The 49,153-nt window shown below is 71.2% G+C and carries 37 protein-coding genes and 2 pseudogenes; 6 read left to right on the forward strand and 33 right to left on the reverse strand.

What is annotated here, in order from left to right:
• A pseudogene (locus AC08OO_RS00040) lies at positions 1-277 on the reverse strand (recombinase RecA); the annotation flags it as partial.
• Positions 278-442: 165 nt separating this feature from the next.
• Positions 443-637 carry a DUF3046 domain-containing protein gene (locus AC08OO_RS00045; RefSeq protein WP_011437904.1) on the reverse strand — a complete coding sequence of 65 codons (195 nt, stop codon included), beginning with the start codon at positions 635-637 and terminating at the stop codon, positions 443-445.
• A 141-nt stretch (positions 638-778) separates the two neighbouring features.
• On the opposite strand from AC08OO_RS00045, the gene AC08OO_RS00050 reads away from it, so the two are divergent.
• The gene (locus AC08OO_RS00050) at positions 779-5,497 is read left to right on the forward strand and encodes an ATP-dependent helicase (protein WP_476610223.1); all 4,719 of its coding nucleotides are present in this window, start codon (positions 779-781) and stop codon (positions 5,495-5,497) included.
• On the opposite strand, the gene AC08OO_RS00055 is transcribed toward AC08OO_RS00050, so the two are convergent.
• Positions 5,475-6,026, reverse strand: coding sequence for an RNA polymerase sigma factor (locus AC08OO_RS00055; RefSeq protein ID WP_011437906.1), 552 nt, complete (start codon positions 6,024-6,026; stop codon positions 5,475-5,477). The two genes, AC08OO_RS00050 and AC08OO_RS00055, sit on opposite strands and share 23 nt — an antisense overlap.
• Before the next feature lie 820 nt (positions 6,027-6,846).
• Here AC08OO_RS00055 and AC08OO_RS00060 point away from each other — a divergent pair.
• The 5 genes and pseudogenes from AC08OO_RS00060 (at position 6,847) to fxlM (ending at position 11,012) form a co-directional block, all read left to right on the forward strand.
• The gene (locus AC08OO_RS00060) at positions 6,847-7,473 is read left to right on the forward strand and encodes a hypothetical protein (RefSeq protein WP_476618118.1); all 627 of its coding nucleotides are present in this window, start codon (positions 6,847-6,849) and stop codon (positions 7,471-7,473) included.
• 1 nt (position 7,474) lies between these two features.
• The gene (locus AC08OO_RS00065) at positions 7,475-8,536 is read left to right on the forward strand and encodes a thiopeptide-type bacteriocin biosynthesis protein (RefSeq protein WP_476610215.1); all 1,062 of its coding nucleotides are present in this window, start codon (positions 7,475-7,477) and stop codon (positions 8,534-8,536) included.
• Positions 8,526-8,891: pseudogene (locus tag AC08OO_RS00070) on the forward strand (lanthionine synthetase); the annotation flags it as partial. The gene AC08OO_RS00065 and the pseudogene AC08OO_RS00070, both read left to right, overlap by 11 nt.
• 103 nt (positions 8,892-8,994) lie before the next feature.
• Positions 8,995-9,801: a lanthionine synthetase C family protein gene (locus AC08OO_RS00075; RefSeq protein WP_476610222.1), complete on the forward strand. Its 807-nt coding sequence runs from the start codon at positions 8,995-8,997 to the stop codon at positions 9,799-9,801.
• Positions 9,798-11,012 carry a methyltransferase, FxLD system gene (gene fxlM / locus AC08OO_RS00080; protein ID WP_476610221.1) on the forward strand — a complete coding sequence of 405 codons (1,215 nt, stop codon included), beginning with the start codon at positions 9,798-9,800 and terminating at the stop codon, positions 11,010-11,012. Before AC08OO_RS00075 ends, fxlM begins: the two co-directional genes overlap by 4 nt.
• A 281-nt stretch (positions 11,013-11,293) precedes the next feature.
• On the opposite strand, the gene pspM is transcribed toward fxlM, so the two are convergent.
• From pspM to infB, 30 genes are all read right to left on the reverse strand, one after another.
• A complete protein-coding gene (gene pspM / locus AC08OO_RS00085) occupies positions 11,294-12,052 on the reverse strand; it encodes a phage shock envelope stress response protein PspM (RefSeq protein WP_476610214.1) in 759 nt (252 codons plus the stop codon).
• A 19-nt stretch (positions 12,053-12,071) separates the two neighbouring features.
• The gene (locus tag AC08OO_RS00090; protein WP_476610213.1) at positions 12,072-12,983 is read right to left on the reverse strand and encodes a PspA/IM30 family protein; all 912 of its coding nucleotides are present in this window, start codon (positions 12,981-12,983) and stop codon (positions 12,072-12,074) included.
• 48 nt (positions 12,984-13,031) lie between these two features.
• Positions 13,032-13,226, reverse strand: a complete 195-nt coding sequence (locus tag AC08OO_RS00095) for a hypothetical protein (protein ID WP_023840200.1) — start codon at positions 13,224-13,226, stop codon at positions 13,032-13,034.
• Between the two features lie 178 nt (positions 13,227-13,404).
• On the reverse strand, positions 13,405-13,872 hold the full coding sequence (locus AC08OO_RS00100) for a Dps family protein (protein ID WP_011437912.1): 468 nt from the start codon (positions 13,870-13,872) through the stop codon (positions 13,405-13,407).
• A gap of 273 nt (positions 13,873-14,145) precedes the next feature.
• The gene (locus AC08OO_RS00105; protein WP_011437913.1) at positions 14,146-14,457 is read right to left on the reverse strand and encodes a helix-turn-helix domain-containing protein; all 312 of its coding nucleotides are present in this window, start codon (positions 14,455-14,457) and stop codon (positions 14,146-14,148) included.
• Between the two features lie 121 nt (positions 14,458-14,578).
• Positions 14,579-15,880 (reverse strand): competence/damage-inducible protein A, encoded by a 1,302-nt coding sequence (locus AC08OO_RS00110; protein WP_476610212.1) that lies wholly within the window; start codon positions 15,878-15,880, stop codon positions 14,579-14,581.
• A complete protein-coding gene (locus tag AC08OO_RS00115) occupies positions 15,870-16,679 on the reverse strand; it encodes a CDP-alcohol phosphatidyltransferase family protein (RefSeq protein WP_476610211.1) in 810 nt (269 codons plus the stop codon). The genes AC08OO_RS00110 and AC08OO_RS00115 overlap by 11 nt, the downstream gene beginning before the upstream one ends.
• Positions 16,669-18,222, reverse strand: coding sequence for a MiaB/RimO family radical SAM methylthiotransferase (locus tag AC08OO_RS00120; protein WP_476610210.1), 1,554 nt, complete (start codon positions 18,220-18,222; stop codon positions 16,669-16,671). The genes AC08OO_RS00115 and AC08OO_RS00120 overlap by 11 nt, the downstream gene beginning before the upstream one ends.
• A gap of 4 nt (positions 18,223-18,226) precedes the next feature.
• Positions 18,227-19,096 (reverse strand): helix-turn-helix domain-containing protein, encoded by an 870-nt coding sequence (locus AC08OO_RS00125; protein ID WP_476618119.1) that lies wholly within the window; start codon positions 19,094-19,096, stop codon positions 18,227-18,229.
• Positions 19,097-19,202: 106 nt separating this feature from the next.
• Complete coding sequence (locus AC08OO_RS00130; RefSeq protein ID WP_476618120.1) at positions 19,203-22,013, reverse strand: FtsK/SpoIIIE family DNA translocase; 2,811 nt, start codon at positions 22,011-22,013, stop codon at positions 19,203-19,205.
• 69 nt (positions 22,014-22,082) lie between these two features.
• The gene (locus tag AC08OO_RS00135; protein WP_476609124.1) at positions 22,083-23,768 is read right to left on the reverse strand and encodes a ribonuclease J; all 1,686 of its coding nucleotides are present in this window, start codon (positions 23,766-23,768) and stop codon (positions 22,083-22,085) included.
• Positions 23,765-24,823: a 4-hydroxy-tetrahydrodipicolinate synthase gene (gene dapA, locus AC08OO_RS00140; protein ID WP_476618131.1), complete on the reverse strand. Its 1,059-nt coding sequence runs from the start codon at positions 24,821-24,823 to the stop codon at positions 23,765-23,767. The genes AC08OO_RS00135 and dapA overlap by 4 nt, the downstream gene beginning before the upstream one ends.
• A 512-nt stretch (positions 24,824-25,335) precedes the next feature.
• Positions 25,336-26,484 carry an acetate/propionate family kinase gene (locus tag AC08OO_RS00145; RefSeq protein WP_476609151.1) on the reverse strand — a complete coding sequence of 383 codons (1,149 nt, stop codon included), beginning with the start codon at positions 26,482-26,484 and terminating at the stop codon, positions 25,336-25,338.
• A gap of 32 nt (positions 26,485-26,516) precedes the next feature.
• Positions 26,517-28,925 (reverse strand): phosphoketolase family protein, encoded by a 2,409-nt coding sequence (locus AC08OO_RS00150; protein ID WP_476609125.1) that lies wholly within the window; start codon positions 28,923-28,925, stop codon positions 26,517-26,519.
• A gap of 59 nt (positions 28,926-28,984) precedes the next feature.
• Positions 28,985-29,770, reverse strand: a complete 786-nt coding sequence (thyX, locus tag AC08OO_RS00155) for an FAD-dependent thymidylate synthase (RefSeq protein ID WP_476609126.1) — start codon at positions 29,768-29,770, stop codon at positions 28,985-28,987.
• Positions 29,771-30,208: 438 nt separating this feature from the next.
• Complete coding sequence (gene hisS / locus AC08OO_RS00160) at positions 30,209-31,531, reverse strand: histidine--tRNA ligase (RefSeq protein WP_476609127.1); 1,323 nt, start codon at positions 31,529-31,531, stop codon at positions 30,209-30,211.
• Positions 31,532-31,735: 204 nt separating this feature from the next.
• On the reverse strand, positions 31,736-33,379 hold the full coding sequence (locus tag AC08OO_RS00165; protein WP_476609128.1) for a UDP-glucose dehydrogenase family protein: 1,644 nt from the start codon (positions 33,377-33,379) through the stop codon (positions 31,736-31,738).
• Positions 33,357-34,424 carry a UDP-glucose 4-epimerase GalE gene (galE, locus tag AC08OO_RS00170; protein ID WP_476606083.1) on the reverse strand — a complete coding sequence of 356 codons (1,068 nt, stop codon included), beginning with the start codon at positions 34,422-34,424 and terminating at the stop codon, positions 33,357-33,359. Before galE ends, AC08OO_RS00165 begins: the two co-directional genes overlap by 23 nt.
• A gap of 761 nt (positions 34,425-35,185) precedes the next feature.
• Entirely contained in the window at positions 35,186-36,136 is a 951-nt protein-coding gene (locus AC08OO_RS00175) for a UDP-glucuronic acid decarboxylase family protein (protein WP_476609130.1), read from the reverse strand.
• Positions 36,137-36,635: 499 nt separating this feature from the next.
• Complete coding sequence (locus tag AC08OO_RS00180) at positions 36,636-37,136, reverse strand: hypothetical protein (RefSeq protein WP_476606087.1); 501 nt, start codon at positions 37,134-37,136, stop codon at positions 36,636-36,638.
• A gap of 286 nt (positions 37,137-37,422) precedes the next feature.
• Complete coding sequence (dapB, locus tag AC08OO_RS00185; protein ID WP_476609152.1) at positions 37,423-38,157, reverse strand: 4-hydroxy-tetrahydrodipicolinate reductase; 735 nt, start codon at positions 38,155-38,157, stop codon at positions 37,423-37,425.
• Between the two features lie 119 nt (positions 38,158-38,276).
• A complete protein-coding gene (locus AC08OO_RS00190) occupies positions 38,277-39,680 on the reverse strand; it encodes a M16 family metallopeptidase (protein ID WP_476606090.1) in 1,404 nt (467 codons plus the stop codon).
• A gap of 9 nt (positions 39,681-39,689) precedes the next feature.
• On the reverse strand, positions 39,690-41,879 hold the full coding sequence (locus AC08OO_RS00195; RefSeq protein ID WP_011437931.1) for a polyribonucleotide nucleotidyltransferase: 2,190 nt from the start codon (positions 41,877-41,879) through the stop codon (positions 39,690-39,692).
• A 283-nt stretch (positions 41,880-42,162) separates the two neighbouring features.
• Positions 42,163-42,432: a 30S ribosomal protein S15 gene (gene rpsO / locus AC08OO_RS00200; RefSeq protein ID WP_011437932.1), complete on the reverse strand. Its 270-nt coding sequence runs from the start codon at positions 42,430-42,432 to the stop codon at positions 42,163-42,165.
• A gap of 174 nt (positions 42,433-42,606) precedes the next feature.
• Entirely contained in the window at positions 42,607-43,536 is a 930-nt protein-coding gene (locus tag AC08OO_RS00205; RefSeq protein WP_476606091.1) for a bifunctional riboflavin kinase/FAD synthetase, read from the reverse strand.
• 9 nt (positions 43,537-43,545) lie between these two features.
• Positions 43,546-44,580, reverse strand: coding sequence for a tRNA pseudouridine(55) synthase TruB (gene truB / locus AC08OO_RS00210; RefSeq protein ID WP_476609131.1), 1,035 nt, complete (start codon positions 44,578-44,580; stop codon positions 43,546-43,548).
• Positions 44,577-45,701: a DHH family phosphoesterase gene (locus AC08OO_RS00215; protein ID WP_476609132.1), complete on the reverse strand. Its 1,125-nt coding sequence runs from the start codon at positions 45,699-45,701 to the stop codon at positions 44,577-44,579. Before AC08OO_RS00215 ends, truB begins: the two co-directional genes overlap by 4 nt.
• 80 nt (positions 45,702-45,781) lie before the next feature.
• A complete protein-coding gene (gene rbfA / locus AC08OO_RS00220; RefSeq protein WP_476609133.1) occupies positions 45,782-46,288 on the reverse strand; it encodes a 30S ribosome-binding factor RbfA in 507 nt (168 codons plus the stop codon).
• The gene (locus AC08OO_RS00225) at positions 46,281-46,679 is read right to left on the reverse strand and encodes a DUF503 domain-containing protein (RefSeq protein ID WP_476609134.1); all 399 of its coding nucleotides are present in this window, start codon (positions 46,677-46,679) and stop codon (positions 46,281-46,283) included. The genes rbfA and AC08OO_RS00225 overlap by 8 nt, the downstream gene beginning before the upstream one ends.
• A gap of 78 nt (positions 46,680-46,757) precedes the next feature.
• Complete coding sequence (gene infB, locus AC08OO_RS00230; RefSeq protein ID WP_476618121.1) at positions 46,758-48,995, reverse strand: translation initiation factor IF-2; 2,238 nt, start codon at positions 48,993-48,995, stop codon at positions 46,758-46,760.
• Between the last annotated feature and the right edge of the window lie 158 nt (positions 48,996-49,153).

Consider the following 49,153-nt stretch of genomic DNA (forward strand, 5'->3'; position numbering starts at 1 on the left):
TGAACGCCGCGATACCACCGGCCGCCTGCGCGTTCGCCACCGCGTGCAGGGCGACGGTCGTCTTCCCGGACGACTCCGGGCCGTAGATCTCAATGATGCGCCCCCGCGGCAGCCCGCCGATGCCGAGCGCGACATCCAGAGCAATCGAACCGGTGGGGATGGCCTGGACCGGCGGCCTGGTGTCGTCCCCCAACCGCATGACCGATCCCTTGCCGAACTGCTTGTCGATCTGCGCCAAGGCGTTATCCAACGCCTTCTCACGGTCGAGTCCTGCCATTGGAGTTACTCCATGCTGAGGTCGTCGAGTCTTGGCCACGAGGATGACGTTAGGCCGTGGGTCCGACAGTTTCGAGAGTCGAGGATGATCTGTGGACAAGTAGCCGCACGTGACGACTCTAGACGAACATGCGTTCGATGACCCGACGACGCGCCGGACGCTGGCTCAGCGCTCCCGCGCCGGCACGTCGAACTCCTCGCACACGGCCCGCCAGACGGTCTTGGCATCGTCACCACGGGCCAGGGCCACCTCGACCGTCGCGCCACCGAGACCGGGCAGCACATGATCACGCGCAAACGACTCCGCGTACGCGGAACCGAACCGTGTGTTCATCTTCGCCCAGAACTCGGTCAACCGCACTTCGCCAGTGTGCACCGTCCGGACGGGACGGGACCACCCAAGGGGGTCCTGGTCGGGGATCCCCACCGGGGGTCCCCGGTGGGGATCCCCGGTGGCGGGAAGCACGACCGGGTCGAGGCCGGGCCCCACGGCGGGCCCGGCATGAACCACACCGGCGGAAGGTTGTCGGTCCCTCGACGCAGACTGGTCAACGTGCCCAGCTTCGCTTCCCCCGATCCACCGGATCCGCTCACGGCGTTCTCCGCCCCGACCCGGAGCTGGTTCGGCGCGGCCTTCACCGCCGCGACCCCCGCCCAGCGGGGCGCGTGGGAGGCGATTCGCACCGGCGGCAACGCGCTGGTCGTCGCACCCACGGGTTCGGGGAAGACGCTGGCCGCCTTCCTGTGGTCGCTGGACACCCTGGCCCGCTCGGCGCCGCCGGCCGAGCCCACCCGGCGCTGCCGGGTGCTGTACGTCAGCCCACTCAAGGCGCTGGCCGTCGACGTCGAGCGGAACCTGCGGGCACCGCTCGCGGGGATACGCTCCGCCGCGCAACGGCTCGGTCTGCCCCAGCCGGACGTGACCGTGGGTCTGCGGTCGGGCGACACCCCCGCCGCCGAACGACGCGGTTTCGGCACCCGGCCCCCCGACGTCCTGATCACCACCCCGGAGTCGCTCTTCCTCATCCTCACCAGTGCCGCGCGGGAGTCGCTGCGCGGCGTCCGGACAGTGATCGTCGACGAGGTCCACGCGGTGGCGGGCACCAAGCGCGGCGCCCACCTCACGCTGAGCCTGGAGCGTCTGGACGCTCTGCTGGACACCCCGGCCCAGCGGATCGGCCTGTCCGCCACGGTGCGGCCGGTCGAGGAGGTCGCCCGATTCCTGGGCGGAACGGCCCCGGTGGCGGTAGTCCGCCCGCCCGCGGCCAAGACCCTCCAGATCGACGTCGTGGTGCCGGTCGAGGACATGACCCAGCTCGGCGGACAGCTCCTCGACGGGTCCCCGGACGGCTCGGCGGCCTCCGCCCCGCACCGAGCGTCGATCTGGCCGGCGGTCGAGCAGCGTGTCCTCGACTTGGTGTTGGCTCATTCCGCCAGCATCGTCTTCGCCAACTCGCGCCGGCTCGCGGAGCGGCTCTGCGCCCGGCTGAACGAGCTGTACGCCGAGCGGCTCGCCGCGGCCACCGCCGCGGACGAATCCGTGGCCGGGGACGGGCCGGGGGAAGCCGGCCGGACGTCCCCCGCGGCGTTGATGGGCGCCTCGGGCCAAGGCGGCGGCACGGCGGGCTGGCCGGAGATCGCGCGGGCCCACCACGGCAGCGTGAGCCGCGAGCAACGGGCCGGAATCGAGGAGGATCTCAAGGCTGGCCGGCTGCCCGCGGTCGTCGCGACCTCCAGCCTGGAACTCGGCATCGACATGGGAGCCGTCGACCTGGTCGTGCAGATCGGGTCCCCGCCGAGTGTCGCCGCCGGGATGCAGCGCACCGGCCGCGCGGGCCACCAGGTCGGCGCCGCCAGTCGCGGCGTCATCATCCCGAAGCATCGCAGCGACCTGCTCGAATGTGCCGTGGTCGCCGAGCGGATGCGCTCGGGGGCGATCGAGCGGCTGCGGTACCCGCGCAACCCCCTCGACGTGCTGGCGCAGCAGATCGTGGCAATGACGGCGATGGAGGACTGGCACGTTGACGAGCTCGGCGCGCTGGTCCGGCGCACCGCGACGTTCGCGACGCTGCCAACCTCCGCCTTCGAGGCGGTCCTGGACATGCTCGCCGGCCGCTACCCCTCCGGCACGTTCACCGAGCTGCGCCCCCGCATCACCTGGGACCGCGTCACCGGGATCCTCACCGCCCGCCCGGGCGCCCAGCGGCTCGCCGTGACCAGCGGAGGCACCATTCCCGACCGGGGCATGTTCGGCGTCTTCCTCGTCGGGGAGCGCTCCAGCCGGGTCGGGGAACTCGACGAGGAGATGGTCTACGAGTCGCGGGTCGGCGACGTGGTGCTCCTCGGCTCATCCAGCTGGCGCATCGAGGAGATCACCGCCGACCGGGTCCTGGTGACGCCGGCTCCGGGACGGCCCGGCCGGCTCCCCTTCTGGCATGGCGACGCCCCAGGCCGACCCGCCGAACTCGGCCGCGCGCTCGGCGCGTTCCTGCGCGAGATCACCAGGTTGCCAGCGCAGGCGGCGGCCGACCGCGTCCGGGCCGCCGGCCTCGACGATCGGGCCACCGCCAACCTGCTGCGCTACCTCGACGAGCAGAAGGCGGCCGTCGGCCGTCTCGGTGACGATCGGACGATCGTCGTGGAGCGTTTCCGGGACGAGATCGGCGACTGGCGACTGGCGGTGCACTCCCCGTTCGGTGCTCCGGTGAACGCGCCCTGGGCGCTCGCCCTGGGCGCCCGGCTGCGCGAGCGGTACGGGGTCGACGTCCAGATCATGCACACCGACGACGGCATCGTCGCCCGGATCCCGGACGCCGCCGAGCCGCCCGGCGCCGATCTCGCGCTGTTCGAGCCGGACGAGATCGACGCGATCGTACGGGCGGAGATCGGGAGCAGCGCCCTGTTCGCCAGCCGGTTCCGCGAGTGTGCCGGGCGGGCCCTGCTGCTGCCCCGCCGGACCCCGGGGCGGCGGACCCCGCTGTGGCAGCAGCGCCAGCGCAGCGCAGCGCTGCTGTCCGTCGCCGCGACGTTCGCCAGCTTCCCCGTCGTGCTGGAGACCATGCGAGAGTGCCTGCAGGACGTGTTCGACGTTCCGGCGCTCGCGGAGCTGATGCGCGAGGTGTCGGCCCGCACGCTGCGGGTGGTGGAGGTGGAGACGCCGTCCCCGTCTCCGTTCGCCTCCGCCCTGCTGTTCGGCTACGTCGCCGCCTTCATGTACGACGGGGACGTACCGCTGGCCGAACGCCGGGCTCAGGTGCTGTCGCTGGACAGCTCCTTGCTGGCCGAGCTCCTCGGCGAGGCGGACCTGCGGGAGCTGATCGATCCAGCGGCGCTCGCGCAGGTCGCCGCCCAGCTCACGCGGCTCGCCCCGGACCGCCACGCCCGCGATGTCGAGGGAGTGGCCGACCTGCTGCGAATGCTCGGTGACCTCACGACCGAGGAGGCGGTCGCCCGGGGTGCCACCCCGGGCTGGCTCGCCGAGCTCGAACAGACCCGCCGGGCCCTGCGGGTCCGTATCGCCGGCGAGGAGCGGTGGGTCGCGATCGAGGACGCCGGCCGGCTGCGCGACGCCCTGGGCGTACCGCTACCGGTGGGAGTTCCCGACGCCTTCACCGAACCGGTGCGTGACCCTCTCGGAGACCTGATCTCCCGCTATGCCCGTACCCACGGACCGTTCGACACCGAGGAACCGGCCGCCCGGCTGGGGCTGGGCACGGCGGTGGTCGCCGGTGTCCTGGACGGGCTGGTCCGCAGCGGCCGCCTCGTCCGCGGTGAGCTGCATCCCGACCGCGGCGGTGAGCAGTGGTGCGACGCGGGCGTGCTGCGGGCGCTGCGACGACGCAGCCTGGCCGCCCTGCGCAAGGAGGTCGAGGCGGTGCCGCCCCGGGCCCTCGGTGCCTTCCTGCCGGCCTGGCAGTCGGTCACCAGCGGACGTGGCCGGGGGGTGGACGGTGTGCTGCGCGCCGTCGAGCAGCTGCAGGGCGCGCTGATCCCGGCAAGCGCGTGGGAACAGCTCGTTCTCCCGGCCCGCGTCGCCGACTACTCACCGACGATGCTCGACGAGCTGTGCTCCGCCGGCGAGGTGCACTGGGCTGGCGCCGGCGGGCTGCCCGGGGACGACGGCTGGTTGACCCTGGTCCTCGCCGACACCGCGCCCCTGCTGCTGCCTCCGCCCGACCCGGAGATCGCCTCGGGTCCGCTGCACACCGCGATTCTCGACGCGCTCACCGGCGGGGCGGCCCTGTTCTTCCGGGCGCTGTCCGACCGGATGGGCTCGCTCGACGACACGGCGCTCGCCACCGCGCTCTGGGATCTCGTCTGGGCGGGGCGGGTAACCAACGACACCCTCGCCCCGCTGCGTGCCCTGCTGGGTTCCGCCGGCCGTCCGTACCGTGCCCCCCGTCCCCGGGCGGCACGGTACGGACGGCCGGCGATGCCGCGGCGGGCCGGCCCCCCGACGGCCGCCGGCCGCTGGTCGTTGCTGCCCGAGCGGGACACCGACCCGACCCGGCGCGCCCACGCGCTGGCCGAGGCGCTGCTCGAGCGCCACGGCATCGTCACCCGCGGCGCGGTGACCAGCGAGCGGCACCCGGGCGGGTTCGCCGGGGTCTACCGGGTCCTCAGCGCCTTCGAGGACGCCGGCCGCGCCCGCCGGGGCTACTTCGTCGAGTCCCTGGGCGCGGCCCAGTTCGCCGTCCCGGGAGCGGTCGATCGGCTGCGCTCCATCGCCGCGGCACAGCGGGACGCCGAGGCGGCCCCGGCCTGGGCGCAGCCGGCGGCCGGCCCACCGAGCTCATCGTCCGCGCAGGCCGTCGTCCTGGCCGCGGCCGATCCGGCCAACCCGTTCGGTGCCGCGCTGCCCTGGCCGACCCGACCGGGGGATGACGCGGACGGCGCCGCCGGCCACCGGCCGGGGCGCAAGGCGGGCGCGACGGTCGTCATCATCGACGGGGAACTCATCCTCTACGTGGAACGCGGGGGCCGTTCCCTGCTGTCATGGACCGAGGACGACCATCGGGTGGCCCCGGCGGTGGAGGCGTTGGCCCGCGCCGTGCGGGACGGCCTGCTCGGCAGGCTCACGGTGGAGAAGGCGGACGGCCAGACGATCGTCGGCAGCACCCTGGGTGCCGCCCTGGAGCGCGCCGGTTTCCACCCGACCCCGCGGGGCCTGCGGCTGCGGAGCATCAGTTCCGAGAGCATCAGTTCCGAGAGAAGGAAATAAGACGGGCACGTCCGCGGGTGAACGCTCCCTCGGCCGCCTTGAGACTGATCTCCAGATCCGCGGCCGCCTCCCGGGTACTCTTCCCGGCCGCCCGAGCCATGATCACCTCACGCTCCCGGCCCTGCAGTCCCCCGGCCCGGGCCAGCAGCCAGCGGGCTTCCGCACGGTCACAGACGGCGTCGTCCGGGGCCGGCTCCCACGGCTGCAGATAGCCGCGCACGACCGCCCGCTCCGCACGCTGACGAGCTCTATGGTGATCAACGCAGAGACGTAGCACCGTCGTCGTCAGAAACTGTCCGACCCGGCTCGCGTCGAGATCCCGAAATCCGGCGGCGCGGATGAATGCCTCGTGTACGCAGTCCTCCGCGTCGGCCTTGCTCGGCAACCGCCTACGGGCTATGTGGATGAGCCGATCACGGTGCGGGAGCATCAGCGACCAGCGCTGCTGGCTGTATGGCCGGTCCAGCTCGACCACGGGCGCAGCGGATACAAAATCAACCGAGGGCGTGTCCCCGGCAGGGCATGTCACGGTTTGCTCCACCTGTCATGCTCAGACCGCGCCACCCCCCAGCACGATCGCCTACCTTCCCGGAGCGCGCCAGCACCGAGAACCGCGATGTGCCTTGGTCAGTTGGACCCGCTGCTTGCCAGAACAGCGGACTAGGACAAGGCGGACATTACCATCCGCTCCCGGGTAGGCCAGCAGCGGCATATCCCGGTGGGCGACGTACCCGCCCGATCGATACGCACCGTGTTATCGCCTGGCCGTGACCCGAGCTTATCGCGAGCCGCATTGGCGCCATCAACCGGTCAGTACACCGCCAAAACGGGCGAGATAATGACGTTCTGCTTCGTAAGCTCTTATGGAGCCACTCGCCCACGGTCACTGTGGGTACACGAAGGAACTGGGCGGAACGTCTCGACGACCTACCCGATGGCGCTACCCGGTCTGGTACACGACGCCTGATACACGACACGAGGTACGACAGCCCGTCCCCGCTGTCGGGTGTCATCGAAGATTTTAGTATGACATCCTATTTTCGGCCTAGATTTCAATAGGAAGCCAAAGGTTTTAGTAGCTGACCCGGTTTGGTGACGGCACGGCACGGCGCGGTGCAGGCCCGGAGCGGGAGCCGTTCAGGTGCGACTGCGTGGGTATCCGGTGGGGTATCGCGGGAGCGTGCTGCCCACGCCGCCACCGGGGATCTCCGAGCGCGACGAGCGGCTGCTGGTGCTGGCCTGGCAGGCGATGGCCGACCGCACCCGCGAGATCATCCTGACCGACGACGTGATCGGCGAGCTGACCGGCGAAACGTTTGACGACCGGTACATCCCCGCCGCACGTAGAGTTGTCCGCCCGCATCCACGCCGCCACCACCCAAGCACTGGATCGGGGCGACTTCCTGCTCACCGTCGCGCCCGCCTGCTCCGCCGGCACCCTCACCAGCCGGTTCACCCCGACGGCCACCGGGCACTGCCCGCCGCCACCGCCGGGGCGCTGCGGGTGCAGATGTCCTTCGGGCCGCTGTACCCGCACGCGGAGAACGCCTGCCGCGTCCCGGCCTACCTCGACCACGTGCTCCCGCTGGGCGAACACCGCCAGCCCGGCGACGACAGCCTGCTCACGATGGACGACCTGGCCATCACCGCGACCCGCGACCGGCTGCACCTGGTCAGCATCTCGCGTCGTCAGGTGGTTGAGCCGCAGGTGTTCCACGCGCTCGCACTGGACGAACAGCCCCCGCCGCTGGCCCGGTTCCTGGCGCACCTGCCACGGGCGTTCTCCGCCGCCTGGTACCAGTTCGATTGGGGACCGCGCGTCCGGCTGCCGTTCCTGCCACGGGTGCGCTACCGGCGCACCGTCCTGTCCCCGGCCAGTGGCGGCTTGCCCCCGACGACCTCCCACCCGGCCAGGCCGGTCCCGGCCAGTGGAGGCAGGTACTCGACCGGTGGCGGCGCCGCTGGGACTGCCCTGACGTGGTCGAGCTCCGCGACGCGGACCGCACGCTGCGCCTCACCCTCAACGAGCCCGCCCACGCCACCCTCCTGCACGCCCACCTCAAACGGCACGGCCAGGCGATCCTGTACGCGGCCACACCGGCGGCCGACTACGGGTGGATCGACGGCCACGCCCACGAAATCGCGCTGCCCCTGGTCACCACCTGCCCCGCTGAACCCGGCCCGCTGCACGGCCTCCCACCCGTCGTGACGAACACACACGGGCACCTGCCCGGCGCCCCGGACGCCACCTGGCTCTCGGCGAAGCTGTTCACCCATCCCGAACGGATCGGCGAGATCGTCGCCGAGGCGCTTCCCGGCCTGCTGGCCACGCTCGACACACCCGCGTGCTGGTGGCTGCGATACCGCAGCCGACAGGAGACGGACCACCTGCGCCTGCGGCTGCGCACTACCCCCGACTGTTACGCGCAGTACTCGAACGCGGTCGGGGAGTGGGCGCAGCGGATGCGCCAAGCAGGACTGGCCGGGCGGCTGGTGATCGACACCTACTCCCCGGAAGTCGGCCGCTACGGGCACGGCGAGGCACCGGACGCCGCGGAGAACGTCTTCGCCGCCGACGCCGCCACCATGGCCGCCCTGCTGCGGCACCAGCCCACCACCGAGGTCGACCTCGGGCTGGTGGTGGCGAACATGGTAGGCATCGTCAGCGGGTTCTTCGGCGATCCCAACGAGGCGATGGACTGGCTGGCCGCCCGCCCGGCCCCGGCTGCCGCTGCGGCCCTCGACCGGGCGGTGGCCGAGCGAGCGACCCGGCTCGTCACCGACCCGGCCGGGCTGTGGTCGCTGTCCGGCTGGACCGTCGACATCGGGCCGGCGTGGGACAACCGCGCCGACGCGCTGGCCAGCTACCACAAGGCGCTGCCACCGGAGGCGAACACCGACGTGGTGCTGGAGTCGCTGCTGCACACGCACCACAACCGGGCCGTCGGCATCAACCGGGACAGCGAACGCACCTGCTGCCGCCTGGCCCGGCAAGCCGCGCTCACCTGGCGAGCCCGCCGTAGCGGTGGTGCCCGGTGACCTACACCGACCCGTACACGCCACCGCCCGAGCACCATCCCGCACCCGGCTGGGTCAATCCCTGGCAGACGGGGCCGCCGGGCTGGCGCTGCTGCACATCGCCTATGCCCGCGCCGGGATCGGCGACTGGGCCACCGCCCACCAATGGGTCAAGGCTATGACCGCCGAACCCGTGGCCGCGGACACGGGCGCCGGCCTGTACCGGGGCGCCCCGGCGGTCGCGTTCGTGCTGCGCACCGCCGGCCAGCCCGTCCACACCGGCGTACTGCACACCCTCGACGAGCACATCGCCGCGATCACTTGCACCCGCCTGGAGGCAGCGCACGAGCGGATCGACCGCGGCGAACTGCCCGCGCTGCGGGAGTTCGACCTGATCAACGGGCTGACCGGACTCGGCGTCTGCCTGCTTCAGGCCGTCCACGCCGACCCACGCCGACCCGCGCCACCCCGGCGGCGACTTGCTACGCGACGTACTGACCTACCTGGTCCGGCTGACCGGCCGGACCACCGTCGACGGGGCCACACTGCCCGGCTGGTGGACCGCGAATGGGCCGTCCGACCAGCCCGACCCTTGGTGGCCCGGCGGCCACGCCAACCTCGGCATGGCGCACGGCATCGCGGGACCGCTGGCGCTGCTGTCCTCCGCCATGATCGGCGGCATCACCGTGCCCGGACAGGCCGACGCGATCGGACTCACCGACTGGTTCCTCAACTCCTGGCGCTGCGGCTCGGTGATCAGCCCCTGGTGGCCCGGCATGATCTCCGCCCGCGAATGGGTCAACGCCGCCGCCGACCAGCCGGGTCCGCAACGCCCGTCCTGGTGCTACGGTGCCCCCGGCCTGGCCCGCGCCCGCCACCTGACCGCCCAGGCACTGGACACCCCGAACAGGGTGGCCGACGCCAAGGCCACGCTCGTCGCGTGTCTCACCGACGAGGCTCAACTCGCCCAACTCGGCGACGACTCGCTGTGCCACGGCTGGGCCGGGCTGGTGCACGTCTCCCGCCGGATGCTCGCCGACACCGAACCCGGCGGCGAATTCGCCGAGGTCCTGTCCCGGTTGGAACACCGCTGGCGTCACCGCCGCACCCAGGCGGCCCGAAAACTATCGGAGGTGAGGGGGATGCTGGAAGGCGACGCCGGAATCGCGCTCACCGATCTGCCGCCGGGCACCGGATGGGACGCCTGCCTGCTCACCGTCCCGCCCGCGGCCGGACCAACGCACTCGCCCGTATCCGCAAGTACACACACGGAAGGAACCGGATGACCAACGCCACCAGCACCCGCCCCGAGGACCTGCGCGAGCAGATGATCAGCAACATCCGCACCGCTGGTCACCTGCGCTCCGAGCGCATCGAGCAGGCGTTTCGGGCCGTTCCCCGGCACCGGTTCGTTCCCGCAGCCTCGGTCGAGGAGGCGTACGCCAACAAGGCGATCACCATCAGGCCCGGCGCAGACCGGCCCGCCAGTTGCATCTCCGTGCCGACCGTGGTGGCGATGATGCTCGGTCAGCTCGACCCGCAGCCCGGCGACCGCGTGCTGGAGATCGGGGCCGGGACCGGATACAGCGCCGCCCTGCTCGCCGAACTCGTCGGCGACGGCGGCAGTGTCACCACCATCGACATCCACCCCGACGTTACCGACCACGCCCGCCGCACCCTGGCCGAGACCAGCTACGACCGAGTGCGGGTGGTCACCGGCGACGGCGCCATCGGCGACGCGGACCACGCCCCCTACGACAAGATCATCGTTACGGTCGGGCCGTGGGACCTGCCCCCGGCCTGGTTCGACCAACTCGCCCCCGGCGGTACGCTCGTGGTCCCGCTGCACTGGCGGGGCCAGGCCCGCAGTGTCGCCTTCGCCCGTCAGGACACCCATCTCCGGGCGGAAAGCAGCCAGCTCTGCGGGTTCATTCCCATGATCGGTATCGTGTCGACCGGCGAGCAGACCGGCACGATCACTGACAACGTGGACCTGTACTGGGATGCCGACCAGAACATCGCCCCGGCAGCCCTGCACGAGGTGTTCACTGGACCCGAGACCACCGCGTGGTCCGGCGCCTCCGTCGTCGCCAACGAGCCGTTTGACCACATCTGGCTGTGGCTGACCGCCACCTCACCCGGCACCTGCCGCATCGCAGCCGAAGACGAGGCCATCGAGTCCGGGATCTGCCGCCCCGCGTTCACCTACCGCACCCCCGCGATCGTCGAGGGCGACTCCCTGGCGTACCTCACCAAGCCCCGCCCCGTCGACCATCCCGGCCCGGACGGCGAACGCCGCTACGAACTCGGCGCCACCGGCCACGGCCCCGCCGCCGCCCAGCTCGCCAAGCGGCTGGTCGAGCAGATTCGCCGCTTCGACCGCGACCGCACCGCCCAGCCCGTCATCACCGCCTATCCTGCCGGAACGGCCGACGGGACCCTGCCCACCGGCGTGGTTATCGACAAGCGCCACGTCCGCATGGTCGCCACGCCCTGACCGGTCACCGCGCCGACGGCCCCCAGCATCGAGAACGTGGTGACCACGTCTGGCTGACCACGTCTGGCTGAGCAGCCTCCTGAATCGCGGATTCGTCTGAACCCCGCACCAGCTACGACTGCACCGGAGTCCGCGCCGAATACGGCGGTCCGCACTGTCAACACCTCAGCGGCCGCTGTCTGGACACCTTCATCACCAGATTTCCCTGTCCAGCTCAGCGCAGGTCCTTACTGAAATCTTCGCTGGCAACCGACACCCGGGATCACCGTCGACATCCGCGATCAACCGGAAATTTCACGCAGTGCGGCAGCGTAGCCACGCAGAGCCTCGATCTGCTGGGTCAGTCGGGCCAGGTCCGGCGAAGACGCGACCACCGTGCCCACGACCTCGCTGGCCGCTGCCAGCAGGTCGTCCAGAGTGGCCACCGACGCCGACATTTCGGCCACCAGGTCCTTCCTCGTCGCCAGGATCTCGGCTCGTCGAGCGGGATACGTCACCGCTCGGGCCGCCCTTTCACACGCGACGACCCGCATGGCGGTGACCCGCAGCCCGTCCACCAGATCGGCGGCGCCGGCCACGGCCGCCCGCACCGGGCCGCGGGCGGCACCGGGAGCAAGCGTCCGGGCCATCGCGACGAGCGCCGCCAGACCCGCCTCGCCACGGCGCAACGGCTCGGCGGCCGCCGAGTGCCGCAACGCCCAGGGAGGCGGAGCGGGAGCGCTCGGCAGGGCGAACCCGCGGTCCTCCCGCCGGATCACGGCCGTCTCCCAGCCGGCGAGACCCGCCCTGATGACCGCCGCACCGCCCACGACCAGCCAACCCCAGCCGTCCACGACGGCGGCGACCGGCGTCACCGCGGCCACGGCGATCCATCCGAAGGCGGTCACCGCCGCCCGACGACGCGCCCACCGGACGCCACGCCCGGCGCGCCGTTCGGTCCGCAGCAACGACCGGCGTTCGACATCGGCACGCACCCAGTCCGGCAACGCCGGCCGCAGTGCCCCGCCCGGCGCCCCGTCCCAACCCGGCCAGCCGGTCACGGCCGGTCCGCCTTCCGACTCACGGCGTCCCACCGCCGGTGGGCTTGGCCGCGGAATCGGGCGACGCCGCGGAATCGGGCGACGCCGCGGAACCAGGCGACGCCGCGGAACCAGGCGACGCCGCGGAACCAGGCGACGCCGCGGAACCAGGCGACGCCGCGGAACCAGGCGACGCCGCGGAACCAGGCGCGCCAGCGGGAAGCTGGCCCCCGGCCGCCATGTCACCGCGCAACTCGGCGAGGCGGGAGGAGGCCCGGGCGTCCATGGTCGCGCGCCGCACCTCGATCATCCGCGCCTCCATCCCCTGGGAGGCGAGCTCGTGGCGCCCGAGAGCGACCGCGTAGCGCTGCTCGACCTTGTCGCGGATCTCCCCGAGGGTGGGCGTGTCCCCCGCCGGGGCGAGCGAGGACATCCCCTCCATCGCCTTGGTCATCTGCTCCTGCATGGCGGCGTGCTCGATCTGTGTCAGCAGGCGGGCACGCTCGGCGAGATGGCGTTGCATCCGCACGGTGTTGTCCTCGACCGCGGTGCGGGCCTGCTGGGCGGACGCGGCGGCCTGGCGGTGCAGGTTCTTCAGGTCCTCCAGCGATGCTTCCGCCGAGACCAGCTGGCTGGCGAATGCCTGGGCCGTCTCCTCGTACCCAGCCGCGGTGACCAGGTCGCCGGCCGCTCGCGCGTTGTCAGCCAGCAGCAACGAGGAGCGGGCGGACTCGGTGAGGTTCGCGACCTCGTCCACCTGGCGTGCCATGCGCATCTCCAGCTGACGCTGGTTACCCACGACGAGCGCCGCCTGCTGGACCAGCGCCTCGTGCTGCTGCCGGGCCTCCATGATGGCCTGGTCGATCTGCACCCGCGGGTCAGCCTTCTCGTCGAACTTCCGGTTCGCCGAGGCCGACAGATAGCGGTAGATCTTGCGGACGACATTCGCCATACATCGATCGTCGCACGCCGGAGCCGCGGCGGTTACCCCGCGGCGGGCTCAGACGGGCGGCTGCAGCGCCGTGCGGCCGCGTCCCGCGCAGACCAGACACGTCCGGCAGGCCGGCACAAAGCCGCCGCGCATGGTGGCGAAGACCACCAGCAGCTCGCCCAATCCGTTGCAGCTCTTGCACACCTGGACCAGCCGGCACTCCGACCAGCCGTCGTCGTCCTCCGGCCACGCGGGGGTATTCACGTGATCTTCTTTCCCTGCGGGCCATGCCCGGGAGTCCGCCCGGGAACGACGATCGACACCAACCTGCGCCACGAGAACTATCTCGGGAGAGTCGCGGAGGGGTCCGCCATCCGCCACCAGACAACCCTTTTCGGGGGAGGGCCCTTTCGGGGAGGGCAAACCGCCCCCGGCGCGGGACTCACACCATCGCCTGGAACATCCAGTGCTGCTCCTCCAGGTCGTGGACGATCTCGATGATCAGGTTCTGGGTGACCGGGTCGGCCTTCTCGGTCGCGTCCATGCGGGTACGCATCCTCGTGACCACCCCGGCGAGGACCTCGGTTGTCTGCCGGATCACCTTCTCATCCGGGATGTACCCCACCTCCACTCCCGGCAGGTGGGTGCTTCGGGCGACCGTCGAGGACTGACCGTCCGGGTTGACCCCGATCGCGACGGCACGTTCGGCGGTGGCGTCCGCGTAACGACGCGCCAGATCGACAACCTCGTCGAGTTGGCGATGCACACTACGGAAGGTGCGCCCGGTGACGTTCCAGTGCAGCTGCTTGGCGGACAGGGACAGGTCGATCAGGTCGATCAACGTGCCCTGGAGGGCCTCACCGGTGACACTTCGTGCCCCGTCGGACAGCGGGCTGCGGATGGCACTCATACTCGACCTCTCTCACGCCGGAGACATCTGCTCCCTGCGGCGTGCCCCGTGAAGAGATCCGTATGCGACCAGAACACCCGACGTCCAGAACACCCCGACGTCCAGCACAGCCCGACGTCCAGCACAGCCCGACATCGCGAACGAGACACACATCGAGACCTACCTCATCGGGACCTACATCATGAACGGAGCGCACGTCATGAACGGAGCAGACCCCGAACGTGAACGGGACAGCCGACGTGGCAGGGCACCGGAAGACGCCGGACGCGCAACTCAGGCCGCCCGGTCGACGACCGCGGCGCGGGCGGGAACCACCACGGTGGGCGCGCCGACCCGCGCGGCCACCGCCAGTTCGGCGAGTTCGAGATCCTCACTCACCTCGCGCAGCAGGTCCGCGAGCCGTACTCCCAGTGCGTCACAGATGGCGGCGAGCAACTCGGAGCTGGCCTCCTTCTGCCCACGCTCGACTTCCGAGAGGTAGCCGAGCGACACCCGTGCCGCCGACGACACCTCCCGAAGCGTGCGGTGCTGATCCTGACGGCGGCGGCGCAACGCCTCGCCGAGCATGCGTCGGAGCAGGACCATCGAGCCTCCTCCTTCGTCCGCGGGATGCGTTCACCGTATACCCACCGCCGCGACCATCGGGCCCTCGTTGACGGGACTGTAACTGTGTAAGCACCTCAGGTCCGGTGATTGGTCTCGCGCATCAGGGTGCGCCGTCTCCGGTTGTGGTCATCTCGCTGTTCGGCAGCCCGGCGAGCATCCGACGCACCAGGTCCAGCGCGGACACCACCGCGTAGGTGCGGATGCGCGGCCGGTCCCCGGGCAGCCGTACCGACCGGGTGACGGTGCCGTCCGGTCCGGCCAGGCCGATATGCAGCGTTCCGACCGGTTTGTCCTCCTGCGGCTGCGGGCCCGCGACTCCCGTGGTGGCCAACCCGTAGGTGGCACCCAGCCGGGACCGGACCCCCGCCGCCATCGCGGCGGCCGTCCTCGACGACACCGCGCCCTCGGCGGCCAACAGACCCTCGTCGACACCGAGCGCCGATGCCTTGACCTCCGTGGCGTAGGAGACGATGCCGCCACGGAACGCGGCGCTCGCACCGGGGACGTCGGTCAGCCGCCCGGCGAGCAGCCCCCCGGTGATGGACTCCGCGACGGCCAGCGTCGCCGACCGCTGGACGAGCAGCCCCAGGACCACGCCTTCGAGGGAGTCGTCCGCACCGCCGTACACCCCGGCGCCCAGTGCGGTCCGGGCCGCGGTCTCCACCGGTGCGATCAGCATCTCGGCCTCGGCCCGATCCCGGGCCCGGGCCGTGATACGCACCCGGGTCTGGCCACCGCTGGCCAGGAACGCGATGCGCGGATTGCCGATCCGGGCAAGCCGGTCGACCTCGTCCGCGAGGGCCTCGGCGACGGCCGACTCCCACATGCCCGCCGTGCGCAGCACCCGGTGGACGACCACCGCGGGCTGCCCGGCCCGGCGCAGGATGTCGGGCAGCACGCTGGCGGTGAACATGCCGTTCATCTCGAACGGCACACCGGGCATCGCGTAGACGACGCCAGTCCCGATCTCCACCCGTATCCCCGGGGCTGTTCCGGTGCCGTTCGGCAGCGGTTGTGCCCCCTCGGGCAGGTCCGCCTGTCGGTAGTTCATCTGGGGCACGCGCCGGCCACCGTCACCGCGGCCCATGTCCCGGAACCGTCGCCGCAGCATCGACTCCAGGAAGTCGTCCCGGCGCAGGCCGACGCCGGCCGCGGCGGCGATGCCCTCGCGGGTCAGGTCGTCCTGGGTGGGACCGAGCCCTCCGGTCATGATGACGACGTCAGCCCGGTCCAGTGCCACCCGGATCGCCGTGGCGATCATGTCGATGTCGTCACCGACGACCGTCGACGTCGTGACGGTCACTCCGACATCGGCCAGCTGCCGACCCAACCAGGCCGCGTTGCCGTTGACGATGTCGCCGTAGAGAAGTTCGTCCCCCACCGCCAGCAGCTCAGCGCGCATCGGTCCGCCCCTCCGTCTTCCTGATGGTCGGTCCGGCCGCCGTCGACGGGCCGGACCCGGCCGGCCCCGCCATCCGGTGGCGCGCCGAGGGGCCGGTGCCGGGCGAGAGGCCGGTGGATGGTGCGCCCCTCGGCGGGGTGACATCGCCGGGATCCCGCGAGGCCCGCCGCCGCAGCGTGAGAGCTCGACAGACGTAATCGATCCCGGTGACCATGGCGACCACCACGCCGGCCGCGAGAATCACGGCCCGGCTCGTGGCGGCAACGCCCGCCAGCGGAAGCACGTAGAGACCGATCGCGACGTTCAGCAGCAGGGTCTTGGCCTTGCCCCCACGGCTCGCCGCGATCACCCCGAAGCGGATCACCCACAAGCGCAGGAGGGTGACGCCGACCTCCCGCAGGAGGATCAGTGCGGTGACCGGCCAGGGCAGCTCGCCGAGCACGGACAGCGAGATCAACGCGGCACCGGTCAGTGCCTTGTCGGCGATCGGATCGACCAGGATGCCGAAGTCGGTGACGAGGTGCCAGCGGCGGGCGATGGAGCCGTCGATCTGGTCGGTCACCGCAGCCACCGCATAGGCGCCGAAGGCGGCGTACCGCCAGGTGTGCCCGTCGGGCCCGGCGAACAGGAAGGGCACGAAGACCGGCACCAACACCAGCCGCGCGATCGTCAGCAGGTTGGCGACGTTGACCACCGGGGCCGCGGGGACCACCGGGGCAGAAACGGGCTCCGCGGGGAGCTGCGACGGCCCTTCGCCGCGCTCCCCCTGGCGTCGGCGCCCGACGCCGTCACGTCCCATCCGCGACGCCCCGGCCCACGAGGGCCGCCGCCCGATCCGGCGTCGGCCGCGCGACCGCGGCCGTGAGACGGGCCCGATCGAGCACCGCGGTGAACTCCGCGATCAGATCGACACCCTCGGTGGCGACCACCCGGGCCTCGACGAGATCCCCCACCCCGAGGAGCTCCGGCCCGTCATCCGCCGCGCCGCCCGGGGACAGTCGCACGACGCACCCGCCGTCGACCTCCGCCTGCTGGTGGGCGGCGCAGCCGGTGGCCAGACCACCGGCGACCTCCTCCACCAGGACCTGTACCCGGGAGCCGATCCGCGCGTCCGCCCGGGCGGCGGTCAGCTGCTCGACGAGGTCGGTGACGCGTACCCGGCGGCGCTCGATCAGCTCATCGGGGATCTTGTCCGTCAGCCCGGCGGCCTCGGTGCCCTCCTCGTCGGAGTAGCCGAACACGCCGACGGCGTCGAGCTCGGCGGCCTCGAGGAACTCCGCGAGGATGTCGACATCCTCGGGGGTCTCCCCCGGGAACCCGACGATGACGTTGGATCGCGCCCCCAGGTCGGGCGCCAGCGCGCGGGCGCGGGCGAGCAGGTCGAGGAAGTGCCCACTGCCGCCGAAGCGGCGCATCCGGCGCAGCACCGGCGGGCTCGCGTGCTGGAAGGACAGATCGAGATAGGGCGCGAGGCCCGGAGTGGTCAGCAGCACCTCGAGCAGCGACGGACGCATCTCGGCGGGCTGCAGGTAGACCGTGCGCACCCGGACAATGCCCGACACCGCCGCGAGTTGCGGCAGCAGCTTCTCCAGCGCACGCAGATCCCCGAGGTCCTTGCCGTAGGAGGTGGAGTTCTCGCTGACCAGGACCAGCTCGCGGGCACCCTGACCGGCCAGCCATTCGGCCTCGGCGAGCACGTCGTCGGGTGACCGCGAGACGTGGGAGCCGCGGAACGACGGGATCGCGCAGAAGGCGCAGCGCCGGTCACAGCCGCTGGAGATCTTCAGGACGGCGACCGGCCCGGTCGTTAACCGCCGGCGCAGCGGAACGGCTCCGGTGGACACCGCGCCCGGCGGGAGAGCGGGGGCGGCCCGGTCCAGCGGGGTGATCGGCAGCATCGTCCGCCGGTCACGCGGGGAGTGCGCGGGCACCGGGGTACCGGCCAGCACGGCCGCGAGGTGCGTGGCGATGTTCGGATAGGCATCGAATCCGAGGACCGCGTCCGCCTCGGGCAGACTCTCGGCGAGCTCGGTTCCGTAACGCTCGGCCAGGCAGCCCACGGCCACCACCGCGCGCGGACCCGGACCGGCGCCGTCCGCGGGACCGGATGGAGCGCCACCGGCCCGCAGGTTGTCCGCCGCAAGCAGAGCGTCGATGGAGTCCTTCTTCGCCGCGTCGACGAATCCGCAGGTGTTGACGAGCACGGCGTCGGCATCGGCGGCGTCGGAGACGAGCTCCCACCCGTCCGCGCCAAGCCGGGCGGCCAGCTCCTCCGAATCCACCTCGTTCCGGGAACAACCGAGCGTGATCAGAGCTACCCGGCGATGGAGGCGTGTGGACACCAGGTCAGGCTACCGGGACCGGCGCGGGCGTTGGCGCGGCCACGAGACCGCTACGCTGTTCGTCGCCGACCTCGCAGGCGCCGGAGGCTGCGGCGCTCACCCGGATCGTCACGACCTGCCCGAGCCCGCCCGGCGCCCCGAGGCTCCTGCCGTTGCACGACACATCGACCGCACCGGCATTGCCCGCCCTGATGTGCAGGGCCCCCGACGCCGTCACCGTCCGGCTGTCGCCGGACTGCAGGAGCTGGGAGAGCAGGACATGCTCGGCGTCGTCGCGCACCTCCAGCCAGCTCTGCGCGTCGCGTACCGTCAGGACGACGTTCACCCCTGCCTGCGCGGGCGTGGTCACGGTGGGAGCGGCCGGGCTCGTCGAGACCGGCGGGACGCTCACGGTCGGAGTGAGCCCCACGGCCCCGCCCGGCCCCGGCGTGGCCCTGTCGTCCGAGGAACCGGAGGAACCTGGCAGCAGCAACGCGAGAGCCGCGATGACGCACACCACGACCAGCGAAACGATCATTGCCGGCCCCCACCGGAACCCGCCGCGCAGCCGGCGGGACCCCCCGCGCAGCGGATCGAACTCGGCCGAGGGGATAATCATCAATGGGCCGGTCTGGTGCTCGTGCGAGGCGTCGTAAGCCGCCAGCACCCGCCCGGGATCGAGCCCGAGGGTGGTGGCGATGCTGCGCAGATGCCCACGGGCATACACCGTGCCGCCGCACTGCGAGAAGTCGTCCCGCTCGATCTGATCGATCAGACCCGCCCTGACCCGGGTGCGCTCGCTGACCTGGGAGACCGTGAGACCGCGGTCACGCCGCGCCGCGGCCAGGATGGACCCGACGCTGTCCCGCGGCTGCGGATCGTCCGCGGACTGCATGAGCGAACCTCCGCAACCGTCTTTTCCGCCTACCGTGGGCGCGAGGCCTTCAGTTTACGGTGCGCCCCCCGGCGCTGAAAGCGGGGACATTCCGCCGGAGGCTTCCTCATCCGTTACGCAGGGTTGTGAGCAAACCCTCCAACTCGTCCGGCATGACCAGCACGTCACGCGCCTTCGATCCCTCACTTGCGCCGACGATGCCCCGGCTCTCCATCAGGTCCATCAGCCGCCCGGCCTTCGCGAACCCGACCCGCAGCTTGCGCTGCAACATCGAGGTGGAGCCGAACTGCGTGCTCACCACGAGCTCGACGGCCTGCAGGAAGAGCTGTAGATCGTCTCCGATCTCCTCGTCGATCTCCTTCCTGGCCTCGCCGCCGGCGTCGAACACGTCCTCCCGGAACGCCGCCGGCGCCTGTTCCTTCGTGTGGTCGACGATGGCCGCGATCTCGTCCTCGGAAACGAAGGCACCCTGGATACGGGCGGGTTTACCCGCTCCCATCGGCAGGAAGAGCGCGTCCCCCAGGCCGACGAGCTTCTCCGCGCCGGCCTGGTCGAGGATCGTCCGGCTGTCCGCCAACGACGCCGTCGCGAAGGCGAGCCGGGACGGCACGTTCGCCTTGATCAGGCCGGTCACCACGTCGACGGAGGGCCGCTGGGTGGCGAGCACCAGGTGGATGCCCACCGCCCGGGCCATGGCGGTGATCCGGCAGATGGCGTCCTCGACGTCGCGCGGCGCCACCATCATCAGGTCGGCGAGCTCGTCGACGATGGCCAGGATGTAGGGGTAGGGCACGTAGACACGTTCGGATCCCGGCGGGGCGGCGATCTCGCCGTTGCGCACTTTGCGGTTGAAGTCGTCGACGTGACGCACCCCGCACGCGGCCAGGTCCTCGTACCGGTTCTCCATCTCCTTCACGACCCATTGCAGCGCATCGGCCGCCTTTTTGGGATTCGTGATGATCGGCGTGATCAGATGGGGAATACCCTGATAGTTCGTCAGCTCGACCCGCTTGGGGTCCACCAGCACCATGCGCACCTGGTCAGGGGTGGCCCGGGCCAGCACCGAGGTGATGAGGGTGTTGATACACGTCGACTTGCCGGCTCCGGTCGCCCCGGCGATGAGGATGTGCGGCATCTTGGCCAGGTTGGCGAGCACGTAGCCGCCCTCGATGTCCTTGCCGAGACCGACAACCAGCGGATGCGGGTTACCGATCGCCTCCCCGCTGCGCAGGACGTCGCCGAGCGACACCAACTCCCGGTCGGTGTTGGGAATCTCGATACCGACCGCGCTCTTGCCCGGGATCGGACTGATGATCCGCACGTCCGGGCTCTTCACCGCGTACGCGATGTTCTTCGTGAGCTGGATGATCCGCTCGACCTTGACCGCGGCACCGAGCTCGACCTCGTAGCGGGTCACCGTCGGTCCCCGGGTGAAGCCGGTGACCTGGGCGTCCACTTTGAACTGGGCGAACACGTCGGTCAGCGAGGCGATCACCCCGTCGGTCGCGGCCGAGCGGACCTTGGGCGGCGTACCGGAACGCAGCAGGGTCGGCGACGGCAGCCGGTAGTCACCATCGGTCGGGGGGACCAGATGCTCGATCTCACCGCCGAAGTCCGCGGAACCCGGACCGGGGACGCCGGTCGCGGTGTCCGCCGCACCCGCGGTCACCCGGGCTGTCCGGGCCCGGGCCCTGCGCTGCGGACCGGGTGCGGCCCCCGCTACCGGTTCCCCGCCACCGGCGGCCGCACCGCCCGGATCGGGGGCCGTGGTCACGTAGCCGGTGTCCGCCTCCGGGCCGGCGAGCTCACCGAACAGGTCGAGGGCGAGATCCCCGGCGGGACCGGCGGCATCGGCGGGGCCGGCGGCATCGAAGACCTCGCCATCACCCGGGGACGTTCCCCCAGGCGGGGTCGCCCGACCACCGCGCCGACGCCGACCCCGACCCGCCCCGGCCGCCCCGGCTGCGAGCAGGCCGTCGGACAGCTCCGAATCGTCCTCGGGGTCGTCGCGGAAGTCCACGTCCGCGTCGTACTCGCCGGCATCCCGAGCGGGACCGCGCACCCCGATGGTGAGTCGATCGACGAGTTCACCGAGCCGCTCGGGCACCTGGCGGACAGGGGTCGCCGTGATGACGAGAACGCCGAAGAACGTCAGCAGCAGCAACAGCGGAACGGCGACGTACGGCGTCACCGCGCTCGCCAGCGGGAGGCCACCGAGCAGCCCGACGACGCCACCGGCCGCCCGCATCCGGGCGACGCCGTCCGAGAAGTCGGGCAGGCCACGGGCGATGTGCACCATGCCGAGCAGACCGACGGCGACCGCCGTCCACCCGATCACCACCCGGCCCCGGCTATCCGGATCGGTCGGGGACCGGACCAGCCGCCACGCGGCGCCCAGGCCGAACAGCGGCAGTGCCCAGGCACCGGCGCCAACCAGCAGCTCCAGGATCGCGGCCACGTACCTCCCCAGCGGCCCGGCGGCGGAGAACCACACCGAGGCGCCGGCCAGGATCGCCCCGCCGAACGCGGTCAGGCCGAGCCCGTCACGCCGGTGCCCTGGATCGATGTGCAGCTCACGGGCGCCCCGGCCGGCCCGGCGCAGCATGGTGCCCAGCGCCGTCGCCGCGCCCATCCACAGCCGGTAGACGCTCTTGACGACTGTCTGGCCGATCAGCAGCGACAGCGGGGGACGGCTCGCCCGCGCCGGTGGACGGGCCGGTCTCCTACCGCGGCCGGCCGCGCGGGAGCTGCCCGACCGGCCAGCCGCCGTCGATGCGCGTGCCTTGCCGCCCTGACCGCCGCCTCGCGAGGTACCTTCACCCCGCGAGGTGCCTTGACGCCCACCACCGCCCCTCGGCCGGGACGTGGCCGTCTCCGTCTGCGCACGCGTCCGCGCGCCACTGGTCCGTGTGGCCACCGTCGAAACGGTACACACGAGCGTGCCCGAGTACTGGCAACCCCGACGAACCGGGCGCGCCGCAACGCCTCAGACCTCGAGAACCACCGGAACGATCATCGGACGGCGCCGGTAGTTCTCGTTGACCCAGCGACCGACCGTACGCCGAACGAGCTGCTGCAGGGCCGTCAGATCGTTCATCCCGGTGCGCATCGCGTCCACCAGCCCGTCGCTGACCAGTTTGGAGACGGAGTCGAAGGCGCCCGGCGCATCGGAGAAGCCGCGGGCGGAGAGATCCGGGCCGACGATGACCTTGCCCGCTGCGGCGTCCACCACGACGGTGATCGTGATGAAACCCTCCTCGCCGAGGATCCGGCGGTCCTTCAGGCTCGGCTCACCGACGTCCCCGACCGCGGCGCCGTCGACGTAGACATAGCCGCAGGGAACAACGCCGGTGATCCGCGCCCGGCCGTCGAGCAGGTCGATGACCATGCCGTCCTCGGCGAGCACCACGTGGTCCGGGGGCACCCCGGTCGCCTCGGCGAGCTTGGCATGGGCCCGCAGGTGCCGCCATTCGCCGTGGACCGGCATGACGTTGGACGGCCTGGTGGCGTTCAGGACGTAGAGCAACTCGCCCGCCGGGGCGTGACCCGAGGTGTGCACCTTCGCCACGCCCTTGTGAACGACCTTGGCGCCGTAGCGGGCCAGCCCGTTGATCACTCGGAACACCGCGTTCTCGTTGCCGGGGATGAGGCTGGAAGCGAGCACGACCGTGTCGCCGGCCTGGATGCGGATCTGGTGATCCCGGTTGGCCATCCGGGACAGGGCCGAGAGCGGCTCCCCCTGGGAGCCCGTGGAGATCAGGCAGATGTTGCGGTCCGGCAGCGCGTCCACGTCCCGGGCGTCGACAATCAGACCCGGTGGCACCCGCAGCAACCCGAGGTCGCGGGCCACTCCCATGTTGCGGACCATCGACCTGCCCACGAAGCAGACCGACCGACCGTGCTCCTCGGCCGCGTCGAGCACCTGCTGCACCCGGTGCACATGGCTGGCGAAGCAGGCGATGATGATCCGGCGGGTCGCCTCGCGGAAGACTCCGTCGAGCACCGGGGCGATCTCCCGCTCGGAGGTGACGAACCCGGGCACCTCGGCGTTGGTCGAGTCGGACAGCAGCAGGTCCACACCCTCGCGGCCGAGCCGCGCGAAGCCCCCCAGGTCGGTCAGCCGGCCGTCGAGCGGCAGCTGGTCCATCTTGAAGTCGCCGGTGTGCAGGACGAGCCCGGCCTCGGTGCGGATGGCCACGGCCACGGCGTCCGGGATGGAGTGGTTGACCGCGAAGAACTCGCACTCGAACGGCCCGAAGGCGTGCCGCTCCTCCTCCCGGATCTCCTGAGTGACCGCCTTGACGCGGTGCTCGGCGAGCTTCGCGTTCATCAGCGCCAGGGTGAGCCGGGTGCCGATCAGCGGGATGTCACGCCGTTCCCGCAGCAGGTAGGGCACCGCCCCGATGTGATCCTCGTGTGCGTGGGTGAGGATCACCGCCTCGATGTCGTCGAGGCGATCCCGGATGGCGGTGAAGTCGGGCAGGATCAGGTCGATCCCCGGCTGGACGTCCTCCGGGAACAACACCCCGCAGTCCACGATCAGCAGCCGGCCGGCGTGTTCGAAGACGGTCATGTTGCGACCGATCTCCCCGACCCCACCGAGCGGGATGATCCGCAGGCCGTCCGCGCGCAGCGGCGGCGGCGGGCCGAGGTCGGGATGCGGATGGCTCATGAGACCTCACCCGCCGCGGCGACGGCCAGCCCGACGGACGACCCGGACCCGGACGACCCGGACCCGGACGAGGCGCCGCCGGGCGCGCCCCGCCCCCCGGCCGCGACGCCGCCGGGCGCGCCCGGCGGCCCGGCGGCGTCGAGGACCGCCTCGGCGAGGTCCGCCCGCAGCCGCGCGACCTCAGCGGGAGTGGCGTCCACCAACGGTGGCCGGACCGGCCCCGCGGGCAGCCCGGCCAGCCGCAGCGCGGCTTTGGCCAGGATCACGCCCTGGGTGCGGAACATTCCTTCGTACGCGGGCAGCAAGCCCTGATGCAGCGCGATCGCCCGACCCACCTCACCGGCCCCGAAGGCCTCGATCATGGCACGGATCGCGGGTGCGGCCACGTGCCCGACAACACTGATGACTCCGCATGCCCCGATGGACAGCAACGGCAGGTTGAGCGCGTCGGTGCCGGAGTAATACGCCAGACCGGTCCGCGCCAGCACCCAGGAGGATGCGGGCAGATCGTCCTTAGCGTCCTTGACCGCGACGATACGCGGGTGTTCGGCCAACCGCACCAAAGTCTCCGACGCCACCGGAACCCCGGTCCGGCCGGGGATGTCGTAGACGACGACCGGTAGCCCGGTCGCCTCGGCGACGGTGACGAAATGCCGCAGCAACCCGGCCTGCGGTGGCTTGTTGTAGTAGGGCGTCACGACGAGCAGACCGTGCGCGCCCGCGGCTTCGGCGGCCCGCGCCAGTTCCACGCTGTGCGCGGTGTCACTCGTCCCGACACCGGAGATCACGCGGGCACGGCTTCCCACGGCCTCGACGACGACCCGCACCAAGCGGTCCTTCTCCTCGTCGGTGGTCGTCGGAGACTCCCCGGTGGTGCCGTTGACCACGAGCCCGTCGTTGCCGGCGTCCACCAGACGGCTCGCGAGCTGCGCGGCACCCGCCTCATCGAGACCGCCGTCCGCCCGGAACGGCGTGACCATCGCTGTGATCACGCGCCCGAACGGCGCCGGCGGCAACATTGACATACCGGTCACGCTAGACGGCACCTCCGACATCACCTCGGCGACCGACGTCACCCGCCGGACCGCCGAACCTCCACGTTCACTCCTCCGACACCGCCGGGCCGGCACCGGTCCATCCTCCGCCCACGCCGCCTTTCCCGCTCCGCCGGCCCGAGCCGGGCCTGCCCACAAGCACCACCGGCGACCGGCGCGAGACCCGCGGGGGCGCCGGGCCACCACACGCGGATACCATCCGCCCAGCCCGGGGACGGCGCACCGCGCGCTGTCGGGCACCGCGACGGGGTCTGACGCCGATCGGACCCCGCCGTCACCGAATGGAGACGGATCGCGACCGGCCGGGCCCCGCTCGGGGACGACGGGACGACCGGCGGAGAGGACACCGGACCGCACCGCACCGGACCGGACCGGACAGCACCGTCCCACTCGCCGCGACAGAGCCTTCAGAGTACCGCCACCGGATCGTCCGGGCGGTGCCATCCGGCGGCGCGCGGGTCCGCCAGGATCTCACCCGCCACCCGGGACATTACCGTAATATCGGACTACCGTCACCCAGCGCCACCAGCGAGGGCTGCCCGGGTCCCGCGGGCGATCTCCAGGTCCTCGCGTGCCTCGATCACGAGCGTGCGCACGGCGGCCCCCGGCACGCCGATCTCGCGCTCCGTGCCACCAGATAGGCCCGTACCGCCCGGCAGACCCGTACCACCGGCCCGGGCCGGATCGTTACGCTCGGGATCCACCGCCACGCCCAGGTAGCCGAGTCCGGCCGCGGCCCCGGCCCGCACGGAGGCGGAGTTCTCCCCGACGCCGCCGGTGAACACCAGGGCGTCCAGCCCGCCCAGCGCGGCGGTCATCGCGGCGATCCCGGCACGCAGCCGGTGCAGGTAGACCGCCAGCGCCAGCGCGGCGGCCGGCTCACCCGCGGCGGCGCCGGACTCGACATCCCGCATGTCCGCCGTCCCCGCGAGCGCACGCAGCCCCGCCGAGGTGAACAGGCGATCGGTGAGCTCGTGCGCGCTCAGTCCCGCCTCCGTCTGCAGCCACAGCAGCGCGCCGGGATCCACGGTGCCGGACCGGGTGGCCATCACCAGGCCCTCCAGCGGGGTGAAGCCCATCGTGGTGTCCACCCCCACCCCGTCGAGAACGGCGGCGAGCGACGCGCCCGAGCCGAGATGACAGGTCACGATGCGCCGCCCCCCGGTGAGCGCGGCCGCCCGCCGGGAGACGTGGGCGTGGGACAGGCCGTGGAAGCCGTACCGGCGGATGCCGTACCGCTCCCGCCACTCGGCCGGGATGGCGTAGGTGATGGCCTCCGCCGGCATCCGGCTGTGGAACGCCGTATCGAAACAAGCGACCTGCGCCACCTCGGGCACGGCCGCCCCGACCTCGTCGAGGGCGGCAAGCGCCGCAGGCTGGTGCAGGGGGGCGAGGGCGGTCAGCCTCCGCAGCCGCTCGACCACGGCCCGGTCGACGACCACGGGGGCGGCGAAATCCGTCCCGCCGTGCACGATGCGGTGCCCGACCGCCCCCGGCTGGCCACCCTCGTGGGTGAGCTCGCGCAACGCGGCGATGACCCCGACCGGGTCCACCCGACCGGCTGGCGCGGTGAGATCGCGCGCGGCGAGCAGGACGTCGTCCGGGCCGATCAGCCGCAGCTTGAGGCTGGCCGATCCGGCGTTGACCACCAGGACGTTCATCGCGACGGGGCGGGGCTCGGTAGGGGCGAGGCTCAGTAGGGCCAAGTCCAGTTCCGGATCTCCGGGACGTCCTCGCCGTGGTCCCGGGTGTAGGTCCGGGCCGCGAGCCGCGCGTCGATCATCTGCTGCCGGACGTGCGCGGCGCGGGCGCCCAGACTCGGTACCCGATCGATGACGTCCGCCACCAGGTGGAACCGGTCGAGGTTGTTCAGCATGACCATGTCGAACGGGGTGGTGGTCGTCCCCTCCTCGATGTAGCCACGGACATGCAGGTTGTGATGGTTGTGCCGCCGGTAGGTCAGCCGGTGGATCAGCCAGGGATAGCCGTGGTAGGCGAAGATGACCGGCCGGTCGGTGGTGAACAGCGCATCGAAGCGGGCGTGCGAGATGCCGTGCGGATGTTCCGCCTCGTCCTGCAGGGACATCAGGTCGACGACGTTGACGACGCGCACCTTCAGGTCGGGGAAGTACTGGCGCAGGAGGTCCACCGCGGCGAGGGTCTCCAGGGTCGGGATGTCCCCGGCACAGGCCATCACCACATCCGGCAGCCCGTCGCCGGGCGCGTCGTGGTCGTTGCTGGCCCAGTCCCAGATGCCCAGGCCACGGGTGCAGTGGGCGATCGCAGCCGGCATCGACAGGTAGTTCAACGCCGGCTGCTTGCCGGCCACGATCACGTTGATGTAGTGCCGGCTGCGCAGGCAGTGGTTGCCGACGGAGAGCAGGGTGTTCGCGTCCGGGGGCAGGTACACCCGGACGACCTCGGCCTTCTTGTTCACGACGTGGTCAATGAATCCGGGGTCCTGATGGGAGAAGCCGTTGTGGTCCTGCCGCCACACGTGGCTGGTCAACAGGTAGTTCAACGATGCGATCGGGCGCCGCCACGGGATGTGCCGGGTGGTCTTCAGCCATTTCGCGTGCTGATTGACCATCGAGTCGACGATGTGGATGAACGCCTCGTAGCAGGAGAAGAACCCGTGCCGGCCGGTGAGCAGATAGCCCTCCAGCCAGCCCTGGCACAGATGCTCGGAAAGCACCTCCATGACCCGACCGTCCACGGCCAGGTGCTCGTCCGTCGGTTCCGTCCCGGCGTTCCAGACGCGGTCGGTCACCTCGAAGAGCGCACCCAGCCGATTGGAGGCGGTCTCGTCCGGGCCCATCACCCGGAAGGTGCTCGGATTGGCGGCCACCACGTCCCGCAGGAACGCGCCCAGGATCCGGGTCGGCTCGGCGAGGGTGGTCCCGGGGGCGGTGACGTCGACCGCGTAGTCACGGAAGTCGGGAAGAGTCAGATCACGCAGCAGCTCGCCCCCGTTGGCATGCGGGTTCGCACTCATCCGCCGGGGACCGCGGGGGGCGAGCGCGGCGAGTTCGGGCCGCGGGGCGCCGCCGGCATCGAAGAGCTCCTCCGGCCGGTAGGAGCGCAGCCACGCCTCCAGCTGGGCCAAGTGCCCGGGGTTGTCGTGCAACTGCGCGACGGGCACCTGGTGGGACCGCCACGTGCCCTCGACCGGCAGGCCGTCAACAGTGGCCGGCCCGGTCCACCCCTTGGGGGTCCGCAGCACGATCATCGGCCAGGTGGGGCGCTCGGTGTGGCCGTGGCGGCGGGCCCGGTCCTGGATCTCGTGGATCTCGTCGACGGCGGCGTCCAGGACGCCCGCCATCCGCTGGTGCACCGCGGCCGGGTCGTCCCCGGCCACGAAGTACGGATGGTACCCGTAGCCACGCAGGAGCGCGGTCAGCTCCTGCTCGGGGATGCGGGCCAGGATCGTCGGATTGGCGATCTTGTAGCCGTTGAGGTGCAGGACCGGCAGCACCGCGCCGTCGCGACCCGGGTCGAGGAACTTGTTGGAGTGCCAGCTCGCCGCGAGCGGGCCCGTCTCGGCCTCCCCGTCCCCCACGACGGCGCAGACCACCAGGTCGGGATTGTCGAAGGCCGCGCCGTAGGCGTGGGTCAGCACGTAACCGAGCTCGCCGCCCTCATGAATGGACCCGGGAATCTCCGGCGCGACGTGGCTGGGAATTCCGCCGGGGAAGGAAAACTGCCGGAACAGCCGCCGCATCCCCGCCACATCCCGGCCGATCGAGGGGTAGACCTCGCTGTAGGTACCTTCCAGGTAGGCGTTCGCCACGATGCCGGGACCGCCGTGACCCGGACCGATGATGTAGATGGCGTTCAGGTCCTTTGCCCGGATCACGCGGTTCAAATGGGCGTAGATGAGGTTCAGGCCGGGAGTCGTGCCCCAGTGCCCGAGCAGGCGCGGTTTGACGTGCTCCGGACGCAGCGGCTCGGCGAGCAGGGGATTGTCGAGCAGGTAGATCTGTCCGACGGACAGATAGTTCGCCGCTCGCCAGTAGGCGTGGATGAGGTCAAGCTCCACCGGGGACAACGGCCCCGCGGCCGGATCCGCCCCGCTCCGCTCGGCGTCGACGACGCTCGTCATCGGCTGTACTCTTTCTCCCAGTAAATCAATAGACGGCCGGCGGCGGGAAGGTCCGGCGCTCAGCCCTCCCCCACCAGCGGGCTGGAGGCGACCTCGGTGCCGTCATCCAGCGTCGAGATCCGGAAGTCGGCGAACACGTTGGGCGCCACCCGGAGCAGTTCCCGCAGGACGGCGACGGCAAGCCCGCGAATCTCCACGTCGGCATGCTCACTCGCCCGCATCCCGATGAAGTGCCGCCACGCCCGGTAGTTCCCGGTGACCACGATCCGGGTCTCGGTCGCGTTCATCAGCACCGACCGGGCCGCCTGGCGCGCCTGCTTGCGCCGTGAGACAGGCGCGGAAACGTCGGCGAACCGCTTCTCCAGACCTTCCAACAGGCGCCCGTAGGCCTCCAGCGAGGCCGCTGCGGCCTGTTGGAACAGGGCGTGCAGCTCCGGATCGGCCGCGATGACCTCCGGTTCCACCACGGCGGCGTCCCGCTCGGGGACGTAGCGCTGGGAGAGCTGGCTGTAGGAGAAGTGCCGGTGCCGGACCAGCTCATGGGTGAGGCTGCGCGACACCCCGGTGAGATAGAGCGATACGGTCCCGTGCTCGAGCACGGACAGATGCCCGACGTCGAGAATGTGCCGTAGGTAGCCGGCGTTGGTCGCGGTCGCCGGATTCGGCTTGTTCCAGCTCTGGTAGCAGGCCCGCCCGGCGAACTCGGCGAGGGCCTGACCGCCGTCGGCGTCGGTGCTCCAGGCCACGTCGTCCGGGGGGATGAACTCGGTCTTGGCGATCACCTGGACCCGAAGCCGCACGGACGTCGGTTCGGGCGTCGGCTGCGACACTGCCACCTCCATCATCTGGACGCGGGACCCGTTGCCCGGTCGCTGGCGGACTCCGCCCACGATAGACGGCGCCCATCCGCCGGGGCGCGGGGACCTCACCCGGCTGCGGCATGCACCCGGACGCCAGGCCTGCAATCACCCGACCGGGCCAGCAATCGCCCAACCGGGATCGTGTCGGCATCCACTTACCCGTCCGGTCACCCGATCGACGCGCGGGGATTGGCAGTCACGACCCGCGTGGTACACCGGAGGTGGACGCCTCGTCAGTCCCCAGCGACGAGGAGTCGCAGTGCCCGCCCTCACGGCGTGGCATGGCGCGGCCGGGGATCTCCGCCCCCGTCAATCCCCGGCCGCCCGGCCACGTCACGACGGACAGCCTCCCGGCGATGGCGCGGCGGCACGCCCGCCGCGCGCATCGGACCGCGGGCTGCGCACGACCCCCGGGCCCGCCGGTCAGCCCGCGGACGGGGTCCAGGTCGCCGGGTCCGCTGCGGACTGGTCCCCGGTGGCCATGTTCTTCACCTCGTGCGCCCGGCCATCGTCGAAGGGCGGGAACCAGACGAATCCGATGCCCTTGCGGGAGGCGTAGCGGACCTGCCTGGCCACCTTGTCCGGCTGGTGGTAGGTCTCCACCCGCAGCCCCCGGGTGCGCAGCTCGGCGGCCGTCGCGAGGGCGGCGGCGCGGCGCGGCGCGGCGGGGATCACGACTAGCACGTCGGCGGGGCTGGACGGCCCGGTGGTGAGCAGGCCCTCGGCCAGTAGCTTGGCGAAGATGCGGGTGAGGCCGATCGAGATCCCGACGCCGGGGAGGTTGCGGCGGATGAAGGAGCCGGCAAGGTTGTCGTACCGTCCCCCCGAGCAGATGCTGCCGAAGTCCGGCCAGCCGACGAACTTCGCCTCGTAGACGGTCCCGGTGTAGTAGTCGAGACCGCGGGCGATCGAGAGGTCCGCGACCACGTCGCCGGCGGGCAGGTCGGCGAGATCGCCGAGAACCGCGGCGAGCTCGTCGAGCCCCTCGGAGAGCAGGTCCGATTTCACCCCGAGCCGGCGTACCTCCTCGACGACGCCGGGATCGCAGCCCCGAATGCCCGTGAGCTCCAGGCAGGCGCGCACCCGGTCCGGGTCGAGCCCGACCGCGGTGGTCAGCAGCCCCTCCACCCCCGCGAGGCCGATCTTGTCGAGCTTGTCGGCGACCCGGATGACGGCCAGCGGATCGCCGATGCCCAGGCCCTCGTAGAAGCCCTGGAGCACCTTGCGATTGTTGATGTTGAGGGTCCAGGGCGGAACGCCGAGGGTGCCCAGGACCTCGTGCACGATGCGGGGAAGTTCCGTGTCGAAGTGCAGGGGCACCTGATCAACGTTGATCACGTCGATGTCGCACTGGGTGAACTCGCGGAAGCGGCCCTCCTGGGGACGCTCCCCCCGCCACACCCGCTGGATCTGGTAGCGCTTGAACGGGAACACGAGGTCGTTGAAGTGGGCGGCCACGTACCGCGCGAAAGGCACTGTGAGGTCGAAGTGCAGGCCGAGGCGGGCGCTGTCGTCGTCGGCGTCGGCCTGCAGGCGGCGTAGCGTGTAGACCTCCTGGGAGGTCTCCCCCTTCGCGGTCAGCACCTCGAGCGCCTCGACCGAGGGGGTCTCTACCGAGCAGAAGCCGTACCGCTCGAACGTCGCCCGGATGGTGTCGAGCCAGCGCTGCTCGACGAGACGGACCTCGGGCAGCCACTCGGGAAATCCGCTCACGGGCAGGGGACGGACGATCGGCGCGTCACTCATCGCCGCGGAATCTCCTCATCATCTCGAACGGACGGGCACCTGCCGCCCCGGGCACGGTCAACCGCGAAGCCGGGTGGCAGTCACCGATGTCGAGCGAGGAGACGCATGAGCAGCAGCCTATCGCGTGGGGCTCGTTGACCTCACAGCCGGAGAGCGATTCCACGGCGGGGATGGGGCCCGTTCCACCGGGCCCCATCCCGTCGATCACACCGGGTGCCCCGCGCGCGCCTCGACCTCCGCGAGCCGCGCACCCGTCTCGCCGCACTGCTCGACCGGCGCCGGCGGCGCTCCGTCCCCCCGGTGCCGCTGCTCCGGCAACGAGCTCGGGATGACGCCGGTCGGCCGGCCGGGGGCCAGGTAGACCCATCCGGCCTGGCGCCACTGGTCGGCGTCGAGCGCGTGCCGGGCGTCCACCACGACCTTGCGCCGGACCACGGCCCCGAGCCGGGCCGGGTCCAGGTCGGCGAACTGGCGCCACTCGGTGAGCAGGACCAGCGCGTCGGCCCCCTCGACCACGGCCTCGACGGAGTCGCTGTAGGCGAGGCCGGGCCGGGCCTGCCGGGCGTTGCGCGTCGCGACCGGATCCACGACCGTCACCCCGGCGCCGGTCTCGGCCAGTAGCCCCGCGACCGCGAGCGCCGGGGAGTCCCGCACGTCGTCGGAGTTGGGCTTGAACGCGGCGCCCAGCACGACGAGGCGCCGGCCGACCAGCGTGCCGTCGAGGGCTGCGGTGACCAGGTCCACCACACGGTCCCGGCGACGATTGTTGATCTCGTCGATCTCACGCAGGAAACGCAGCGCCGCACCGACCCCGAGCTCGTCTGCGCGGGCCTGGAAGGCCCGGATGTCCTTGGGTAGGCAGCCGCCCCCGAACCCCACCCCCGGACGCAGGAAGTTCCCGCCGATGCGCACGTCGTGGGACAGCGCCTCGGCCAGCGTCAGGACATCGGCATCGACCGCCTCGCACACCTCCGCCATCGCGTTGATGAAGGAGATCTTCGTCGCGAGAAAGGAGTTGGCCGCCGTCTTCACCAGCTCGGCCGTCGCGTAGTCGGTCACGATGACCGGCACCCCCTGGGCGATCACCGGCGCGAAAGCAGCCCGCAGCGCTCCCTCCGCAGCCGGGGAGGCGACACCGAAGACGAGCCGGTCCGGTCGCAGGGTGTCGGCCACCGCGAAGCCCTCCCGGAGGAACTCCGGGTTCCAGGCCAGCTGGACGCCGGCGAGATCGCTGGAGATGTCGGCAGCGGGCTCGTCCACCTCGTCATGGCCCAACCCGTCATGGCCCACCTCGACGCGGCCCACCTCGACGCGGCCCAACCCGCCGGCCCCCGCCGCGCCGGGCGCCGTCTCGCCCGCGACCGGGCGGTTCGCCGGGGCGAGCTGCGCGATCGTCCGGGCGAGCCCCGCAGCCGTGCCGGCCGGCACCGTCGACTTGCCGACCACGAGGCACGGCCGGGTCAGCAGCGGCGCGAGGCGCTCGATGGCGGCGTGCAGGTGGCTCAGGTCCGCCCCGTAACCGTCGGCACGCTGGGGGGTGCCCACACAGACGAAGTGCACGTCGCCGAACTCGGCAATCTCCTCGAAGGAGGTGGTGAAACGCAGCCGTCCGGTCCGGAGGTTCGCGCGCAGGAGGTCGACGAGGTCGGGCTCGAAGAACGGGATCTCCCCCGCGGACAACCGCTCGATCTTCGAATGGTCGACGTCCACGGCGAGCACCTCGAAGCCAAGCTCCGCCATGCACACCGCGTGGGTGGCCCCCAGGTACCCGGTGCCGATGACGGTCAGGCGTGGACGAGGCCCGGTTCCGGGCGCCGCCGCATCATCAAGGCTGTCCGACGAGCTCATCAGGCTCCTCCTCATCGTCGTACCCCCCTGGATTGAGACGCTGAAACTCCCAGGCGTCCCGGCACATGTCCGCGACATCCCGGCGGGCTGACCAGCCGAGTGCCGTACGGGCGAGCGCCGCGTCGGCGACCAGGGCGGCGACGTCCCCCGGCCGCCTCGCCACGACGCGACTGGGGAGATCACGAGCGCAGGCCGCGGAGAAGGCCGCGAGCAGTTCCCGCACGGAGGTGCCAGCGCCGGTCCCAAGGTTGATGACCCGATGTCCCGCCTGGTCATCGAGATGATCGAGAGCGAGTCGATGGCCCTCCGCCAGGTCGACCACGTGGATGTAGTCGCGTACGCCCGTGCCGTCGGGCGTGGGGTAGTCGTCGCCGAAGATGGACAGCTCCGGGCGCCGGGCGACCGCCACCTGGGCCAGGTAGGGCATGACGTTGTTCGGCACCCCACGGGGATCCTCGCCGAGCAGGCCCGACTCGTGCGCCCCGGCGGGGTTGAAGTATCGCAGGGACGTCACGTGCCAGGACGGATCCCGGGCGCAGAGGTCGGCGAGGATCTGCTCGCACATCCATTTGGTGCGCGCGTAGGGATTGGTCGGGCGGGCCGGCGTGTCCTCGGCGATCGGCACCTTGTCCGCCGCTCCGTAGATTGCGCACGAGGACGAGAAGACCAGCCGGCGCACGCCGTGCTCCGCCATCACGCGGACCAGACCCAACGTCGCGTTGACGTTCGTGTCGTAGTACTCCAGCGGGATGTCGACCGACTCGCCGACGGCTTTGAGAGCGGCGAAGTGAACAACGGAATCGATCTTCCATCGGCGGAACACGTCACCGAGCGCCGCCCGGTCACGGACATCGAGCCGCACGAAGTCGATGTCGCCGTCCACCACCTTACGCAGCCTGTCCAGCACCCGCGGTGAGCTGTTGACGAAGTTGTCCACTCCCACCACCCGATGACCCGCGGCGAGCAGGTCCACCCAGGTATGGGAGCCGATGAACCCCGTCGCCCCGGTCACCAGGACCGTCTCGGCTCGACTCGTCGACGTCATAGCTCGGTTATCCACTTCTTCGGTGATCAACTGAAACAACTCGTCACCGGTGCTCCACACCGGCCCGGAACAACCGATCCCGGCAGCAGGATCAACCCGACAGCGGCTAGGATCGACACCACGGCCACGCCCGTCGCCGGTGCCCTTCGGCTGGACCGCGCGGTCCCGACCGTTCGGGCAGCGAACACCGCGATGGGCACGGGCACACCCGGGGCGACGGACATCAGGCACAGCAGAACATAACCCCCAGGTCGGTGCATCACCGACCTGATAGCGGCCGCGGCGATCCCGGGGACGACGGCGATCCCGGTGAACCAGGCGATCGGCGCGAGCAGGAGCCCCGGTCCGGTCACAGCGCCAGCGTCGGGTAGTGCACCGCCGGTGGCAAGAACCGCGCGCACGGCACCCGGGACCGGCGGCTCACGTCCCGGAAGAAGATGTCCAGGAGGTGGCGTGGCCACGGGAACTCTCGGGTCACCATTGCCGCGGACCTCCCGGGCCCGTCGCCGTTCGCCCACGCATCGGCGGCGAAGGCCCCGCCTCGGCCTGAGCGCGCACAGCAGGTAGGTGACGCTGACATCCTCGGCGGGTTGCGGACCAATGCCACCGATCCCACGTAACGCGGCGGTGCACACGGCATGGCGCCGGCCATCGCGAACCCTCCCCCGCAAACAGAAAGTCACGTTCCCCGCGCGGCCACGTTCCCGGAAAGCCACGTCCCCGGAAAGCTCGGTGGCCGGGCGGGACACCTGTGACGCCGGTCAAGCGACCTGACGGCTCTCCGCGAGCTGGCCGGCGAACCAGGAGATCGTCCGGGTGAGCCCGTCGTGCAGGCTCGTCTTCGGTTCCCAGCCCAGGAGGGTCCGGGCGAGGGTGATGTCGGGTTGACGCACCGAGGGGTCGTCCTGGGGCCGCGGGACGAAGGTGATCGGCGCCGTCGATCCGCACCGGTCACGGACGAGCACCGCGGTGTCGAGGATCGACATCTCGTGCGGGTTCCCAATGTTCACGGGCCCGGGCAGGTCCGAGTGCAGAAGTCGGACGATGCCGTCGATCAGGTCGTCGACGTAACAGATGGACCGGGTCTGGGTTCCGTCACCGGCGACCGTGATGGGCTCGCCCCGCAGCGCCTGGGAGATGAAGGCGGGAATGGCGCGACCGTCGTCGACCCGCATCCGCGGGCCGTAGGTGTTGAAGATCCGGACAATACCGGTGTCGACACCGTGTTTGCGCCGATAGGCCATGGTCACTGCCTCGGAGAAGCGCTTGGCCTCGTCGTACACACTGCGCGGGCCGACCGGGTTCACGTTGCCCCAGTAGCCTTCCGGCTGGGGATTGACCTGTGGATCGCCGTAGGACTCCGAGGTCGAGGCGAGCAGGAACCGAGCATTCTTCTGCCGCGCCAGGCCAAGGGCGTGGAAGGTACCGAGCGAGCCGACCTTGAGCGTTTCGATCGGCAGCTCGTAGTAATCCACCGGAGATGCCGGGGACGCAAAGTGCAACACGGCGTCGACCGGACCGGAAACATAAATGAAATCATTCACATCCCGGTTGACCAGGCGGAAACGTGGGTCGGCGAGCAGATGCTCCACATTCTCCGGCCTGCCGGTGAGGAAGTTGTCGAAACAGATGACCTCGTAGCCGCCGTCCAGTAGGCGTTCACAGAGATGACTGCCCAGAAAACCGGCGCCGCCGGTCACTATCGCACGCACGTCGTGTGCTCCCGGATCTGGAATACAGAGGACCCCGGAGAGTGCCCGTCGATCGCTGTCCGGAGTCCGGCGACGACGGGCGTCCTCCCTTGAGCCATGCGAAGGAGGCGGCGCATCCGATCAGATCGCGCCGCGAGGCCAGGTTGGAGGATCGGGGGAAACGGACATCAAATGATCGGAGACTCAGAGGATCAGTAGCTGCTCACCCGCCGGAGCACTCAGCATGGACACTGCCGGACCGATCTCGAATGGCCGCAGGACACGAACACCGCACTACCCCCCAGTAGTCTGATGGCCGACAACGCCGACCCTCTGCGGCATCGTACACAGGCCATCGACGCGTTAAGTACGCGGCCCGGCTCAGTCTCCCTCCTAGCCACGTCGATACGATATAACCACCTGTCACCGATGGCGCCCGACTCCCTACGGGAGATGTCAATGGCCGTCCCGGAGCCGCCTGCATTGGATGAGCAATTCACCGCCAGGGGACGGGGCACGGTCACCCGCGGGAGTGCCGCTCGAGGACGATCGCGTGACGCATCGCGGCGCGTCCCCGGCGGGTGTCCCCGGCATCTCCATAGGAGACCGCGAGCCGGTACCAGCGACGCCATTCACCCGGCGCCGCCTCGACCTCCGCCCGACGCTGGGCGAACGCGGCGTCGGCCGAGGCGCGGTCGATCCGGCCCGACGGCCGGCGCACGAGAACCGGCTCGTCGGCACGGGCGCCGGGGTTGAAGCCGCGGGCGGTGCCGGACTCGACGTCAGCCGTCGCATCCGCGGCTACGTCGAACATCCGGGCAAGCCGCTCGGTGTCGCGGCCGAAACGCAGCTCACGCAGGATGACGACGGCGCCGATCATCGGAAGCAGCACGACACCGAGACCGAGTCCACGGGCCGCCCAGCGATCGTCGCCGAGCAACTGGATTCCCCGCCACCCGATCAGCCCGAGGTAGAAGCCACACGCCGCGACAAGCACGGCCACCAGCCAGCGGGCCCTCACCTGGACGCCCCACCGGATGCCGACGCCACCGGGCCGTCCGGATCCAGCCGGATCCGCGCCCCGGGTGCCGCCAAGGTCGCCACGACCGGCATCCGCCGCTTGACCAGGGAGCACACGTCGTCGGGGCGCGCCCGGGCCAGGCAGCTGAACGTCGTACCAAGATCGATACAAAAGACGCTACGGGTACCCGCCGGGAAACGACGGTCAACGTGTCCGACCACATCCGGAAACCTATCTTTCGCGGCCCGTGGTGGCAGCAGGCACCTGCCCCAAGATGCCCGCGGCGCTAGCCCAGGTCGAGCAGCGACTCCAGACCGACCGTGAGTCCCGGTCGCTCGCCGACCTTCCGCACGCTCAGCAGCACCCCCGGCATGAACGAGGTGCGGTCGTAGGAATCGTGCCGCAGGGTGAGGGTCTCCCCCGCGCCCCCGAGCAGGACCTCCTGATGCGCGACGAGCCCGGCGAGGCGGACGGCATGCACCGGCACGCCGTCGACCCGGGCGCCACGGGCACCGTCGAGGGCGGCGGTTGTCGCGTCCGGGCCGGCCACCGGCAACCCGGCGGTGGTACGCGCCGCGGCGACCAGCTGCGCGGTACGCCGGGCGGTGCCGCTCGGCGCGTCGGCCTTGCCGGGATGGTGCAACTCGATGATCTCCACCGAGTCGAAGAACCGGGCGGCCCGGGCGGCGAACGTCATCATCAGCACGGCGGCTACCCCGAAGTTCGGCGCGACGAGCACCCCGACCCCCGGTGCCGCGGCCAGCCAGCCACGCAGGGTCGCGAGCCGCGGCTCGTCGAAGCCGGTGGTGCCGACGACGACGTGCTTGCCGGCCTGGACGCACCAGCGGAGGTTGTCCATCACCGCGTCGGGAGTGGTGAAGTCGACGACGACGTCGGCCGCGGCGAGCGCACCACGGTCATCGCCGGTGCCGAGGGCCGCGACCAGCGCCAGGTCGGCGGCGGCCTCGACGGCGGCACACACCGTCGACCCCATCCGTCCCCGTGCACCGAGCACCCCCACTGCTGTCCCGGCTACCGGGACAGCGCCGGCTACCGGGACAGCGCCGGCTACCGGGACAGCGCCGGTTACCGGGCGGGACTCGGAGTCGGACATCGGTGAACCTCGCGGGATGAGAGTCGCTAACGGGCGACGGCAGCGCTGAAGTCGTGGTCGTCGAAGGGTCCGATGACGCCCAGGGCCCAGGACTGGTCCAGCAGCTCCCGCGCGATCGCGGTGACATCGTCGAGGGTGACCGCGTCCACCCGGGCGATGATCTCGTCGACCGACAGGACCTCACCGTGGACGAGCTCGCTCTTGCCGAGGCGGCTCATCCGGGATCCGGTGTCCTCCAAGCCGAGGATCATCGAGCCGCGGTTCTGCCCACGGGCCCGGTCGAGTTCCTCCGCACTGATCCCGTGCTCGGCGATCTGACGTACCTGCTCACGGGCGAGCTCGAGGACCATGTCGGCACGCTTGGGGGCGCATCCGGCATAGACGCCGAACAGGCCCGCGTCGGCGAAGTGGGAGGCGAACGAGCCCACCGAGTACGCCAGCCCCCGCTTCTCCCGGATCTCCTGGAACAGCCGCGAGCTCATCCCACCGCCCAGCGCCGTCGACAGCACGCCGAGCGTGTAACGGCGCGGATCGTGCCGGGACAGTCCCCTGGTGCCGAGCACGAGATGCGCCTGCTCGGTCGGCCGGTCGGTCACGACGATGCCGGGCGGCGGCGGGTAGTCGTACGATCCGCCACGCACCTCGAACGGCTCGGCGCTCACCGTCAGACGGTCGGCGAACGCCTCGGCGACCAGCGCCAGCGCCCGGTCGTGCGCCAGGTTGCCGGCGATGGAGACCACCATCGCCGGCGGGACGTACCGGGAGCGGTAGTAGTCCGCGATGGTCTCCCGGCCCAGCCCCTCGATCGACTCGGTCGTCCCGAGCACCGGGCGGCCGAGTACCGACGACCCGAGCATCGCCGCCGCGAATACGTCATGGACGAGGTCACCCGGGTCGTCCTCGTACATGGCGATCTCCTCCAGGATCACGCCACGCTCGGCCTCGACGTCGTCGGCCGTCACCAGCGAGTTGGTGACCATGTCGGCGATGACGTCGACGGCCATCGCGAGATCGGAGTCGAGCACCCGCACGTAGTAGCAGGTGTACTCCTTGCCGGTGAAGGCGTTGATGTCCCCGCCGACCGCCTCGACCGACGCGCTGATAGTCAACGCGTCCCGGCTGGGCGTGCCCTTGAACAGCAGGTGCTCCAGGTAGTGGGAGCATCCGGCGGTCACCGGCGTCTCGTCGCGCGAGCCCACCGCGACCCAGACGCCGATCGCGACCGAGCGCACCCCGGGGACCCGCTCGGTGATGACCCGCAGACCGCCGGGGAGCACGGTGCGGCGCGCCGTGCCGTCCAGCAACGATTCGCCACCGACCCCGCCAGCAGCGAGCAGGTGCGCGGCCCGGGCGCCGGGAACCGGCTTGTTCCGCGGCGCGCCGGCGGTCCCCGCTGAGCAGGTCAGGTCGGGCGTGGGAGTGTCGGACACGACGGGCCGTCAGGAGGCGGCGGCCGCCGCGTCGGCGGCTTCGGCACTCGGGGACAGGCTGATCTTCCCGCGGCTGTCGATCTCGGTGATCTCGACCTGAAGCTTCTGACCCACCGTCAGGACGTCCTCCACCTTCTCTACCCGCTTACCGCCGGAGAGTGTCTTGAGCTTGCTGACGTGGAGCAGACCGTCCCGGCCCGGGGTGAGCGAGACGAAGGCCCCAAAATTGGTGATCTTCACAATCGTCCCCAGATAACGCTCGCCGACCTCGGGCATCTGCGGGTTGGCGATCGCGTTGATCGCCGACCGGGCGGACTCCGCCGACGGACCGTCCACCGCGCCGATGTAGATCGTCCCGTCGTCCTCGACGGTGATCTCGGCACCACTGTCCGCCTGGATCTGGTTGATCATCTTACCCTTGGGCCCGATGACCTCCCCGATCTTGTCCACCGGGATCTTGACGGAGATGACCCGCGGGGCGTGAGCGGACATCTCGTCCGGGCTGCCGATGGCCTCGGCCATCACGTCGAGGATCGCGAGCCGCGCCCCGCGCGCCTGCTGGAGCGCCGCGGCGAGGACCGAGGCCGGGATACCGTCGAGCTTGGTGTCGAGCTGGAGCGCGGTGACGAAGTCCCGGGTGCCGGCGACCTTGAAGTCCATGTCCCCGTAGGCGTCCTCGGCCCCGAGGATGTCGGTCAGGGTGACGTAGGAGTCGTCGGCGTGGATGAGGCCCATCGCGATCCCGGCGACCGGCGCCTTGAGCGGTACCCCGGCGTTGAGCAGCGACAGGGTGCTCGCGCACACCGAGCCCATGCTCGTTGACCCGTTCGAGCCCAGCGCCTCGGATACCTGCCGGATCGCGTAGGGGAACTCCTCGCGGCTGGGCAGCACCGGGAGCAGGGCCCGCTCGGCGAGTGCCCCGTGGCCGATCTCCCGGCGCTTCGGCGAACCGACGCGGCCGGTCTCGCCGGTGGAGTACGGCGGGAAGTTGTAGTTGTGCATGTACCGCTTGGTGCGGTCGGGGTTGAGCGTGTCGACCGTCTGCTCCATGCGCAGCATGGCCAAGGTCGTGACGCCGAGGATCTGCGTCTCGCCCCGCTCGAACAGTGCCGAGCCGTGTACCCGCGGGATGTAGTCGACCTCGGCCGACAGCGCGCGGATCTCGGTTGTCGAGCGACCGTCGATGCGCACGCTCTCGGTCACGATGCGGGAGCGGACGAGCTTCTTGGTCAGCGCCCGGTAGGCGGCGCCGATCTCTTTCTCTCGCCCCTCGAACTGGGAGGCCACCTTCTCGGCCGCGAGCTGGCGGACCCGGTCGAGCTCGTTCTCGCGCTCAGCCTTGCCGGGGATGCGCAGCGCGGCGGACAGCTCGTCGCCGATTGCCGCGGACAGCGCGTCCAGCACGTCGTCGTGATAGTCGATGAAGACGGGGAACTCCCGGGCAGGCTTCGCGGCGAGCGCGGCCAGCTCGCTCTGGGCCCGGCAGAGCTCACGGATGGCGGGCTTCGCCGCCTCGAGGCCTGCGGCCACGACCTCCTCGGTGGGAGCCGGCGCGCCGTGCGCGAGCAGCTCGACCGTGCCCGGGGTCGCCTCGGCCTCCACCATCATGATCGCGACGTCCGAGCCGTCCTCGATCACCCGACCGGCCACGACCATGTCGAAGGTCGCCCGAGCGAGCTCCGCATGGGTCGGGAAGGCGATCCACTCGCCGTCGACGAACCCGACCCGGGTCGCACCGATCGGCCCGGTGAAGGGCAGGCCGGACAGCGTCGTCGACGCGCTGGCCGCGTTGATGGCGACCACGTCGTAAAGGGTGTCGGGATCCAGGGCGAGCACGGTGGCCACGACCTGGATCTCGTTGCGCAGCCCCTTGGCGAACGACGGCCGCAGCGGCCGGTCGATGAGCCGGCAGGTGAGGATCGCGTCCTCGCTGGGGCGGCCCTCCCGCCGGAAGAACGAACCGGGGATGCGCCCGGCCGCGTACATCCGCTCCTCGACATCCACCGTCAGCGGGAAGAAGTCGAGCTGTTCCTTGGGCTGCTTGCTGACCGTCGTCGCCGAGAGCACCATCGTGTCGCCCAGGTAGGCGACGGCGGAGCCGGCGGCCTGCTTGGCGAGACGCCCGGTCTCGAACCGGACCGTCCGGTCTCCGGCCGGGGTCGCGATGACCGCTTCGGCCGCATGTGTCGAGTCGTCCACTCGAACCACTCCATCCTCTTCCTCGGCCGGATCCACGCGGCCGAGCCTCTTCTACGGCCGGGTCCACGCCAACGAGGATGCCGGTGCTCAGTCGAAGTCCCCGGGTCCGGTGCCCGTACCCATCCCGGCGACCACGACCGAGGACCGGCGGCTCGCACCACCACGGACCCGGCCAGGTCCTCCACACCGCCGAGCGGACGACTCCGCCGACGGCTCGACGCATTCGGTACCTACCCCCGATGCGTCAGAGGGAGCGTCCCAGCCGGGCCGCTCCCTCTTCGCGCTACCGCCGTAGCCCGAGTCGCTCGATCAGAGCGCGGTATCGGTTGATATCCGTCTTCGCCAGGTAGTTCAGCAGCCGTCGGCGACGGCCGACGAGTAGCAGCAGACCGCGGCGGCTGTGGTGATCGTGCTTATGCACCTTGAGATGCTCGGTCAGGTCACTGATCCGACGGGTCAGCATCGCGACCTGCACCTCGGGCGAGCCCGTGTCCCGCTCGACGGTGGCGTAATCGGACATGATCTTCTGCTTGACGTCGCTCGCGAGCGGCACGCTCCACCTTCTCCTTCTGTTTCGGGACGGCGCACGTCCGGGGTCTTCCCCACCCGGATCGATCACCGGACCTCGGCACCATCGCCGTCCGGTCCGGACACACCGCACCCGCCTGACCGGGAAGCCTATCAACCCGAGGAGAGCCGCTCGGCCACCGGCGGAGTTCAGCCGAGTTCAGACGAGCAGGGTTGCCGCGCGGGTGGCCTCCACATCCGCGGCCATCTGGGTGACGAGCTCGGCCACCGAGTCGAAGCGCAGGGTCGGACGCAGCCGATGAGTGAACTCGTAGGCCATGTACTCGCCGTAGAGATCCTCGTCGAAGTCCAGGAGAAACGCTTCGACGCGCCGGTCGCGTCCCTCGAACGTCGGATTCGTACCGATCGAGATGGCGGCGGGCTGGCGGCGGCCGGACCAGCAGGCGAAGCCCGCGTACACGCCGTCCGCCGGAACGGCGGCCCACGGCGTCACCTGGATGTTCGCCGTAGGATAGCCGATGGTGCGGCCACGCGCGTCGCCGTGCACGACGACACCCTCGACCCGATGCGGCCGGTCCAGCCCGGCCGCCGCGGCCGCCACGTCGCCCTCGGCCACCCGGGCACGGATCGCCGTCGAGGAGAGCACCTGCTCGCCGGAGCGGACGAGACGGACCCCGTCAACCTCGAATCCCTCCCGGGCGCCCGCCTCCGACAGCGTCGCGAGCCTCCCGGCGGCCCGGTGACCGTAGGTGAAGTTCTCCCCCACCACGACCACGCTCGCCCGCAGCCGCTCGACCAGTATCCCGTGCACGAAGTCAGCCGGGGAGACCCGACTGAACTCCAGCGTGAACGGCTCGACGCAGAGCGCGTCCACCCCGGTCCCGGCCAACAGTTCGGCCTTGAAACGCAGCGTCGTGAGCAGGGCGGGATGGCTGCCGGGTCGCAGCACCTCGCCGGGATGCGGGTCGAAGGTCAACACCAGCGAACGCTCACCGCGTTCCCGCGCCAGCCGGACCGCCCGGCCGATGATCTGCCGGTGTCCGAGGTGCACCCCGTCGAAGAAGCCAATCGTGACGACCCCGCCCCGCCACTGGACAGGCGTGTTCTCCGCCCCTCGCCACGTTTGCACGTGCGAAGCCTAGGACATTCTCGTGGGGCGCCGTCGGGCCACCGAACCCCGGCCGGGGCCGCCGGACTGGGCCGGGGCGAAGACGACGAGCGACCGGACCGCATGCTCGATCTCCTCGACCAGGGCCAGCACGGTCCCGTCGGGACCGAAGACGCCGTACGTACCCGGCCGTCCTACCGGGGGCAACCGTCGGCCATGGGACACGTCCGCTGCCGCCTCCGCCGTCACGTCGCGGCGCAGGAAGCCGGCCGCGACCGCGTCGGTCAGCGACGTGACCGCCCGCGGCCCCAGCTCGGCGAACGTGTCGAGAGTCACTGCGCCCGCCAGATCGAAGGGACCAACGGCGGTGCGCCGCAGGGCGGTCAGATGCGCCCCGCAGTCCAACGCCGCCCCGAGATCACGGGCGAGCGCCCGCACGTATGTTCCGCTGGAGCAACCGACCGTGACCTCCAGATCGGTTCCGGCCGGGTCCACCGCCCCGTCGCCCGCAGCCCGCCGCGCCAGCAGGTCGAAGCGGTGGACCGTCACCCGGCGTGGGGCGAGATCGACCACCTCGCCGGCCCGGACCCTGGCGTACGCGCGTACCCCGCCCACCTTGACCGCGCTCACGCTGGCAGGAACCTGGTCGAGCACCCCGGTAAGGGCCGCCATGGCCCGCGTGAGCCGGTCGGCGTCGACGTCCACCGGACGGTCCTCGACCGGCGCGCCCTCGGCGTCGTCGGTCGTGGTAGTCCGGCCGAGCCGGATCGTGGCATCGTACACCTTGTCGGTGAGGGCGAGATGTCCGAGCAGGCGGGTTCCCCGGCCGGCTCCCAGCACCAGCACGCCCGTCGCCATCGGATCGAGGGTGCCCGCGTGGCCGATCCGACGCTGCCCGAGAATGCGCCGCGCCCTGGCGACGACATCGTGCGACGTCCAGCCGGCTGGCTTGTCCACGACGACGAGCCCGTCGACCTGTGGCCCGGGGCTGGGACCGGATCCCCGGCGGGATGCGGCTCCCCCCGGCCGCGCGGGTCCCCGGGTGGATCCCCCCCGGGTGTTCACCGCGGGCTCCGGACCGCGTTCCTCGGGCCACCCGGGCCGCACGGATTCTCCCGCGTCCCCGGGCCCCCCAGGCGCGGAGCCCGCGCCAGCGCGTCCCGAAGCACGTCCATCAACTCGTCGGGCGTCGTCCCGCAGGAGAATCCGGCGGCGAAGCGATGGCCGCCACCACCGAGAGCCGTACAGACCGCGCCGACGTCAACGTCCCCCTTGGAACGGACCGAGACCTTCCAGACGTCACCATCCTGCTTGCAGACAAGGGCGACCTCTGCCTCCGACACGGTGCGCACCGTGTCGATGAGCCCCTCGATCTCGTCGTACTCCAGTCCCGCGGCGCGCAGATCGGCCTGGCTGCACCAGGACCAGACGAGGTCGTACTCGGGCTCCAGCCGGACGCGGCCGAGAACCTCCCCGAGTAGCTTGAGATAGCCGAAGCGGTGGGTGTCCCACAGGGCACGGCTGATCAGGTCGGGACGGATGCCCGTGGCCACCAGCCGGGCGGCCAGTTGGTGCACCGCCGGTGTCGTCGCGGCGAAACGGAACGATCCCGTGTCGGTTGCCAGACCGGTGTAGATCGCTGTCGCGATGTCCCGGTCGAGCCGCACGCCCAGGGCATCGACGAGGTCGATGACCATGGCGCTGGTCGAGGCCGCCTCGGGGTCGACCAGATTGAGATCGCCGAACCGGGTGTTGGAGGCATGGTGGTCGACGACCAGGACCCGGCAACCGGCCGTGGTGCTGGCGAGCCTGCCCAGCCGGGGCCGGCTGCCGGCGTCCAGGGTCACCACGAGACCCGGCCTGCCGGTGACGGCCTCGGGGGCCACCAACAGATCCTGACCGGCGAGGAAGCGAAGCACCCGGGGAACGACGAAGGGATCCGCGTCGAAGGACACCCGCGGCCTTCCGCCCAGCGACCGCAGCGCGAGCCCCAGCGCCAACGCCGATCCGAGACTGTCCCCGTCGGGGTTCACGTGGGCGATCAGCAGGATGTCGTCACCGGCGTCGATCGCGCCGGTCAGTGCGGTCACCGCGGCCTGGAAATCACCGGTCGGACCGGCACCGTCCGGGCGGGAGCGGTTGACCGACGCCGCCGGCGGGTCCGCGAGATCGGTCGCATCGCTCATCGTCAGTTCCCATCGCCGCTGTCTCGTCCCATCGCAGCTGTCTCGTGCCTGTCACCGCGGTGTCCCGGGCCCGTACCCCGTCATCCCTCCTGCCGGGCCGTCCCGCCGTACTCGTCCACCTCGCCCAGCTCATCCGGCTCGCCCAGCTCATCCGGCTCGCCGGCGGCGGAGCGCGGCCGGCGGTAGGGATCGTCGTCGCCCGCCGGGCGAGCATCCCGACGGACCTCGGCCAGATACGCGTCGCGTTCCCGGGCAACGCTGATCAGCTTCTCCAGATGCTGGGCGTCGTCGGGAAGCCGGTCATGAACGAAGGTGAGCGTCGGGGTCACCTTCACCCCCGTGGCCCGGCCGACCTGGCTGCGCAGCAGCCCCCGGGCGGATTCGAGCGCCTGGGCCGACGCCTGCCGCGCCGTCTCATCGCCGTAGACGGTGTAGAAGACCGTCGCGTCGACCAGATCCGGCGTCAGCCGCACATCCGTGACGGTCACCATGCCGAGTCGAGGATCCTTGACGCCACGCTCCAGCGTGGACGCCACGACCTCGCGGATACGCACGGCCAGCCGCCGTGCCCGGGCCGGATCAGCCACCGTCCACCTCCTTGCTCGCCGGTCCCGCCGGCGGCACGCTCACCGCGGCAGATGCACCGGGTGCATGCGGTTCACCGGGTGCATGCGGTTCGTCGTCCGCGTCGTCCGCCGAAAAGTAGCGCGCCCGCGCGGCGAGCACCTCGACGTCCGGTCGCTGGGCCACCAGCTGCTCGCAGGAACAGAGGACCTCGACGCAGTGCGCCCGGTCCGCGGCGACGACCGCCATCCCGATCTCGGCTCGCCGGTACAGATCATGATGGCCGGTCTCGGCCACGCTGAGGGCGAAACGGCGACGCAGCTCCGCCACGATCGGCCGCACCACCGACCGTTTCTCCTTCAACGAGTGCACGTCACCGAGCAGCAGATCAAGGCTGAGGGTTCCGATCCACATGGTCGTCTCCCGCCGCCGGGCACACACCACCGGTGACGATCGGGCAGACAGCTCGATCGTCACCGGCCGCGGACGTGCTCAGGCGCGGGGAACCTCCCGTTGCTCGAACGTCTCGATCACGTCATCGATCTTGATGTCGTTGAACGACCCGAGACCGATACCGCACTCGTAGCCCTCGCGGACCTCCGTCGCGTCGTCCTTGAAACGCTTGAGCGACTCGACCGTGAGGTTGTCGGCCACGACGACGCCGTCGCGGATGAGCCTGGCCTTGGTGTTCCGCCGGATGACGCCGGAACGGACCAGAGAGCCGGCCACGTTGCCGATCCGCGGCACGCGGAAGACCTCGCGGACCTCGGCGGTACCGAGCTGCGCTTCCTCGTAGACGGGCTTGAGCATGCCCTTCAGGGCGTTCTCGATGTCCTCGATAGCCTGGTAGATCACCGAGTAGTACCGGACCTCGACGCCCTCACGGTCGGCCAGCTCCGTCGCCTTGCCCTGCGGCCGGACGTTGAAGCCGATGATGATCGCGTCGGACGCCGACGCCAGCATCACGTTGGTCTCAGTGATCGCGCCGACCCCACGGTCGATGATCCGCAGACCGACCTCGTCACCGACATCGATCTTGAGCAAGGCGTCCTCGAGCGCCTCGACCGAACCGGACACATCGCCCTTGAGGATGAGGTTGAGCTGGGTCTTCTCGCCCTCCTTCATCCGCTCGAGGATCGTCTCCAGCGTCGGACGGCCCCGGCTCAGCGCCAGCTCCGCGTTACGCTCGCGGGCCTGACGCCGTTCGGCGATCTGACGGGCCACCCGGTCCTCGGGCACCACCAGGAAGTTGTCACCCGCGTCGGGAACGCTGGTGAACCCCAGGACCTGGACGGGCCGGGCCGGGCCCGCCTCGACCACCTGACCACCGTGTTCGTCGAGCATCGCCCGAACCCGACCGAACGCCTCGCCGGCGACGACCGAGTCACCGACCCTCAGCGTGCCGCGCTGGACCAGCACGGTCGCCACCGGACCCCGGCCCCGGTCGAGCCGACCTTCGATGGCGACACCCTGCGCCTCGACCTCGGTCGGAGCCCGCAGGTCCAGGGATGCGTCGGCGGTCAGGACGATCGCCTCGAGCAGGCCGTCGATGTTCGTCCGGTTGCGGGCGGAGACGTCGACGAACATCGTGTCGCCGCCGTACTCCTCCGCCACCAGGCCGTACTCGGTGAGCTGACCCCGCACCTTGGCCGGGTCGGCGCCCTCCTTGTCGACCTTGTTGACCGCCACCACGACCGGGACGCCGGCCGCCTGGGCGTGGTTCAGTGCCTCGATGGTCTGCGGCTTCACCCCGTCGTCGGCGGCCACGACCAGGACCACGATGTCCGTCACCTGCGCACCGCGGGCCCGCATGGCCGTGAAGGTCTCGTGGCCCGGAGTGTCGATGAAGGTGATCGGACGCTCGTCGCCGTCGACCTTGGCCCGCACCTGGTAGGCACCGATGTGCTGGGTGATACCACCGGCCTCGCCCCCGACCACGTCGGTGGAGCGGATGGCGTCCAGCAGTTTCGTCTTACCATGATCGACGTGACCCATGACGGTCACGACCGGCGGCCGGGAGCTGAGCTCGACGTCGTCGCCGTACTCCCCGCCGAAAGAGAGGTCGAAGCTCTCGAGGAGCTCCTTGTCCTCGTCCTCCGGGCTGACGATCTGGACCTCGTAGCCGAGCGTGACACCCAACAGCTGCAGCGTCTCGTCGGTGCAGGACTGGGTCGCGGTCACCATCTCGCCGAGCTGGGTGAACACGACCTGGACCAGAGCGCCCGGGTTCGCGTCGATCTTGTCGGCGAAATCGGCCAGCGAGGCGCCACGGGGAAGCCGGATGGCCTGCCCGTTGCCGCGGGGCACCATCGCGCCCATGCGCGGTGCTTCGAGCCCGCTCTCCCATTCCTGCCGCTTCGCGCGCTTGGACTTGCGCTGGCGACCGGGGCGACCACGGCCACCGGGGCCGAAGGCGCCCGCCGTGGTCCCACCTCGGCCACGGCCGCCGGCCGCGGGACGACCGGGCGCACCGCCACCGCCGCCGCCACCACCGGGACGACCGGGCGCACCGCCACCGCCGCCACCACCAGCGGGACGACCGGGCGCGCCACCCCGCCCGGCGAATCCGCCGGGACGCGGACCGCCGCCACCGGGACGCGGACCGCCGCCACCGGGACGACCGGGCGCGCCACCACCGCCCGGGCGTCCGGGAGGGCCACCGGCGGGCCGAGGCTGGAACATGTTCGCGTTGGGGCGCGGCCCCCCGGTGCCACCTGGGCGGGGCGGCATGCCACCCCCTGCTCCGGACCGTGGACCGCCGGAACGTGGTGGCATCCCGCCGGGAGTGGGCCGTGGACCACCGGCACCGGTGCCACCGGGGCGCGGTCCACCCGGCCGGGGGGTACCTGGCCTGGGGGTGCCCGGCCGCGGGGCGCTGGGCCGGGGAG

The organism is Frankia sp. CeCAU1, assembly GCF_977971845.1.

Coding starts and splice junctions, on each gene's coding strand:
- AC08OO_RS00135 (WP_476609124.1), bottom strand. CDS start 23,768: ATGAGCCATCCGCATCCCGACCTCGGCCCGCCGCCGCCGCTGCGCGCG.
- AC08OO_RS00215 (WP_476609132.1), bottom strand. CDS start 45,701: ATGAGCGATGCGACCGATCTCGCGGACCCGCCGGCGGCGTCGGTCAAC.
- AC08OO_RS00090 (WP_476610213.1), bottom strand. CDS start 12,983: ATGGCGAATGTCGTCCGCAAGATCTACCGCTATCTGTCGGCCTCGGCG.
- AC08OO_RS00105 (WP_011437913.1), bottom strand. CDS start 14,457: ATGGTCCTGCTCCGACGCATGCTCGGCGAGGCGTTGCGCCGCCGCCGT.
- AC08OO_RS00145 (WP_476609151.1), bottom strand. CDS start 26,484: ATGAACGTCCTGGTGGTCAACGCCGGATCGGCCAGCCTCAAGCTGCGG.
- AC08OO_RS00115 (WP_476610211.1), bottom strand. CDS start 16,679: ATGGGACGTGACGGCGTCGGGCGCCGACGCCAGGGGGAGCGCGGCGAA.
- AC08OO_RS00125 (WP_476618119.1), bottom strand. CDS start 19,096: ATGCAGTCCGCGGACGATCCGCAGCCGCGGGACAGCGTCGGGTCCATC.
- AC08OO_RS00050 (WP_476610223.1), top strand. CDS start 779: ATGAACCACACCGGCGGAAGGTTGTCGGTCCCTCGACGCAGACTGGTC.
- AC08OO_RS00110 (WP_476610212.1), bottom strand. CDS start 15,880: ATGCGCGCTGAGCTGCTGGCGGTGGGGGACGAACTTCTCTACGGCGAC.
- hisS (WP_476609127.1), bottom strand. CDS start 31,531: ATGAGTGACGCGCCGATCGTCCGTCCCCTGCCCGTGAGCGGATTTCCC.
- AC08OO_RS00225 (WP_476609134.1), bottom strand. CDS start 46,679: ATGTGGATCGGAACCCTCAGCCTTGATCTGCTGCTCGGTGACGTGCAC.
- infB (WP_476618121.1), bottom strand. CDS start 48,995: ATGCCGCCCCGCCCAGGTGGCACCGGGGGGCCGCGCCCCAACGCGAAC.
- galE (WP_476606083.1), bottom strand. CDS start 34,424: ATGACGTCGACGAGTCGAGCCGAGACGGTCCTGGTGACCGGGGCGACG.
- dapA (WP_476618131.1), bottom strand. CDS start 24,823: ATGTCGGAGGTGCCGTCTAGCGTGACCGGTATGTCAATGTTGCCGCCG.
- AC08OO_RS00100 (WP_011437912.1), bottom strand. CDS start 13,872: ATGAGTGCCATCCGCAGCCCGCTGTCCGACGGGGCACGAAGTGTCACC.
- thyX (WP_476609126.1), bottom strand. CDS start 29,770: ATGATGGAGGTGGCAGTGTCGCAGCCGACGCCCGAACCGACGTCCGTG.
- AC08OO_RS00165 (WP_476609128.1), bottom strand. CDS start 33,379: ATGAGCTCGTCGGACAGCCTTGATGATGCGGCGGCGCCCGGAACCGGG.
- AC08OO_RS00150 (WP_476609125.1), bottom strand. CDS start 28,925: ATGACGAGCGTCGTCGACGCCGAGCGGAGCGGGGCGGATCCGGCCGCG.
- fxlM (WP_476610221.1), top strand. CDS start 9,798: ATGACCAACGCCACCAGCACCCGCCCCGAGGACCTGCGCGAGCAGATG.